At 66.3% G+C, this 56,357-nt stretch carries 56 protein-coding genes (1 of these 56 cut by a window edge); 29 read left to right on the top strand and 27 right to left on the bottom strand.

The genetic code is table 11. The features are described from left to right. Positions 1 to 419, top strand: a 419-nt coding sequence (locus HMI58_RS08905) for a hypothetical protein (RefSeq protein ID WP_171585485.1), incomplete at its 5' end; no start/stop codon positions are given. A 26-nt stretch (positions 420 to 445) separates the two neighbouring features. On the opposite strand, the gene HMI58_RS08900 is transcribed toward HMI58_RS08905, so the two are convergent. After that, entirely contained in the window at positions 446 to 1,732 is a 1,287-nt protein-coding gene (locus HMI58_RS08900; protein ID WP_171619115.1) for a DUF6350 family protein, read from the bottom strand. 55 nt (positions 1,733 to 1,787) lie between these two features. After that, complete coding sequence (locus HMI58_RS08895; protein ID WP_318779168.1) at positions 1,788 to 2,540, bottom strand: sulfite exporter TauE/SafE family protein; 753 nt, start codon at positions 2,538 to 2,540, stop codon at positions 1,788 to 1,790. 75 nt (positions 2,541 to 2,615) lie between these two features. Here HMI58_RS08895 and HMI58_RS08890 point away from each other — a divergent pair, with 75 nt between their 5' ends. After that, positions 2,616 to 3,248 (top strand): DUF1684 domain-containing protein, encoded by a 633-nt coding sequence (locus HMI58_RS08890; RefSeq protein WP_171619111.1) that lies wholly within the window; start codon positions 2,616 to 2,618, stop codon positions 3,246 to 3,248. Positions 3,249 to 3,512: 264 nt separating this feature from the next. Further along, positions 3,513 to 4,928 carry a stealth family protein gene (locus tag HMI58_RS08885; RefSeq protein WP_171585668.1) on the top strand — a complete coding sequence of 472 codons (1,416 nt, stop codon included), beginning with the start codon at positions 3,513 to 3,515 and terminating at the stop codon, positions 4,926 to 4,928. Between the two features lie 48 nt (positions 4,929 to 4,976). Here the strand turns inward: HMI58_RS08885 and HMI58_RS08880 are convergent, their stop codons facing one another. The 7 genes from HMI58_RS08880 to HMI58_RS08850 form a co-directional block, all read right to left on the bottom strand. Continuing rightward, on the bottom strand, positions 4,977 to 5,888 hold the full coding sequence (locus HMI58_RS08880; RefSeq protein WP_171585489.1) for a phosphodiesterase: 912 nt from the start codon (positions 5,886 to 5,888) through the stop codon (positions 4,977 to 4,979). A gap of 172 nt (positions 5,889 to 6,060) precedes the next feature. Beyond that, entirely contained in the window at positions 6,061 to 8,202 is a 2,142-nt protein-coding gene (locus HMI58_RS08875) for a hypothetical protein (RefSeq protein WP_171619109.1), read from the bottom strand. Beyond that, complete coding sequence (locus HMI58_RS08870) at positions 8,199 to 9,272, bottom strand: glycosidase (protein WP_345890617.1); 1,074 nt, start codon at positions 9,270 to 9,272, stop codon at positions 8,199 to 8,201. Before HMI58_RS08870 ends, HMI58_RS08875 begins: the two co-directional genes overlap by 4 nt. Positions 9,273 to 9,305: 33 nt before the next feature. Beyond that, positions 9,306 to 10,223 carry a carbohydrate ABC transporter permease gene (locus HMI58_RS08865; RefSeq protein WP_171619106.1) on the bottom strand — a complete coding sequence of 306 codons (918 nt, stop codon included), beginning with the start codon at positions 10,221 to 10,223 and terminating at the stop codon, positions 9,306 to 9,308. 1 nt (position 10,224) lies between these two features. Continuing rightward, positions 10,225 to 11,097, bottom strand: a complete 873-nt coding sequence (locus HMI58_RS08860; RefSeq protein WP_205208036.1) for a sugar ABC transporter permease — start codon at positions 11,095 to 11,097, stop codon at positions 10,225 to 10,227. 89 nt (positions 11,098 to 11,186) lie between these two features. Next, a complete protein-coding gene (locus tag HMI58_RS08855) occupies positions 11,187 to 12,479 on the bottom strand; it encodes an extracellular solute-binding protein (RefSeq protein ID WP_171619104.1) in 1,293 nt (430 codons plus the stop codon). A gap of 46 nt (positions 12,480 to 12,525) precedes the next feature. Then, entirely contained in the window at positions 12,526 to 13,563 is a 1,038-nt protein-coding gene (locus HMI58_RS08850) for a LacI family DNA-binding transcriptional regulator (protein ID WP_171619102.1), read from the bottom strand. A 266-nt stretch (positions 13,564 to 13,829) separates the two neighbouring features. Here HMI58_RS08850 and HMI58_RS08845 point away from each other — a divergent pair, with 266 nt between their 5' ends. Beyond that, positions 13,830 to 14,006 carry a DUF1059 domain-containing protein gene (locus tag HMI58_RS08845; protein WP_171585496.1) on the top strand — a complete coding sequence of 59 codons (177 nt, stop codon included), beginning with the start codon at positions 13,830 to 13,832 and terminating at the stop codon, positions 14,004 to 14,006. Beyond that, the gene (locus HMI58_RS08840) at positions 14,003 to 15,154 is read left to right on the top strand and encodes an EAL domain-containing protein (protein ID WP_225667989.1); all 1,152 of its coding nucleotides are present in this window, start codon (positions 14,003 to 14,005) and stop codon (positions 15,152 to 15,154) included. The genes HMI58_RS08845 and HMI58_RS08840 overlap by 4 nt, the downstream gene beginning before the upstream one ends. Before the next feature lie 14 nt (positions 15,155 to 15,168). Here the strand turns inward: HMI58_RS08840 and HMI58_RS08835 are convergent, their stop codons facing one another. From HMI58_RS08835 to HMI58_RS08820, 4 genes are read right to left on the bottom strand one after another with little or no spacing between them, the layout of a single operon-like run. After that, positions 15,169 to 16,227: a glycine betaine ABC transporter substrate-binding protein gene (locus HMI58_RS08835; RefSeq protein WP_171619100.1), complete on the bottom strand. Its 1,059-nt coding sequence runs from the start codon at positions 16,225 to 16,227 to the stop codon at positions 15,169 to 15,171. Then, positions 16,227 to 17,009 carry an ABC transporter permease gene (locus HMI58_RS08830; RefSeq protein WP_171619098.1) on the bottom strand — a complete coding sequence of 261 codons (783 nt, stop codon included), beginning with the start codon at positions 17,007 to 17,009 and terminating at the stop codon, positions 16,227 to 16,229. The genes HMI58_RS08835 and HMI58_RS08830 overlap by 1 nt, the downstream gene beginning before the upstream one ends. After that, entirely contained in the window at positions 17,006 to 18,262 is a 1,257-nt protein-coding gene (locus HMI58_RS08825) for an ABC transporter ATP-binding protein (RefSeq protein WP_192476275.1), read from the bottom strand. The genes HMI58_RS08830 and HMI58_RS08825 overlap by 4 nt, the downstream gene beginning before the upstream one ends. Continuing rightward, positions 18,255 to 18,896 carry an ABC transporter permease gene (locus tag HMI58_RS08820; protein WP_171619096.1) on the bottom strand — a complete coding sequence of 214 codons (642 nt, stop codon included), beginning with the start codon at positions 18,894 to 18,896 and terminating at the stop codon, positions 18,255 to 18,257. Before HMI58_RS08820 ends, HMI58_RS08825 begins: the two co-directional genes overlap by 8 nt. Positions 18,897 to 19,177: 281 nt before the next feature. On the opposite strand from HMI58_RS08820, the gene HMI58_RS08815 reads away from it, so the two are divergent. The 8 genes from HMI58_RS08815 to HMI58_RS08780 are packed head-to-tail and all read left to right on the top strand — an operon-like array spanning position 19,178 to position 22,919. Then, complete coding sequence (locus tag HMI58_RS08815) at positions 19,178 to 19,699, top strand: Asp23/Gls24 family envelope stress response protein (RefSeq protein ID WP_171619094.1); 522 nt, start codon at positions 19,178 to 19,180, stop codon at positions 19,697 to 19,699. After that, the gene (locus tag HMI58_RS08810) at positions 19,696 to 19,887 is read left to right on the top strand and encodes a DUF2273 domain-containing protein (protein WP_171585501.1); all 192 of its coding nucleotides are present in this window, start codon (positions 19,696 to 19,698) and stop codon (positions 19,885 to 19,887) included. The genes HMI58_RS08815 and HMI58_RS08810 overlap by 4 nt, the downstream gene beginning before the upstream one ends. After that, positions 19,884 to 20,264: a hypothetical protein gene (locus HMI58_RS08805; RefSeq protein WP_171619091.1), complete on the top strand. Its 381-nt coding sequence runs from the start codon at positions 19,884 to 19,886 to the stop codon at positions 20,262 to 20,264. The genes HMI58_RS08810 and HMI58_RS08805 overlap by 4 nt, the downstream gene beginning before the upstream one ends. Further along, on the top strand, positions 20,261 to 20,842 hold the full coding sequence (locus HMI58_RS08800; protein WP_171619089.1) for a DUF6286 domain-containing protein: 582 nt from the start codon (positions 20,261 to 20,263) through the stop codon (positions 20,840 to 20,842). The genes HMI58_RS08805 and HMI58_RS08800 overlap by 4 nt, the downstream gene beginning before the upstream one ends. After that, entirely contained in the window at positions 20,839 to 21,438 is a 600-nt protein-coding gene (locus HMI58_RS08795) for a hypothetical protein (protein WP_171619087.1), read from the top strand. The genes HMI58_RS08800 and HMI58_RS08795 overlap by 4 nt, the downstream gene beginning before the upstream one ends. Beyond that, the gene (locus HMI58_RS08790) at positions 21,435 to 22,001 is read left to right on the top strand and encodes a sigma-70 family RNA polymerase sigma factor (protein WP_171619085.1); all 567 of its coding nucleotides are present in this window, start codon (positions 21,435 to 21,437) and stop codon (positions 21,999 to 22,001) included. The genes HMI58_RS08795 and HMI58_RS08790 overlap by 4 nt, the downstream gene beginning before the upstream one ends. Next, a complete protein-coding gene (locus tag HMI58_RS08785; protein WP_171619083.1) occupies positions 21,998 to 22,597 on the top strand; it encodes an Asp23/Gls24 family envelope stress response protein in 600 nt (199 codons plus the stop codon). Before HMI58_RS08790 ends, HMI58_RS08785 begins: the two co-directional genes overlap by 4 nt. Further along, on the top strand, positions 22,590 to 22,919 hold the full coding sequence (locus HMI58_RS08780; RefSeq protein ID WP_171585507.1) for a hypothetical protein: 330 nt from the start codon (positions 22,590 to 22,592) through the stop codon (positions 22,917 to 22,919). Before HMI58_RS08785 ends, HMI58_RS08780 begins: the two co-directional genes overlap by 8 nt. Before the next feature lie 102 nt (positions 22,920 to 23,021). Here the strand turns inward: HMI58_RS08780 and HMI58_RS08775 are convergent, their stop codons facing one another. Continuing rightward, complete coding sequence (locus HMI58_RS08775) at positions 23,022 to 24,335, bottom strand: Nramp family divalent metal transporter (RefSeq protein WP_171619133.1); 1,314 nt, start codon at positions 24,333 to 24,335, stop codon at positions 23,022 to 23,024. Between the two features lie 221 nt (positions 24,336 to 24,556). Here HMI58_RS08775 and HMI58_RS08770 point away from each other — a divergent pair, with 221 nt between their 5' ends. From HMI58_RS08770 to HMI58_RS08745, 6 genes are all read left to right on the top strand, one after another. Next, positions 24,557 to 24,967 (top strand): hypothetical protein, encoded by a 411-nt coding sequence (locus HMI58_RS08770; protein WP_171619081.1) that lies wholly within the window; start codon positions 24,557 to 24,559, stop codon positions 24,965 to 24,967. A gap of 76 nt (positions 24,968 to 25,043) precedes the next feature. Next, the gene (glsA, locus tag HMI58_RS08765) at positions 25,044 to 26,858 is read left to right on the top strand and encodes a glutaminase A (protein ID WP_171619079.1); all 1,815 of its coding nucleotides are present in this window, start codon (positions 25,044 to 25,046) and stop codon (positions 26,856 to 26,858) included. Between the two features lie 72 nt (positions 26,859 to 26,930). Next, positions 26,931 to 27,767: an ABC transporter ATP-binding protein gene (locus tag HMI58_RS08760; RefSeq protein ID WP_171619077.1), complete on the top strand. Its 837-nt coding sequence runs from the start codon at positions 26,931 to 26,933 to the stop codon at positions 27,765 to 27,767. Positions 27,768 to 27,794: 27 nt separating this feature from the next. Then, a complete protein-coding gene (locus HMI58_RS08755; RefSeq protein WP_171619075.1) occupies positions 27,795 to 28,775 on the top strand; it encodes an iron-siderophore ABC transporter substrate-binding protein in 981 nt (326 codons plus the stop codon). A gap of 8 nt (positions 28,776 to 28,783) precedes the next feature. After that, entirely contained in the window at positions 28,784 to 30,883 is a 2,100-nt protein-coding gene (locus HMI58_RS08750) for an iron ABC transporter permease (RefSeq protein WP_171619073.1), read from the top strand. 28 nt (positions 30,884 to 30,911) lie between these two features. After that, positions 30,912 to 31,640 carry a spermidine synthase gene (locus HMI58_RS08745; RefSeq protein ID WP_171619071.1) on the top strand — a complete coding sequence of 243 codons (729 nt, stop codon included), beginning with the start codon at positions 30,912 to 30,914 and terminating at the stop codon, positions 31,638 to 31,640. Between the two features lie 16 nt (positions 31,641 to 31,656). Here the strand turns inward: HMI58_RS08745 and HMI58_RS08740 are convergent, their stop codons facing one another. Continuing rightward, positions 31,657 to 32,946 carry a bifunctional GNAT family N-acetyltransferase/ATP-binding protein gene (locus HMI58_RS08740; RefSeq protein WP_171619069.1) on the bottom strand — a complete coding sequence of 430 codons (1,290 nt, stop codon included), beginning with the start codon at positions 32,944 to 32,946 and terminating at the stop codon, positions 31,657 to 31,659. Positions 32,947 to 33,070: 124 nt separating this feature from the next. Here HMI58_RS08740 and HMI58_RS08735 point away from each other — a divergent pair, with 124 nt between their 5' ends. From HMI58_RS08735 to HMI58_RS08700, 8 genes are all read left to right on the top strand, one after another. Further along, on the top strand, positions 33,071 to 33,796 hold the full coding sequence (locus tag HMI58_RS08735) for an AAA family ATPase (protein ID WP_171619067.1): 726 nt from the start codon (positions 33,071 to 33,073) through the stop codon (positions 33,794 to 33,796). 71 nt (positions 33,797 to 33,867) lie between these two features. Beyond that, the gene (locus HMI58_RS08730) at positions 33,868 to 34,170 is read left to right on the top strand and encodes an urease subunit gamma (protein ID WP_171585516.1); all 303 of its coding nucleotides are present in this window, start codon (positions 33,868 to 33,870) and stop codon (positions 34,168 to 34,170) included. Positions 34,171 to 34,187: 17 nt separating this feature from the next. Beyond that, positions 34,188 to 34,493, top strand: coding sequence for an urease subunit beta (locus HMI58_RS14680; protein ID WP_171619131.1), 306 nt, complete (start codon positions 34,188 to 34,190; stop codon positions 34,491 to 34,493). A gap of 3 nt (positions 34,494 to 34,496) precedes the next feature. Further along, the gene (locus HMI58_RS08720) at positions 34,497 to 36,203 is read left to right on the top strand and encodes an urease subunit alpha (protein WP_171619065.1); all 1,707 of its coding nucleotides are present in this window, start codon (positions 34,497 to 34,499) and stop codon (positions 36,201 to 36,203) included. Positions 36,204 to 36,219: 16 nt separating this feature from the next. Beyond that, entirely contained in the window at positions 36,220 to 36,936 is a 717-nt protein-coding gene (locus HMI58_RS08715; protein ID WP_171619063.1) for an urease accessory UreF family protein, read from the top strand. Beyond that, complete coding sequence (gene ureG, locus HMI58_RS08710) at positions 36,929 to 37,678, top strand: urease accessory protein UreG (RefSeq protein ID WP_171619061.1); 750 nt, start codon at positions 36,929 to 36,931, stop codon at positions 37,676 to 37,678. Before HMI58_RS08715 ends, ureG begins: the two co-directional genes overlap by 8 nt. A gap of 30 nt (positions 37,679 to 37,708) precedes the next feature. Beyond that, complete coding sequence (locus HMI58_RS08705; protein WP_171619059.1) at positions 37,709 to 38,449, top strand: urease accessory protein UreD; 741 nt, start codon at positions 37,709 to 37,711, stop codon at positions 38,447 to 38,449. 10 nt (positions 38,450 to 38,459) lie between these two features. After that, complete coding sequence (locus HMI58_RS08700; RefSeq protein WP_225667990.1) at positions 38,460 to 39,716, top strand: phospholipase D-like domain-containing protein; 1,257 nt, start codon at positions 38,460 to 38,462, stop codon at positions 39,714 to 39,716. Between the two features lie 13 nt (positions 39,717 to 39,729). On the opposite strand, the gene HMI58_RS08695 is transcribed toward HMI58_RS08700, so the two are convergent. From HMI58_RS08695 to HMI58_RS08670, 6 genes are read right to left on the bottom strand one after another with little or no spacing between them, the layout of a single operon-like run. After that, positions 39,730 to 40,431 (bottom strand): GntR family transcriptional regulator, encoded by a 702-nt coding sequence (locus HMI58_RS08695; RefSeq protein ID WP_318779169.1) that lies wholly within the window; start codon positions 40,429 to 40,431, stop codon positions 39,730 to 39,732. Continuing rightward, on the bottom strand, positions 40,412 to 42,112 hold the full coding sequence (locus HMI58_RS08690) for an ABC transporter ATP-binding protein (protein WP_171619057.1): 1,701 nt from the start codon (positions 42,110 to 42,112) through the stop codon (positions 40,412 to 40,414). Before HMI58_RS08690 ends, HMI58_RS08695 begins: the two co-directional genes overlap by 20 nt. Continuing rightward, entirely contained in the window at positions 42,096 to 43,904 is a 1,809-nt protein-coding gene (locus tag HMI58_RS08685; protein ID WP_171619055.1) for a gamma-glutamyltransferase, read from the bottom strand. The genes HMI58_RS08690 and HMI58_RS08685 overlap by 17 nt, the downstream gene beginning before the upstream one ends. Positions 43,905 to 43,908: 4 nt before the next feature. Beyond that, on the bottom strand, positions 43,909 to 44,856 hold the full coding sequence (locus HMI58_RS08680) for an ABC transporter permease (protein ID WP_171585522.1): 948 nt from the start codon (positions 44,854 to 44,856) through the stop codon (positions 43,909 to 43,911). After that, entirely contained in the window at positions 44,856 to 45,809 is a 954-nt protein-coding gene (locus HMI58_RS08675; protein WP_171619053.1) for an ABC transporter permease, read from the bottom strand. The genes HMI58_RS08680 and HMI58_RS08675 overlap by 1 nt, the downstream gene beginning before the upstream one ends. Continuing rightward, positions 45,806 to 47,500, bottom strand: coding sequence for an ABC transporter substrate-binding protein (locus HMI58_RS08670; protein ID WP_171619051.1), 1,695 nt, complete (start codon positions 47,498 to 47,500; stop codon positions 45,806 to 45,808). Before HMI58_RS08670 ends, HMI58_RS08675 begins: the two co-directional genes overlap by 4 nt. A gap of 167 nt (positions 47,501 to 47,667) precedes the next feature. Between HMI58_RS08670 and HMI58_RS08665 the strand changes: the two genes are divergently transcribed. Next, positions 47,668 to 48,399 carry a YoaK family protein gene (locus HMI58_RS08665; RefSeq protein WP_171585525.1) on the top strand — a complete coding sequence of 244 codons (732 nt, stop codon included), beginning with the start codon at positions 47,668 to 47,670 and terminating at the stop codon, positions 48,397 to 48,399. Between the two features lie 76 nt (positions 48,400 to 48,475). Beyond that, positions 48,476 to 49,360 (top strand): SDR family oxidoreductase, encoded by an 885-nt coding sequence (locus HMI58_RS08660; protein WP_171619049.1) that lies wholly within the window; start codon positions 48,476 to 48,478, stop codon positions 49,358 to 49,360. A gap of 12 nt (positions 49,361 to 49,372) precedes the next feature. Here HMI58_RS08660 and HMI58_RS08655 read toward each other — a convergent pair whose 3' ends face one another. From HMI58_RS08655 to HMI58_RS08630, 6 genes are all read right to left on the bottom strand, one after another. Then, complete coding sequence (locus tag HMI58_RS08655) at positions 49,373 to 50,851, bottom strand: DHA2 family efflux MFS transporter permease subunit (protein ID WP_171619125.1); 1,479 nt, start codon at positions 50,849 to 50,851, stop codon at positions 49,373 to 49,375. Between the two features lie 166 nt (positions 50,852 to 51,017). Continuing rightward, a complete protein-coding gene (locus HMI58_RS08650) occupies positions 51,018 to 52,025 on the bottom strand; it encodes a D-2-hydroxyacid dehydrogenase (protein ID WP_171619047.1) in 1,008 nt (335 codons plus the stop codon). A gap of 49 nt (positions 52,026 to 52,074) precedes the next feature. Next, entirely contained in the window at positions 52,075 to 52,971 is an 897-nt protein-coding gene (locus HMI58_RS08645) for an alpha/beta hydrolase (protein WP_171619045.1), read from the bottom strand. A gap of 199 nt (positions 52,972 to 53,170) precedes the next feature. After that, positions 53,171 to 53,821, bottom strand: coding sequence for a hypothetical protein (locus HMI58_RS08640; protein ID WP_171619043.1), 651 nt, complete (start codon positions 53,819 to 53,821; stop codon positions 53,171 to 53,173). 156 nt (positions 53,822 to 53,977) lie between these two features. Further along, positions 53,978 to 56,191 (bottom strand): catalase, encoded by a 2,214-nt coding sequence (locus tag HMI58_RS08635; protein WP_171619041.1) that lies wholly within the window; start codon positions 56,189 to 56,191, stop codon positions 53,978 to 53,980. 96 nt (positions 56,192 to 56,287) lie between these two features. After that, positions 56,288 to 56,357, bottom strand: partial view of an EAL domain-containing protein gene (locus HMI58_RS08630; protein ID WP_171619039.1) — the final stretch only. It continues 1,970 nt past the right edge of the window; 70 of the gene's 2,040 nt are visible here — the last part of the coding sequence; the start codon falls outside the window, past its right edge — the gene reads right to left on this strand; it ends in the stop codon at positions 56,288 to 56,290.

Raw genomic sequence — 56,357 nt, 5'->3', positions numbered from 1 at the left:
CCGCTAAACCTGCCCCCGGCGCGCCCACCCCCGGGTCGCCTGCGGAACAGGAGCTGGCCAGGACGCGGAGCTACTTCAGGTGGTTCCTGCTGGCGATGCTCGGTGCTGTCCTCACGGGCACCCTTCCCCTGCCGTGGAAGGTGATCGGCCTCGTCCTGGGTCTGGTGGCCCTGGTGCTGGGGATCTTCGCCCTCGTTCGGGCGGTGCGGGACAAGCTTCCGGCTCTGCTCCGCATCACCACAATGGTGGGTCTTGGAGCAACAGCGTTCCTGGTGCTGGGTACCGGCGCCCAGGTGGCCCTGTGGCCGGTCACCGTCGAATACGAGGAGTGCATGAGCACCGCCCTCACCAATGCTGCCCAGGCCAAGTGCCAGGACGACCTGATGAACCTCGGCGGGTTCCTCCCCGGCGGCTCCTGAGCAGTCCCAGTCTGGGAAGTCCCGGTCTAGGCGCGCTTCTCCCGCTCCAGGAGCGGTCCGGCGGCATAGCCGACGACGACGCCGACCGCCACCTCGCCGGCGATGAACAGCCCCACCCAGAGCGGGTTGGGCCCCAGATCCACCAGCCGGCCCAGGCCGAGCGAGGCGTGGGAGAGCCAGGCAACAACCGCTGCCATGGCTCCGGCGGCCAGGCCGATCAGCACGGCCGCGCAGACGGTCGAGACGCTGGCGGTGAACCAGCGGGCCTCCATCTTGATTTCCAGCCACTCGTCGAGGTGGTTTTCGCCTTCCCTGAAGAACCACCACCCCGCCAGCAGTCCAGCCAGGACCGGGATGGCGAGGGCGGCCAGACCGTATTCGAGGGTGCCGGGCGGCACTGCACCCAACACGGGCAGGGCCGGGAGCGGCCCGGCGCTGGTGGTCAGCGGGGTGATCGCGCTGCCCGAGCCCAGGGCGAATCCTGCACCGGACGCCCAGGAGAGGGTCCACACCACCAGGTTGGGGAGGAAACCGAGCTGCGCCAGGGTGAGGGCGCTGCCGCCGATGATCCCAGCGTCAAGACGCTGGTAGACGGCCGCCATCTCGGCCCAGCGGAAGCCGAATGTGACAGCGAGCAGTACCGCTGACAGCCCCAGGGAGATGGTGAGGGCAACGAATCCGGCGCGCAGACAGGACCAGGCGTAGGACCCGGCCCACCGCGAGTGCTGGCTGGTGCGTGCCAGCCAGGCGACGCCGTCGACGCCGATCAGCCGGCTCCACGCCCCGGCCTCACGGTAGGCACCGATCACCAGGCCAAGGCCCGCCGAGAGCAGCGGGATGAGGGCGCCAGCGGCCAGCTGGATCGCCGCTTCGGTGGTGGAGCTGAGGTAGGCGACCGAGGCGCCGATCACCGCGTAGATGCCGAGTGCGCCCACCACGCCCTGCCAGAGCTGGTCGGAGTACGAGGCACGGGCGAGCCGCCGGCCAGCACGCCAGGACAGCAGGAACGGGATGAGCGTCAGGCCCAGCGGCACTAGCGAGAGGATGCCGGTAGTGCCGGCGCCGTCGGGCTCAGCCGCCGCAAAGGTCACTTCCAGGGGTACCCCGTGGATGAGGAGCCAGATCTGCCCTCCCAGCTGCGCCATGGCGTCGGGGGTCCTGTCGCCGAACCCTCCCGCCAACCACACGGCGGCCAGGGGTACCAGGATCAGTAGCCCGGAGATCACTGCTGACTGGGCCAGCTCAAACACACCCTGTAACCACAGGGGCATGGGCAGGGCACGCCGACCGGGCATACGGAGAGGAAGTTTCATCACCTCAATGGTGCCACCGGGAGCCGCGTTGCATGTCCAGCGACTCGGGCCGGGACTAGACCAGCAGGTCCATCAGTCCCTTGACCAGCGCGGCCCCGGCACCAAGGAATGCGATCACAATCACAAAGAACCGGGCGTGATCGTCCTTGATGAAGCGGCCAAGTTTCTCCCCGGTGAAGATTCCGAGCACGATCACGACGCCGATGGCCGACCACATCCACCACTGGAGTGCGGGGGCGTCGGTGGGATCGAGGCTGAGTTTGACGATCAGGGTCATCAGCCCGATCACCACGAAGAACGGTTGCAGCGTCGCGGCGAACTGCCGCTGGGGCCAACGGGACAGCAGCGCGTAGGCGCTGACCGCTGGCCCGCCCACCCCTGCCATCGAGTTGGTCAGGCCCGCGGTAAACCCGGCCACCACCTTCGGCGTATTGCCCTTGACCACCACTGACGAGCGTTGCAGCACCAGCGACACCGATAGCGCAACCAGGACGACCGCTCCAACGGTCACCGAGAGCGGAGCGGACGGGAGCATCACAGCGGCCACCGAGCCGGGCACCGACCCGAAGAGGGAGGGGATCGCAAGCCACCTGAACATGCTCCAGTCGATGTCTTTCCAGACCCGTCCCACAATGAGAGTGGAGGACACCACCCCGCAAATGTTGACGAGGATCACACCCTCATGCGGCCCGAGAATGATCACCAGGAACGGCGCGATGAGCAGGGCGAAGCCAAGGCCGGCGATCCGCTGCGCTACCGCGCCGAGCAGGATGGAGAAGAGAACGATGAAGAAGATGCCGGTGGTCACAGATGACACAGTACGCCTGGGCAACTGTATTTCCTGTTCCGTGACGGACCGCCGGTACGGGGCCGCTAGGCTTGGATGATGCCAACAGCGACCACAGCACTGCACATCGCCGACTGGCGCAACCAGGTCTTCGAGCTCTACCGCCAGGTGCGCGAGAGCGCGGCGGCCGGATCGTCGTCGGCGGCGCATGACCTGTGGCGCGCGGGCCGCGACAGGCTGTTCGCCACCCACCCGGCGTCGCCCCTGGACGACACGGCGAAGGCGTCCTTCGACGGCCTCACGGTGGCCCCGTACCAGCCGGACTACCGGTTCGAGGCAGTGATCGACGACGACGGCGTGGGCGAGGAAATGGACGTCCCCACCGGCACCGACGGGACCGTGACGTTCCAGCGGCTCGGCACCGTGGGCCTCGACGGCGTGGGCCGGCTGGCCCTGTGGCGGCTCGCCTCCTACGGCGGCGGGCTGTTCCTGCCATTGCGCGACGGCTCGGGTGGCCAGGATGACGGCACCTACGGGGGCGGGCGTTACGTGCTAGATACGGTCAAGGGGGCGCACCTCGGAATGGCTGGCGACAAGGTGGTCATCGACCTGAACTTTGCCTACAACCCGTCCTGCGCCTACGACGAGGCATGGGCCTGCCCACTTCCAGGGCCGGACAACCGGGTGGACGCGGAACTGCGCGTCGGTGAGCTGTACTCCACCTACTAGCGGGTGTTCCGCGCGCCGACGGGCAAGTAAGCAGCAGGCTTTATCATGGACTAAACACTCCTGTTACCCCCTTTGGAGGAACCCATTACGGATACTGCTGCCCAACACGATATCTATTTCGGGGCTCCCGAGCCGGTCGACGAGGCCGAAGTCCTCGAGTCGGCGTCCCGCGCCGCGGTCGCGCGTTTCACTGACCGCACCGACATCACCACCGTCAAGCGCCGCTTCACCCTGATTAACCAGAGCGTGACCCCGCACCAGGCCATGGTCGAGGACCTCCTGTTCATCCGCGCCGCGCTCGACGACGCCGGCATCGAGTACCTGCTGGTCCGCGGCAACGACGAGCGTCCCGTCATCGCGATCGACCTCAAGTACCGCGAACGGCTGCGGGACGCACTGGTCTCCGCCTGCCGCGACGAACCGTTCTACTCACGCACCGTAGACACCAAACGCCGCACCACCCTGCTGGTCACCGACGGCTCCCTCTCGCACAGCGCGAAGGCCCGCATCTTCCGCCTGTTCCGGCCCCGCATCGAACCGATCGGCGGCCTGTCCTTCGGCCCGTCCGCCGGCGTGCAAATTGAACTGTGGTCGCTCGACGGCGACGCCATCGAACTACCGGTGGAGAACTCCCTCACCCGCCGCACCCTGCCCTCCTCGGAGGTGGTCCGCGGCTCGGTCGAACGGCACGGCCTGATGTGGCCGACCATCGACAACATGTTCGCCGACCATGCCACCGACATCGACTTCGAGATTGATCTGGTCTTCTCCTGGGTGGACGGCAGTTCAGCCGAGTACCAGGCCGCCCGCGCCGCCCGGATGAAGGACGCAGTGGTAGGTGAGGGTGACGACCATGAGGCCCGCTTCCGGCAGATCAACGAGCTGAAGTACGCCCTGCGGTCCGTGTACATGTTCGCGCCGTGGATCCGCCGGATCTTCATTGCCACCGACTCGGACGCCCCTGAGTGGCTGGCCGATCACCCCTCGGTGACCCTGGTCCGTTCTGAAGAGCATTTCAGGGACCCATCGGTCCTCCCGACCCACAACTCGCAGGCGGTCGAGAGCCAGCTGCAGCACATTCCCGGATTGTCGGAACACTTCCTGTACTCCAACGACGACATGTTCTTCGGCCGCCCGGTGTCCCCCGAAATGTTCTTCTCCCCCGGCGGGATCACCAAGTTCATCCAGGCCGATACCCGGATTGGGTTGGGCGACAACGACGCCGAACGCAGCGGCTTCGAGAATGCTGCCCGGGTGAACCGGAGGCTGCTGCACGAACGCTTCGGCAGGATCACCACCCGCCACCTGGAGCACACGGCGGCTCCACTGCGCCGGAGCGTGCTGCTGGAGATGGAGGAGGAGTTCTCCGCCGAGTTTGCGGCGACCGCCGCCTCACGGTTCCGTGCCAAGGACAACATCTCGGTGACCAACTCGCTGTACCACTACTACGCACTGCTCACCGGACGGGCTGTCACCCAGGAATCGGCCAAGGTCCAGTACATCGACACCACCATGCGGTCGGGGCTGCGGAGCCTGAACAAGCTGCTCGACAAACGGCACACCGATTTCTTTTGCCTCAATGACGGGAGCTTCCCTGAAGTGCCCGCCGACGAGCGGGCGCACCTGGTGACAGATTTCCTGGAGAAGTACTTCCCGATCAAGGCACCCTGGGAGAAGTAGGCCGCACGGTTCCGGCAGCCGGGGGCGAGCCCGCCCCCGGCTGAGAGGCTAGGCCCCGGTGAGCTGGCGGGCCGGTGCCGCGTCGGCGATCCGCACGCCCGCCGCGTCCAGTCGGCGGCGGGTTTCGACCAGCGGGACGGTCTCGCCGACCGGCCGGTAGGCGCCGATGGGGACCACCGAGTGCACGATCGTGTCCTCGTAGACGTGCACCAGGTTGTACGCCTGAGCGCCGTCCTGCCCGCGGGTGCCGCCGCCGTCGTACCCCAGGTCCTGCGTGTAGCAGGTGGCCGACGCCACCGACACCGGCACACCGGCGAAAGTGGCGGTGGTGGAGTAGTGCAGGTGACCCGCCAGGATGCCGCGGACATCGGACCCTGCGACGACGTCGGCGAGCTGCCGCTGGCCGCGCAGCTCCACGAGGACCGAGAGATCCTGGATGCAGGGGATCGGGGGATGGTGCAGGGCCAGCAGGGTGCCGTGGGGTGCCGGGGTGAGCAGTTCGTTGGCCAGCCACACCAGCTGGTCGTGGCTGAACTCGCCGTAGTGGTGACCCGGCACCGTGGAGTCCAGGGTGATGATCCGCAGCCCGTTGATGAGGTAGCTGCGGTCAACGGGGGACGCGTCCGGCGCCTGGTCCAGCAGCCCGACCCGGAAATTGGCGCGGTCGTCGTGGTTGCCCATCGCCCAGATCACCTCGGCGCCGAGCTTCGCTGCGGCGGGTTCAACTATCGCGCGCAGCTTCGTGTAAGCGTCGGCCTCGCCCTTGTCGGCGAGGTCACCGGTGAAAACCAGCGCCTCGGGTCTGGCGCCCGACGTTTCGAGCTCGTCAAAGATCTGACGCAACCGGGCTTCGCTATCCACCGCCCCGTACAGTGGCCCGGACCCGCCGAGCAGGTGAGTGTCGCTGAGGTGGAGGATAAACTGCTGCGGCCGAGGATGCTCGGCCGTCCGGTAATTCATGGTGACCTTCTAGGTAGCTGGCGGTGACCGTTTACAACCTAATTGACCTCCATCAAAGCAGAGATCAAACCAATACAGGGTGAACACAGTACGGCAAGTCGGATAACGGTGCGAGATTGACCCCTCCCGGGGGGCTCCGCGGCCGGGCCGAAGCCCGGCCGCGGAGTACTCCCTACCGGCGGACCAGCGAGGTTTCGGTGAACCCGCCCGGCGCGAGGTAGACCTCATCGTGGCCCTTGCCCTTGCCATGGCCTTTCCCGCCGTCCGGCCCCTTGCTGCTGGAACCCTTGCCGCCGGAGTCCCTGCTACCCGGCACCTTCACCGGCTGGCCGGCCGCGTCGAAGGCCTGCTGTTCCAGCCGATAGCCGCGGGGTACGTCAACCGTATGCAGCGACTTCTTCCCGGAAGCGCTGACATAGATGGTGGACTCCCCCGCCGGCCCATCAACCGTCACCGAGGAGATCACCGGTTGGAGTAGGAGCGCATCGATCGACGCGGCTCCCCGGACCGAGGCTGTCACTGATCGTTCGCCCTTTGCCAGCTCCCGGTCCAGGCTGAACGGCTGCAGCAGGCCCGGCGCGTCGGTGATGCCCTGCTCACCGGCGCCACCGTTGGGGGTGGTGCCGAGCTTCCGCTTCCCGGACCAGGCGGTGGTCCCCGCCTCCTCGATGGTGCGGTTCACGATCGGGTACACGTTCCGGTCCTGCTGGTGTGCCGGCACCGGGATGCGGAGCCGTGCGCCGTTGCTGAGCTGCGCGAACGCACCGCCCGAGATGTTGGCTTCGCCTGTCCACGCGGACTCGGCCGTCACCATTGAGCCGTTCCCCCTGATGGCACCGGATTCCGCCTCCACCACCGTGAGCCCGTCGGTGGCGACTGTCTCATTGATGCCCAGGGCGTCAGCCTTCAGCTCCGGGTGGGCGTCGAGCACCAGCATCGACAGCAGCCCGTGGATGGTGGATTCGGCTCCCGAGTTGAAGTTCACGGACCCGTCCGCCTGGACACCGTCGAAGGTGACACCGGTCGCCGGGTTGTAGGTGGGCTCGCCGCTGCGATTGGCGCCGAAGTACCAGCCGCCCATCACCGCCGCCAGCTCGTACAGCCCGGTCGCGCCGGTCGCCTCGGCCGTGGCAACCAGGCTTTGCAGCCGTGAGTCCACGCCGTAGGCGATCTGGACCTGTTCCGACGGCGTGGGGGTCCACGCGTTGTCAGGCCCGCCAGCGACGATCAACTGCGCGGTGAACCCTGCGGTGTCACGCACAGCGGCGTCAGCCAGGTCCTGACGGTCCAGCACCACCGAGGCATCGGCGACGGCGGCCGGAGCCATGCCGCCCCAGGCGTGCCAGAAGGTCTGGGACTTGGTCCACGGCAGGATGGCGCCGAAGGGCCACGCCTGGGTATCACCCGATGACATTTCGGCGATGCCCTCGCTGAGGCGAACCAGTGCTGTCCGCGCCACCTCATCCGTTGGCGCCGCCTCGACGTACGCCGACAGTCCCAGCACGGCCTCGGCTGACGAGTCGGCGCCGTCGGCGATCAGCCAGGCGGGAACCTGTTTGCCGTCGGCCATCTCGTACTGGCCGTACTGGCTTAGTGACTGCCGGTTCAGCGCATCCAGGGACAGGTGGAGGCGGTCCTGCAGGAACGCGGCGAACTCGGGGTCGGCGTCGCGGAACGCCGCGTACCCCTCGCCGAGCGCCCACACCGTGCGGGCCACCCAGTAGGACTCGGCGGAATCGCTGGGATCGGGAAGCTCGATCGGTTCGGCGCTCGGGTTGAGATCCCCGTCGGTCTGCTGCCACAGCACCACATTGCCTGCGTTGGGGCCGTCAGTGGTCTGCAGGTAGGCCAGCGAACGCAGGGTCTGGAAGGCTGATTCCCTGCTCGCCTCGCTGCCGGTCTGCTGCCAGTGCCTGAGGTAGACCACAGCGGTGCGGGAGACGTCATCGGCGTTGTAGGCGCCCTGGCTCCAGTTCCCCTCGGCATCGAGGTTGCCGCCGCCGATCTTGCGGTAGGTGCCGTCGTCGTTCCGGTCGGCATAGGTCCACGGCGCCAGCGCCGCCGGCTGCTCGTCGGAGCGATAGGTGCTGTGCCCCTCAATGTCAGGAACCGGCACTTCGTCGAGCAACCAGTCCAGATGGGAGGTGTTGGTCAAGGGCGCAGTCTCCGCAGGGGCCGGTGCCAGGAAGGTGGAACCCGCCGGAGCCAGGGAGACGGGGCCCGGTGCTGCCGCGACCGGTGCCATCCCGACGCCGACAAACGCGAGTGCCGCGCTAACCGCCAGGCACGGGATGCGTGCGGCCCGGGGGCTCATGCCACTACCCGATCGAGGCGGGCCACACCGATTTTGGAGTCCGCCATGCCGTAGAAGACGAATAGCTGACCGTCAATCTCCTCAATGGCGGTCGGGAAGACCACGTTGGGCACAATGCCCGACTTCTCGTCGTCCGTCTCGGGCTGCAGCAGGGGTTCACGGCTGCGGGCAATCACGATCGAAGGGTCATCAGCGGAGAGGATCATTGCCGCCGCCGAGTAATTGACCTTCTGCTGGTGGTCGAACGCGGATTTCTCCAGCGCTCCGGCCACCCCGTGGTGGATGATCAGCCAGCCCTCGTCCACCCGGATCGGTGGTGGGCCGCCGCCGATCTTGAGCTCCTCGAACTCGAACTCACTCATCGCCACGAGGGTGTGTTTGCCCATGTGCACCAGGTTCCGGATGTCCCTCTCGACGTCCTCCACCGACACATAGGAAATCCAGATGCCGGGCCGGTTGTCGGTGATCCCGGCGGGAAGGTGTTCGCCCTCGCCTTCACGGATCCAGCCCAGGTCCCACATGGGGCGGTGCAGGAGCGCGTAGGAGGGGACGCCGTCGGGGTCGTTGACCGGTTCGGGGAAGAACACCCCGTCCTTGTTGGGGAACAGGTTCAGGTCCATCGACAGCTCAGCCTTGTATTCGAAGAAGCACGGGCCCAGTCGCTGCCACGACCTGAGGTCGGTCGAGTGGGCGAAGGCCATCCGCGGCCCCATCGGGCCATACGCTACGTAGGTCATCAGGTGCAGGCCCAGCGAGGGGACCCAGGTGGTGCGGGGGTCCTCGGTGCCCGCATTGTTGGTGCCGCGTTCCCAGCCTTCGTCGGGGGCGAGGACCACTCCCATCCGGTCCACCCCGGTGGGCACCCCATTTTCGATGATGATTTTCGCCAGTCCCACGCGGGACACGTTGCCCTTGGAGACGAGACGCGGCAGCAGGTACAGCTCTCCGTCCGGGCCGCGGCCGCTGGCCGGGTTGAGAACACCGTCGGCTTCGAACTCGTTGCCCTCCTCGGGAGTCATGATGACACCGGCACGCGTGAGCGTGAACGGCACGGTGGGTAGTGAGGTCACAGGTGTTGCAATGCTTTGCGAAGTCATGGTTGGTCAGCCCTTTGCGCTTGATCCGATATTGGTGGAGATGAACTGTCGTTGGAAGACGATGAACAGTGCGACGGCGGGTGCCGCGAGCACGCAGGCACCGGCCAGGATGGCGCCGAACGGGTTGGCTGCGATCGCCGCGACGTTAGAGATGTAGTTGGCGAGCGACACGGCGAGCGGTTGGAACGCGGTGTCCTTGGTGACCAGGAACGGCCACAGGAATTCGTTCCACGGCCCGATGAAGGTCAGCAGGATGGCTGTCACGATGGCTGGCCGCACCAGGGGGATGGCGATCTGCAGCAGGATCCGCAGTTCAGACGCGCCGTCGATCCGGGCCGCCTCGAACAGGGAGGCGGGCAGTTGCAGGAAGTACTGCCTGAACACGAAAACCGCTGTGGAGTTGATTGCGAACGGCAGGATCATCCCCAGGTAGCTATCCGCCAGCCCGTAGTCACGCACAATCAGCACGTACAACGGGATCAGCAGCAGCTGGAAGGGCACCATTTGCACCAGCAGCAGCAGCGCGAACACCGCACCGCGGCCACGGAACTGCAGCTGCGCCAGGGCGTACCCCACCGGAATGCCGAAGAGGACCGTGCACGCAATCACCCCTCCGGTGAAGATCCCCGAGTTGACCAGACCCCGAAAGAGGTTGATCGACTCGTTGATCAACACATAGTTCGCCCCGGTGATGTTCTCGAAGTTGGGGAATGCCCCCGCCACGGAGGTGTCGGGTTCAGTCTGCAGGGAACCGATGAACATGTAATAGAAGGGAAACAGGAACACGAACGCGCCGACGGCGAGCAGGATGAAGCTGACCGGCCGCAGCCCGCGCTGCTTCTCGGTCGATGAGGCGCGGGGAGCCGGAGTGACGGCCGGGGTGGCCGGCGTCGTGCTGAGGGTCGGCTGGTAGTCCTTGGCCATTTCAGTCGTCCTTTCCGCCGATAAAGCGGCGTTGGAGGAATGCCAGGAGCAGGACGCCGAGCACCAGGATGACGCCCAGTGCCGCTGCGGTGTCGGGGTTGCCCTGCAGAATGCCCTCTTGGTACATGAGGAACACCGGTGACGTCGAGGCGCCGTCCGGTCCGCCACCCCCGGTGAGGAGATAGGGCTCGGTGAAGAGGTTCGCGCCGGTAATGGTGGCGAGCAGCGTCACCAGGAAGCTGGCTGGCCGCACGCTGGGGACCGTGATGGACCAGAACTGCCTGACCTTGCCCGCTCCGTCCACCGAGGCGGACTCGTAGAGTTCCTCGGGGATGTTTTGCAGCGCGGCCAGATAGAGCAGGATGAAGAATCCGAGCTGCTTCCAGGTCACGTACAGGGCAATGGTGGGCATGGCCAGGCCTGAATTGACCAGCCAGGACGGGTCCGGGCCCAGTGGGCCGAGGATCGAGTTGACCAGGCCGTTCTGGGCGAAGAGGAACAGCCACACCCCGACGACTGCGACGCTGGCCGTCACGTAGGGAACGTAGTAGCTGACCCTGAAGAAGGTGCGGAACCGGGTGACCCGGTTCAGCGCGTTGGCCAGTATCAGGGAGAGTCCCACGGTGAGCGGAACGTTGATGATCAGGAACACGCCGATGTTGGCGAACGACCGGCCGACGTCGGGATCCGTGAGGACTGCTGCGTAATTGTCGAAGCCGACGAAGGGCCGTTCGACGGCGACGCCCGGAGCGGTGAAGAAGAAGTCGTGAAAGGAAATGTAGACGGCGTAGCCGAGGGGAAACGCGAGCACCGCGAGGATGAAAATCACGTATGGTGCGCTGAACACGATCCCGAGGGGCTGACGTCCCAGCAGGTTTTTGCGCCGGCGGGGGGCGGGAGCCGGGCTGGTGCCCGGATCCCGCGGCTTACCGACGGTGGTTGAAGTGGTCACCGTCGGTCCGCCTACTCTTCGGAGGCGAGATTGGTGATTTCCTCTGCGGCGGTGGTAAACGCGTCATCGACTGTCTCGTTGCCGAAGATCACCGAGGCGCCGTAGACGTCACGGAAGGTCTGCCAGATCTCCACCGAGTTGGGCACGTTCGGTACCTCGACGGCCCGTGAGGCCTGGTCGGCGAATTCGGTGTAGGCCGGGTTGGCCTCGAAGTACTCGGCGTACGCCTCGGTCAGGTCGGCACGGATCGGCATCTGGCCAGTTATCTCCAGAAGTTCCCCGTCCTGTTCCTCGCTCGTGGCGAACTTCATCAGGTCCCAGGCGGTCTGCTTGTTATCGCAGGCCGAGTAGATGGCCATGTTCTTGGCGTCGGAGAAGGTGTAGCTCTCGTCACCCTCCTCCAGCCCCGGAACCGGTGCCGTTCCCCAGTTCACGTCGTCACCGTAGTACGGGATGGCCCATGGACCGGAAATGGCGATCGCTGCCTTGCCATCGACGAAGGAGTCGCCGGTGTAGGCCTCCTGGGAGGAGAGTCCCTCCTCGTACATGGTCTGCCACATGCCAGCCACAGCCTTGCCCTCTTCGGTGTTGAAGGCTGCCTCCCCGTCAACGACCAGCTGGGTTCCGCCGGACGCGGCGGCAAAGAAGGGGTAGAAGTCGAACCAGGACTGATAGAACTCACCGGCCGGAGAGGGCCACATGGCGTACTCGGCCTCACCGGACTCGACGAGGGCGCGGGAGGTTTCCAGGAGTTCGTCCTGCGTGCCGAGCGCCGGGTTCTCGGGGTCGAGCCCTGCCGCCTCGAACAGGTCCTTGTTGTAGTACAGGACCACCGGATTGGATTTCCAGGGCAGCTGGTAGTACTGGCCGTCGGCCGATTTGTACTGGTCAGCGACGTCACCGCTGCGGGACTCGACGTACTCGACGCCGTCCTCGAAGGTGTCCAGCGGGACCAGCCCGCCCATTTCCTGGAACTGCGGGACGGCGACGGGCGCCGTGTTCATCACGATGCAGGGAGCGTTGCCGGCGGTGATGGCTGCGGCAATCACTTCCTCGGAGCTGGTCCCGGCGGGAATCTCCTGGGCGGTGACCTCCTGGTCCGGGTTGTCAGCGTTCCAGGCTTCCACCATGGCTTCGCCCCAGGCGACTTCGTCTTGGTTGTTCGAGTACCAGATGGTGATGGGACCGCTGGTGAGTTCCCCGTCCGCTGCTGCGTCCCCGCCGCCGCCGCCGCAGGCGGCGAGGCCGAGACCCATCATGGCGGTGGCCGTGATGGCCAGTGCTCGTTTGGTGTATCGCGTCATTGCGTTTTCTCCTAGATCACATTTTGCTTCTGTTGGTGATGTGCTGTTACTGACTGCCAGTGGTGTTCCGGCCGTGGGGTGCCGCGGTGGACCCGCGGGTAATAAGTCGTGGGGCGGGAAGGACAACGTCCTCGCCGTCGTGGGTGCCTTCGAGCTGGTTGAGCAGGACCTGGGCTGCGGCGCTCCCCCAGCGCAGCGGGTCACTGCCGATACTGGTCAGGGCCGGGGTGAGGTACTGGGCGTACTCGGTGTTGTCGTAGCCGGTAACCGAGAGGTCATGCGGGATGCGCAGTCCCTGCTGTTGGGCGTAAGCCTGGCCTGCGGTGGCCATGATGTCATTTGCGTACACGATGGCGGTCGGTGGATTTGCCCGTCCCAGCAGGTCGGCGGTCGCGGCCACCCCCTGGACGGCACCGAAGTCGGCCTCGACGAACAGGTCGGTTGCCAGACCGTTCAGTTCGAGGGTGTTTGCCCAGGCGTTCCGGCGGCTGAGGCCGTGGATGTAGTGCTGGCTTCCGCCCACATGGGCGATCCGGGTGTGGCCCAGGTCGATGAGGTGCTGGACAGCCTCGCTGATGCCCTCGGTGTCATCCATGCAGACCGCGGGAAAAGGTGAGGGTGTTTCCGGCCGGTTCAGCGTGACGGCCGCGAGCCCCAGCTCCAGGAGCAGGGCGATCCGGGAATCGTTGGTGCGCATGTCGCTGAGGATGACCCCGTCCACGCGGCCCTCGTGGGCCAGCCGGCGGTAGCTGGACTCCTCGGAGCCGGTCTTGGTGGCGACGGTCAGCACCAGGGAGTAGCCGCGGTCGGCCAGTGTGGTTTCGATACCGGCGATGAACGAGGGAAAGAACGGGTCGCTTCCCAGAAGCCGGGGGTCCCGGGCAACGACCAGGCCCAGCGCATAGGCCTTCGAGGAGGACAACGACCTGGCACGGAGGCTGGGTGTCCAGCCGAGGGCTGCCGCGGTGCTGAGGATGCGCCTACGGGTGTCCTCGCTGACCCCCGCCTGGCCGTTGAGTGCATAGGACACTGCCCCTTTGCTCACGCCAGCGGCACGCGCTACGTCGCTGATCGTTACCCGCATCGCTGTCGACTTCCTCGTCTAGGTGGTCCGGTGTAACGAGGTGCTGAAACGCACCACACAGTGATTCACATCACTTAACCGGTTAAGTAACCTTAACTAAACCGGTTCAGTTGCCGATAGTCAAGGACGTCTTCGGGATGTGGGGGAAGTCGCGCCGGTGGTGCAGCAGTCTTTCTGCGTCGCCGGGGCGAATATATACCGCAGGCTGCGGTAGAAAACGAACAGATTAATTCAGCGCCAACGAAGGCGTAGTACAAGGAGATCCGATGAAGTCGTTTGCATGTGGTGATGTGGTTCCCGGTTGCGACGCCCGCTGGGTGTGCAGCACTGAGGACGAAATTCTGGTCCAGGTGGGAGCGCATGCCGCTGCCGCCCACGGGTTGACCACCATCCCGGACGAGCTGGTCCAGTCGGTCCGCGGTGCCATCCAGCCGGTGAGTTGAGCTCCACCGCCGACCCCTCCCAGTCCGGCGCCCTGGCGGCGCCGGACTGGGACTCGTTGCTGACGGCCGCCTGCCGGGGAGAAGGTCTGGCCACCGCCTACCAGCCGATCGTCGATACGTCCCGGGGCACCGTCGTCGGGTACGAGGCGCTGGCACGCTTCCCCGGATTCGCTGAACGGAACCCGGAGGCCTGGTTTGCAGCTGCACGCCGCCATGGCAGGAGCGCGGACCTGGAGTCAGCCACCCTCAAGGTGGCCCTGCGGGAGCGGGCCAGCCTGCCTCCCAACTGCTTTCTGACCCTCAACGTCTCCCCCGAGCTGCTGACCACCGAGGAGATCCGCAGCGTCTGGCGCCAGGAGGGCAACCTCGGTGGCCTGATCGTCGAACTCACCGAGCAGACTCCCATCGACTCCTACCTTGAACTGGAACCGGATCTGCACCAGCTGCGGTCGGCGGGCGCCCTGATCGCGGTCGACGATGCGGGTGCAGGCTATGCGGGCCTGCGCCACCTGCTGCAGCTGCGCCCCTCGATGATCAAGATTGACCGCGAGCTGATCCTCGACGTCGACCGCGATGAGGCAAAACGTGCACTGATCGAGATGCTCGGCATTTTCGCTGGCCGGGTCGACGCCTGGATCCTCGCCGAAGGGGTGGAGCGGGTCGAGGAGCTCGACACCCTGGTCAGTCTCGGCGTTCCCCTGGTCCAGGGGTACCTCCTGGCCCGGCCCGGGCCGCCGTGGGCAGGGGTGGAACTTGAGGTGGCGCACCGCCTCGCCGCCCGGCAGGCAAGCGTCGAGCGCACGGTCCTGCGCGACGTCGTCGAGCACGCGCCCGCCGTAATGTCCCTGACCCAGGCAGTGGACGCTTTCATTCGCGACCCCGGGCTGGGATCGGTGGTGCTGATCGACGCCGACCTGCGGCCGGTCTCACTGGTGACGCCCGACGCCGCTGCCCTCGGCGTGGTGAGCCAGGGGATGCGCGCCAACCTTGACACTCCGCTCGGGGACGCCCTCGACCGCTCGATGACCCGTGAGCCCTCCTACCGGTTCGACCCACTGCTGGTGACCGACAACGCCGGACGGTTTGCCGGGATCGCCCGACTGGAACGGATGATCACTGCGCTGACCGCGCCGGTGCCGGTTCCCTAGCTGTCTGGGTACACCTAGCTGCCGGCGCCGAGTAACCCGTCGGGTTCGGAGATGAAGCCCTGCTCCACCATGAAGTCAAAGGCAACGTCCGCTGGCTCCTCGCCTTCGACATCGACGCGCAGGTTCATTGCCCGCAACGCCTCATCGGTCAGGGTGGGTGCGATTGCCCCGAAAACCTCCTCCAGTGCAGGGTATGCCTGCAGGGTCTCGGAGAAGAAGACCGGCGCCGCGTTATAGGCGGGGAAGAAGCCCAGGTCGTCCTCCAGGATGGTCAGGTCCAGGGCGTCGATCCGGCCGTCAGTCGAGAACACCTCACCGAAGTTGCAGTCGCCGTTGTCGGTCGCCGTGTAGACGGCGCCGGTGTCGAAGATACTGATGTTGTCATCGGGGACCCCCTCGGATGCGCCGCGCTCCATCCCGTAGTGGGCCAGCATCGGGTTCATGCCGTCCGGCCGGGAGTTGAACTCGGCCTCCACGCAGAACGTCCGCTCCTCCACCGGCAGCTCGGCGATCTCGGAGATGGTACTGATCCCGCCCAACTCCTCGACTGCCTCACTCCGCACCGCTATCGCATACGTGTTGTTCAGAGGCGCCGAATCCCCCCAGGTGAGACCGTTCTCCAGGTCCGCCTCGTAGACGGCCGCGAACTGCTCCTCCTGGTTCGGGAACCCCTCGGACATGCCGAGATAGGTGAGCCAGGCCGTGCCGGTGTACTCCCAGGTGACATCCGCCTGTCCGGCGAGCAGCAGCTCCCGGACGGGCTGGCTGCCGGGCACATTGGTGAGGTCAGTGACGTCAAACCCAGCTGCCTGTCCGGCAAGGACCGAGATCTTGCCGAGAATCAGCTGCTCGGTGAAGTTCTTCGACGTGACGGTCAGCGGCTCGCCGTCGACAATCTCTTCAATGCTGCCGGGTCCCGCGACGGGAACGTAGGATGTGGCGGGCTGCAGACCGCAGCCCGAGGCCAGCAACCCGGCCGACAGGATGGCTGCGGCGCCGCCGAGACGACGGGTCAGGGTGCGGGTCGCCGTAGCGGGTGTTGCTGCGGTGGCGGGGGTAGTGGTGAAACGCATCAGAGTCCTTTCGGGCGGGCGACGTGTTCAACGACGCGCCCAATCCAGTCGACCAGGAGGGCGAGCAGGGCCACGAGGACCGAGCCGACCACCAGGACGCTGACGAGGTTCAGGTTGACTCCGGTAATGATCAGAATGCCCAGGCCACCGCCATTGATGAATGCTGCGAGTGCTGCGGTGCCGACGAGGAGCACCAGCGCGGTGCGGATCCCTGCGAGCATCACCGGGACCGCCAGGGGAAGTTCCACCCTGAACAGCACGGCTAGGGCACTCATGCCCATCCCCCGCCCGGCTTCGACCAGCCGTTCGTCCACCTGGTTGATGCCCACCATGGTGTTGCGCAGGACCGGCAGCAGCGCGTAGAGCACCAGTGCGGTGATCGCCGCGTTGAAGCCGAACCCCTGCCAGGAGGCGAGGAGCACGATCAGGCCGATCGCGGGAGCTGCCTGGCCCACGTTGACGACTGCGAGCACAGGTCCGGTCAGCCGCCGGAATGGACCGCGGGTCAGCGCGATCCCCAGCGGAATCGCGATCAGCAGCACGATCACTGCCGACACCGCCGTCAGGGCGAGGTGTTCGAGGGTGTAACCGAGGAGGGAATCGGGGTTCAGGGTGTTGAGCTCGGTCTCCGACAGGTCTGCCGTCAGAGCCCAGGCCACCAGGGCAGCGAGGGCCAGCAGGATTCCAGCCAGCTGGTAGATCAGCGGGCGCCAGGAGGGCCCGGCTACATCCGATTGGGCGGCGAGTGCCTGGGGAGTCTGGGCGGGCGCGGCAGCGCTCACTGCCCGTTTCCTTCGGTGACTGCCTGCAGGGTTCCGGTGTTGACTCCCACCGGACGTCCGGAGGAGTGCGCCGACCGGGCGTGCGTGTGGGCGCGTCCGATCGCATCCATCACCGTCTCGACGTCGATCACGCCCAGGAAGGCGTCCCGCTTCCCCGTGACGAGGGCAGCGCCGGCGCTGGAGACCAGCATGGTGTCCAGCGCGTCATTGAGGGTCGCGCGGTCGCCGACCACCGGGAGTTTGGCGTCACGGTCGTCGGTAACCCGGTCCAGCCGGGTGAGCTGGCGGCGGGTGAGCCACTGGATGGGGCGGTTCTTCCCGTCGACGATCACTGCGTGGTCGTGCTGGGCCTGGTCGAGCCGGGAGAGGACATCGCTGGCAAGGTCGCCGCTGCTGGCCACCACGGCGTCGGCCAGGTCCACCTCGTTGACCCGGGTCAGGGTGAGCTGCTTCAGGCCGGCACCGGAACCGATAAAGTTTTCGACAAACTCGTTCGCTGGGTTCGCGAGGATCCTTTCGGGGGTGTCGTACTGCACCAGCTGGGCTCCGTCGGTGAAGATGGCAATCCAGTCACCAAGCTTCACTGCCTCGTCGAAGTCGTGGGTCACGCAGACGATCGTTTTCTGCAGTTCGGCCTGGATGTTCAGCAGCTCATCCTGGAGCCGCTGACGGGTGATCGGGTCCACGGCGCCGAACGGCTCATCCATCAACAGGACCGGAGGGTCCGCTGCAAGCGCGCGGGCCACCCCCACCCGCTGCTGCTGCCCACCGGAGAGTTCCTTGGGGAAACGGTCCCGGTACTGGGCGGGGTCCAGGGACACCAGCTCCAGCAGCTCATCGACCCGGGCGGCGATCCTGTCCTTGCTCCCGCCGAGCATCTTCGGCACGATCCCAATGTTCGCTGAGACAGTCATGTGGGGGAACAGGCCACCAGCCTGGATGACATAGCCGATCCGGCGTCGCAGGCTGTCCCCGTTGATGTCGGTGACGTCGTCGTCGTCCAGGACGATCCGTCCCTCAGTCGGCTCGATGAGCCGGTTGATCATTTTGAGGGTGGTGGTTTTGCCGCAGCCCGAGGGGCCTACCAGCATGACAATCTTCCCGGCGGGGATTTCCAGGGTGAGACCGTCCACCGCCGGGCTGTCCTGCCCCGGGTAGCGTTTGGTGACCTTGTCCAACAGGATGCTGGCCCCGGTAATGGCGTTCCCGGGCGTCCCGGAGTTGTCGGTTGCTGTGGATTGGGTCTCAGACACGGATACCTCGCGGGGTGGTTAGTCGGCCGAGGCCGATGAGCAGAACGTCGAGTATTAGGGCAAGAATGATGACGGCGATGACGCCGGTGGCAACGGACTCCAGGGCGTTGGCGCCGCCCAGGCGGGACAGCCCGGAGAAGATGAAGCCTCCCAGCCCGGGGCCCAGTGCATAGGCGGTGATCGCGGCGATGCCCATCACCATCTGCGCCGAAACGCGGATCCCGGCGAGGATCACCGGCCAGGCCAGCGGCAGCTCCACCTGCAGGAGCGTGCGGAAGCGGCTCATGCCGATCCCCCTGGCGGATTCCACCACGCCGTGGTCAATGCCGGTCAGGCCGACAACCGCGTTCCGAAGGATCGGGAGCGCTGCGAAGAACGACACCACGATCACGGCGGGCGTGACACCGAACCCAAACGGAGCGATCATGAGCCCAATGAAGGCGAAGGACGGGATGGTCAGGCCGACGGCGGAGACGCTATTGGCGAGCGACCTGAAGAGGTTGCTGCGGTACACGAGCGCCGCGAGTCCCACCGCAAGAACGGTTCCGAGGATCAGGCATTGGACCACCAGGGAAAAGTGCTGCCAGCTAGCAAACAGGATTTGAGGCAGCCGGTCTCCAAAGAAATCCAACAAATCAATACCCTCTTCACCTTGGTTACGTATCAGCCCGCAGGCACATTTTCAGTAGTTTCGAGGCGCATTGAATTGGCCTTCCGTCCACACTAGGCACAGCAATGTAAAGGAACCATCACGCCATGGTCACGGTTTGCCGTCGATGTCAGTGTGAGACACATCACCGTGAGGTGACCGTGACCTTTGCCCCGGACGGAGCGTCTTACCTGCAGGAGCGCCTCTTTTGAGCGCCCCCCGCATCACCGATTTATCCACCGACTTCAGCATCAAGGAGCATCACGATGAGCACCCAGCCACAGGACAAGAAGCCGACCGCGACGGGCTCCACCCCTCAGGCGCTCGCCAACCGCCAGCCCGCTACTGCGGCAGCCACGGCACCCAATGGGAAGCGTCAGCACGACGGCGGGCGCGGCGCGACAGCCATCGCTGACAACGTGGTGGCGAAGATCGCCGGCATTGCTATCCGTGACATCCCCGGCGTCCATGCACTCGGCGGCGGAGCTGCGCGCGCGCTCGGTTCGATCCGCGGCGCTGTCGGCCAGAAGGAAGACCACACTCAGGGCATCAGTGTCGAGGTCGGCCAGACCCAGGTGGCAGTCGATGTCACCCTCGTCGTCGAGTACCCGCACCCGCTGAAGGAGGTGGCGGATCAGGTCCGCGACGCCATCTACTCTGCCGTGGAGGACCTCGTCGGCATGGAGGTCACCGAGGTGAACGTGACCATCAGTGACATCCACGTCCCCGGTGATGACACCCGCGACAGCAACGCCGAGTCCGCCCCGACCGAATCCCGCGTCTCGTGAGCCCCACGACAGCCGGTATCGCCACCGGAGCCACCCTGGCCTTCGCCGCACTGATCTTCGGTTTTTGGGGTTTCGTGCTGGTCGCCGTGTTCATGGTGATCGGTGCCGTTGCCGGTCGCACCGCCGAAGGCAAGCTTGACCCAGGCTCAGTCCTGGATGCCCTGCGGGGCCGGCGTTCGGCGTCGTGACCGCTACCAACCGGGGCGCCGCCGCTCCGGGACGCACCGGGCACACCCGGATCACCAGGTCGGCACTGACCCACACCGCCGAGGCCGTGGCAGCAGCCAACTTCGGCGTCCCCCGGAGTGAGGTGCGGGTCGTGCTGGCCGACGACGACGGCGCCCTCGGCATCACCGTCTCGGTCCCTCTTCCCGCGCCCAGCCTCCTGCAGGCGGCACAGGATCCCTCAGCGGTGGAACACGGCGGCGGAACGGTGTTTGACCGAGCGGACCGCGCCCGGAACGGAATCCGTGAAACAGCCCAGCAGGTCACCGGGTCCCAGGTGGGCCGGATCAATATCCGGTTGACCGGGATCCGGCCCCCCGCGGAAAGGAAACTGGCATGAGCGAAACACTTCACACCCGCCGGCTTCTCCGCCGCGAAACGCATTCCTCCCGTGCCGTCGCGTCGGTAAGTGCCGCCGTCGTCCTGCTGGCCGGGTTGGCGTGGCTGGGCACCGAGGCCGTTCTCTCAGTGGTGAACCAGCCCCCGCTGATCATCAGTCCACCCGCCCTGCTCAACTGGGCGGCAGGCCTCCCCAGCACCGTCCTCCCCTGGGGGCTGACCCTCGCCGGTCTGGGTCTGGCATTGGTGGGACTGATGTTTCTGCTGGTCGCCCTGACACCGGGCACCAGAGACCTCCATGTGGTGGACCGGGACCGGACGGCCGTGGTGGTGGATTCGGAAGTCATCGCGGCTGCCGTGTCCCGCCGAACCCGCCAGGAGGCGGGGCTGGACCCGGACCAGGTGTCCACCCGGGTGGACAGGCGCCGCATCACCGTCGACGTCCGCCCGACCAGTGGGTCTCCCCTTGACGAAACGCTCATTCGCGCGGCAGTCGAGGACGAACTCTCCGGGTACGGGATCCGTCCTGAACCAGGCGCTAGGATCAACCTCAGGCATGAAGGAGCACTAGGCATATGAGTTCCACCCATCGCTGGCTCAACCGGACCCTTTTGGTCCTGCTGGGGCTGGTACTTCTCGCCGTCGGCGCGCTCACCGCTGCCGCCGGCCTGCTCCCCGAGGTAGCCGGTACCTGGACCTCCGTGGGCACGGCCGCTGTGGAGGGCCTCCCCGGCATTCTGGCGGCCGCTCCCCTGAACACCGAGACCAGCTGGTGGACCGTCGCCGCGCTGGCCCTGGTGCTGGCGTGCGCTGCCCTGCTGATCGGGTGGATTGCCTCGCAGGGCGGCGGGCGCACCCGCACCCTGGCGCAGCAGGACACCGGCGCGGGTACCACGACGGTCGAGACCTCCCTCGTGGAGGACGCTCTCCGTTCGGGCCTCGAGGGGAACGGGCAGATCCTGTCCGTCGGAGTGACCTCCTGGCGGGTACGTCGGCAGACCGGCCTCCGCGTCCGGGTCCAGCCGCGCCGCGGGGCGTCTCCCGCAGCCGTGGTCGCCGCGGCCGAGGAGGCGATCAGCGGTCTGGACACCCTGCTTGGCGTGCGCCACCCCATCCTCGTCAGCGTCCACGCGGGTGCCCGGGCGCGCCTCACCCGCACGCGGAGAGTCGATTGACGGCCCCGGCCCGCCCCCGCCTGAACCTCAACGATGCCCATGACTCGTTCCTGGTGGAGCGCGCGGCGGACGGCGACGTCGCCTCCTTCGAGGCCATTGCACGCCGGTACGGGCCGCTGATGCGCGGCTACGCCCGACGACTCACCGGTTCGGCGGCGGACGCCGACGACGCCGTGCAGGAGACTTTGATCCAGGCCTGGAACCAGCTCGGCGAACTGCAGGATGGCGCCGCAGTCAAGCCGTGGCTCATGCGCATCTGCGGCCGGAAAAGCATTGACCTAATCAGGAAACGCCGGCCGGTGGACGACCTTGACGACGTCGAACCACCCGATCCGGCACCCGGTCCGGAGCGGGCCGTCGAACAGGGCTCGCAGATGCAATCCCTGGTGGCAGCACTCCGGAAGCTTCCGGACGAGCAGCGCCAGTGTTGGGTGCTCAAGGAGATGGGCGGGCAATCCTACGAGGACATCGCCGAAACGCTGGAGATCAGCACCGACAGCGTTCGCGGCAGGCTATCGAGAGCACGAACCACCCTGATGAAGGAAATGGAGGACTGGCGATGAGCAACGACATCCCTGATCCCGGTTGCGGCCACAGCCTCGACGAGCTCGAAGAGTACCTGCGGACCGGTCAGTCGACAGCAGAGCAGCACTACGAACGCTGCCCCGAATGTCAGGCAGGGTTGGCTGGGCTGCGTGCGCTGCACCGGCTGACCGACGAACTCGCGGCGGCCGATACCGAACAGGCAGGTTCGGGTGACGAGCCCTGGCTGCAGTCAATTCTGGGCAACCTGCGGCTGGAGATGCGGTCCGGTCGGAGCATTCCGCTGTCGGGCGAGGACCCGGAGGACTCCTTCGCTCAGACCGAGGGCAGCCTCGTCGCGTTGATCCGCTCGACCGGCGACGACGTCGCCGGTGCCACGATCGGCAAATGCCGCCTGCACGGGAACATCACCGAGCCGGGCGGCGAGGTCCGGATCGAGGTAAACGTGACTGCATTCTTCGGCTACCCGCTCCCGGCCATGGTCGAGTCCCTCCGGACACGGATCGCCGACACGGTGAGAACCCAGACGGAGCTGAACCTGACCGACGTCGACGTATCGGTGACCGACGTTCACGAGCGCGTGGGTGGGGACCCGAGAGGAGAGGTGAATGAGTAAGGACCAACTGGCACTCCGGGTCGAGGAGATCATCACCGGGGTCGAAGGAGTGGCTGGCCTGTACCCGGCACGTTCGGCGATCCTGGCGGGGATTGCCAGGACCCTGGGCGCCGATGAAACTCTGGTGGACGTTGACGTTTCCGGCTCCCGGCTGGCGGTCAGGGCCCGGATCGCCGCACTCACTGACACGGCGGCGCCGCGACTGGTCCGTGAGGTGGCCGCAGCCATCCGGGCCGGACTGGCCCGGGAACCGGATACCAGCTCCCTGCAGGTGACCGTGGAGATCACGGTCTGTGGGTTCGCGGACACGCAGTTCTCCTAGTTTCCGCGTCCGGTCAGCCAGAAACGGCCCCGCAGCCCAGACCCGCCGCTTGCTGACGGCAGGTCTGGGCCCCGGGGCCGTTTTTCGTTCTGTGCGGGCGGGTTAACCGCCGAAGAGTGGTGCGACCGCCCCGACCAGCTGATTGATGCCGAGCACAATGAACAGCAGCGCGACAACCGCCAGGGCGATATTCGTGTGGAGTTTGTTCGCGTACTTCCTGGGGATCCGCTTACCGTTCAGCAGGCCCAAAAGAGTGACAGCGAGGAATGGCATGAACAGTGATCCGAGGACACCGTACGCGAGGATCAGTCCGATCGGCTGGCCCAGGGCGAACAGGATCATCGGCGGGAAGGTCAGCCACAGGACGTAGAACCTGAAGTACTTGCCGCCCACCCGGGTGTCCGGGTGGCCCGATTCCTTGCCGCGGATGTTGCCCCAGAAATCGGCAAACATCAGGGAGACACCGTTCCAGACGCCGATGATCGAGGAGAAGGAAGCGGCCCAGAAGCCGACGAGGAACCCGATCCCGACGACGTCGCCGTACTCGTCGCGGAGCACGGTGGACAGGTCGAGCAGCCCTTCGTCGCCGGCACTCAGGCTGACCCCGGCGGAGCGGACCACCTCGGCGCCGACGATGAGCATCGCGATGACGAAGATGCCGGTCATCACGTACGCCATCGAGTTGTCGATGCGCATGACCTTCATCCACTTGGGCGTGTACCAGCCCTTTTCGCGCAGCCAATAGCCGTAGGCGGCGAGGGTAATGGTGCCGCCAACACCGCCGGCGAGCGCCAGCGTATACAGCAGACCACCCTCGGGGATGATCGGCACCAGTCCGGTGACCATTTCCGGGAGGTTCGGTGCCGCGATGACGGCCAAGCCCACCACGGTAATGAACATGATGCCGACCAGGGCGGCGGTGATCTTCTCGAAGGTGGCGTAGCGACCGAACCAGACCATCACGAAGCCGGCCAGGCCCATCACGATGGCCCAAGCCCAGAGCGGGAAGATCGGGAACAGGGCGGCGAGGGGCAGCGCGGCGCTCGACATCGCCGTCGCGCCGTAGACGAAGCCCCAGATCATGATGTACGGCCCGAAATACCAGGTGGTCCACTTGCCCAGGGACCGCCAGCCCTCGAAGATCGTGTAGCCGGTGGCCAGGGTAAACCGCCCGGCACCCTCAACGAGGATGATCTTCAGGAAGACACCGAGGATGACCGCCCACAGGAGGCCGTACCCGTACCGGGAACCGGCCACCAGGGTGGCCACCATGTCAGCGGCGCCAACACCGGTGGCTGCGACCACCAGACCCGGTCCGACGATCTTCCATTTGGCGGGTTTACCGCCGTCGTCGTCCACACGGTCGGCGTGGTTCAGTTTCTCGGCGGGCGCGTGGCCCACCTTCTCTGGGGGCATCTCGCCGGGCATCAAAGATCCTTCAGGTTTGGGGGCGGGGAGACCGGGCCGTCGTGGAATGGGCCGTGGGTATCCTCTCATGGATCGGGATTCCACCTGTGAGGTGACCCACATGGTCGCTGGCCAGGTGGTCACCTGTCCACTGTGCGTGAGCGGCCCTAGCGCGGGCGACCCGTCGGACGTAGGCTCGAGACGGAATAGTCCGGCGCGAAAGGAACATCATGGGTTTCACAACAAGTCAGGTGCCGCTTCGGTTGGTCACCGGTGCTTATATTCTGAACTCCGGGATCGGCAAACTACACCTTGACCCGGGTTCCGCCGCGTACCTGCAGGGGATGGCCGCGAAGGCGATTCCCCAGGTGTCCCAGCTGGAGCCGGGGAAGTTCGGCAAATATCTTTCCTACTCGGAGATCGGCATCGGAGCGGCTCTGCTGGCACCATTCGTCCCCGCGCGGCTGGCGGGTCTCGCCCTGGGCGCATTTGCCGGTGGCACCATGCTGATGTATTTCCGCACACCGGAGATGACCGAATCCGATGGCATCCGTCCCAGCCAGGAGGGCACCCCCGTGGCGAAGGACATCTGGATGGTCGGCATTGCGCTGGCCCTGATCCTCGGTCGCAAGAAGAAGTAGCCAAGCCGGGAGGGTCCGCAGGCCCGGGCGCACTTCCCGCGCGGAGGCACCGCCCGGATCGCCTAGTGTTGCTCTCATGGACTCCCCGATCGAAAGCTACCTCAAACGTATCCACCAGGAGATCGCCGAGCTCAAGGATGGCAAGCCCTACAGCACCATCCCCGCCATGGCGAACGTCGATCCGAACAACTTCGGCATCTGCCTCACCACTGTGGACGGCTACATCTACGAGGTGGGAGACACCCGGGACGAGTTCAGCATCCAGTCCATCTCGAAGCCCTTCACCTACGGCCTGGCCCTCGCCGACCTGGGGATGGACGCCGTGGACGAAAAAGTTGACGTCGAACCGTCCGGCGACTCGTTCAACGAGATCTCGCTCGCCGAAGGCACCGGCCGCCCTTCCAACGCGATGATCAACGCCGGCGCCCTGACCGCCACCTCCCTGATCAAGGGATCTGGCGGTAACGGCCGGTTCAAGCGGATCCTCAACACCTACTCGGCCTTCGCCGGCCGGCAACTGAGCGTCAACACCGAGATCTACGAGTCCGAGCTCAAGCACGGGCACCGCAACCGGGCGCTCGCCCACCTGCTGCGCTCATTCAATATCATCGAGGACGATCCGCAGCCGGTGATCGAGGACTACTTCCGGCAGTGCTCGGTGCTGGTGAACTGCCTCGACCTTTCGGTGATGGCAGCTACCCTCGCCAACAGCGGCCGCAACCCGCTCACCGGGCGCCAGGTGCTGGAGATCGGGCCGATCGAACGGGTCCTGTCCGTTATGACCACCTGCGGCATGTACGACGACGCCGGCGCCTGGATCAGCACCGTTGGCATGCCCGCAAAGAGCGGCGTCGCAGGCGGCACCATCGCTGTCCTGCCTGGCCAGGTGGGACTCGCCGTGTACTCCCCTCCCCTGGATGAGCACGGCAGCAGCGTGCGCGGCATGGCGACCAGCCAGCGCCTCTCCCGGGACATGGAACTCCACTTTGTCCGGGCCGCCCGGACCGGCAAGTCGGCCATCCGGTCCACCTACGACATCTCAGCGTCGCCGTCGGGCATCCGCCGCAACGACGAGGCGATGGACATCCTCAGGGACAACGGCCACCGCGCCCGCGTGATCGAACTCAACGGCGACCTGCTGTTCGCCGGCACCGAGTCGATGATCCGCGAGCTGAGCTCCCTCGACCGGACCGTCGAGCTGATCATCCTGGACCTTCGCCGCGTGGACGAAGTAGCCGATGTCTCCCTGCGCCTGCTCGCTGAAACCCGGGAGAACCTGGTCAGCGAGGGCCGCGAACTGGTCCTGATCGACAGCGACGGCACCCTCGCCGAGACCTTCCAGGACGTGGACCGCGAGGTCCCCACGTTCGACACCCGCACCGCCGCCGTCGAATGGTGTGAAGACCGGCTGATCGCCGCCTACGGCGATGACCTGGACCTTCCCACGGTGGTCCGGGTCACCGACTGCCCCGCGCTGAGCCCGCTGACCGCTGACGACGCGTCGGCGCTTGCCGACCGGATGGAGGAGCGCGAGTACGACGACGGCCACGTGATCCGCCGCGTCGGCCAACGGTTCGGCGGTGTGTTCTTCATCCTGTCCGGGAAGATTACGACGTCGGTCCCCGGTCCCACCGGAGGACGGGTGCGCCTCACCACCCTCAGCGCTGGAATGACCTTCGGCGAACTCGCGCTCGGTAGCGACGACCGCCAGGAAACCACGGTGAAGGCCGAGGGCGGAGTCAAGGTCATGGTGCTGACCGCCGACGCCATTTCCACCCTCGAATCCGAGGATCCCCGGCTCGCGGTCGAACTCTGGAAGGCCCTGACCCGCGACGCCTACACCCGCGTGGACCTCTACCTCCGCGAAACCGCGGTCCGGGTCCGCGACTAGGCCCGGTAATTACACAACGCGTTCGTGACGTATTTATTGCACTTTAGGTTAGGCGTGCCTTACCTTTGAGCAATGACCTCCGTTCTCACTGGTTCCGACGTTGGCCTCACGGCTACGGATCTGACCATCTCCTACGATGCGCGGCCCGCCGTGCACCAGGCAGGGTTCACGCTGGAGCCGGGCAAGGTGACCGCTTTCATCGGGCCGAACGGGAGCGGGAAGTCCACGCTGCTGCGCACCGTCGCCCGGCTGCATAAGCCGGACAGCGGATCGGTGACCCTGGGCGACGACGAGCGCGTTGATGCCTTCGCGTTATCCTCACGGGACTTCGCCAAGCGCGTTACCCTCCTCACCCAGGGCCGCCCCACCCCCGGCGGGACCACTGTGAAAGAGGTGGTCGATTACGGCCGCCACCCCCACCGAAGCCGCTGGACCGCTAAAGACCCCGACGGCGCGGCGGTGGTGGAACGCGCGATGCGTCTCACCAACACCCACGAGCTCACCGACTCCCCCGTGGCTGCGCTCTCCGGTGGCCAGTTGCAGCGCGTGTGGCTCGCCTCCTGCCTGGCCCAGGACACCCAGGTACTGCTCCTTGACGAGCCCACCACCTACCTCGACTTGCGCTATCAGGTCGAAATCCTCGACGTCATCCGTGACCTCGCCGTCGAACATGGCGTGACCGTCGGCGTCGTCCTCCACGACCTGGATCAGGCGGCGGCGATCGCCGACCACCTGGTGCTGCTCGAGGCGGGGACCATCACCACTGCAGGCTCGGCAGCTCACGTGTTGACCGCCGAAAACCTGACCCGGGCCTTCGGCGTCCGGGTCGACGTGACCATCGATGCAGCCACCGGGTCCCTGACCACCCGGGCCGTCGGACGTCACACCTACCTCTCCCTCACCCCCTAGTTCGAATTACCTAGAGAAAGAAACACCATGCGCAAAACACGACTCCTTGCTGTCCTGACGGCGGGGGCCATGCTGGCCATCAGCGGCTGCGGCACCACCGAGGATGCCGCTTCCAGCGACGCTTCAGCCGACACCGGATCCGGCGAGTCCATCACGATCGTCGACTCCCGTGGCAAGGAAGTGGTCCTCGACGGCCCCGCGACCCGGGTGGCAGGTTCGGAATGGGGAGTCATCGAAAACATGGTGTCACTCGGCGTGATGCCGGTGGGCGCCGCCGACATCGAAGGCTACGAAACCTGGGTGAGCTCGGCCCCGCTGGACGACACGGTCACGGACATCGGTACCCGCGGAGAGCCCAGCATCGACACCCTCGTCGCACTGGAACCGGATCTCCTGCTCGTCACCGACTCGCTGGTCGACGGAGCCATCGAACAGATCGAAGAAACCATCCCCGTCATCGTGGTCCCCGGCGGAGACGCCGCTGACAACATCGGCCAGATGTTCGAGACGATCGACCTGATCGCCAAGGCCACCGGCACCGAGGACGCAGCCGAGGAGCTGAAAGCCAACTTCGAGGCCAAGGTGGAGGAAGGCCGTGCCGCGGTCGAAGCAGCCGGAGCCACCGGCGACGCTGTTGCCTTCTCCGACTCGTACGTCGACGCGGGAAGCGTCTCGATCCGTCCCTACGCCGAGGGTTCGCTGGTTTCCGACGTCTTCGCCGAGATCGGACTGGAGAACGCCTGGTCAATGGAGGGCGATCCCGCCTATGGTCTGGCACAGACCGACGTCGAGGGGCTGACTGAGCTTGGCGACGCACACTTCTGGTACATGGCCAATGACGCCTTCGGTGATCCGTACACGGACGAGTTGGCCGACAACGCCATCTGGATGGACCTCCCCTTCGTGACCGAGGACAAGGTAGTGCGGTTCCCTGACTCCATCTGGACCTTTGGCGGTCCTACCTCAATGGAACAGATCATCGACGCAGCCGTCGACGCGCTGAACTAACCACTCCCATGCCGCAGACGACTCTCACCCGCCCCGCCCCCGCCACCCCACGCGGACCGGCCAGCACCGCCTCACGCGTTCCCCTGTTCGCTGTGGCGGCGGGGTTGGTGGGTGCTGTGGTCGTCCTGTCGGTGATTCATCTCGGTCAGGGCACGGCCGCGGTCACCCTGTCCGACCTGTGGCAGCTGGTCACCGGTAGCGCCACCGACGAGGCCACGGCAGTGGTGACCGCCTCACGGGTGCCGCGCCTCGCGGCCGGGATTCTGGTCGGCGTGGCCCTGGGTGTTGCCGGCGCAGTGATGCAGTCGGTGTCCCGCAACATCCTCGCGTCCCCCGATACCCTCGCGGTGAACGCCGGAGCACATCTCGCGGTGGTGGCAGTGGCAGCCTTCGGGCTGCCGCTGCCCCTTTTCGGCGCGGTCGGCGTTGCGTTCACCGGCGGGCTGGCCGCAGCAGCCCTGGTCCTGGCACTGTCCGGGGCCGGTGCCGCCGGGACGGTCCGCCTCGTCCTTGCCGGGTCGGCGATCGCCCTGGCGTTCAGTGCACTCACCACCACCCTGCTGCTGCTGTTTGCCCAGGAAACCCGTGGGCTCTACGCCTGGCAGGCCGGGTCCCTCGGACAGAGCGGAATCGACAAGTTCCTCCTCCTCGGTCCGCTGACCGGGGCGGTCATCCTGGTGCTCCTGCTCACATCGCGGTCGCTGGACCTGCTCACGCTCGGCGACGACCAGGCTCGGATGCTCGGCGTCAACGTCCGGCGCACCCAGGTGATTGCCATCGTCCTGACGGTCCTGCTGGCGGCGGCAGCGGTCACCATGGCAGGACCCATCGGGTTCATCGGCCTGGCCGCCCCGGCGCTGGTCCGGTTGGCGGCGTCGGCCGTCCCCGGTCTGCACAAACACGCCGCAATGATTCCGGTGTCGGCGCTCACCGGCGTCGTCCTGGTGCTCGGCGCCGATGTGGGCCTGCGCGCAGCGGTCGGAGCGCAAAGCGCCGTCGAGGTACCCACCGGGATCATCACCACCATGTTTGGTGCGATCTTCCTGGTGCTGCTGGCGCAACGCCTGCGGACAGCCGGCCCAGTGCGCGAGCCCCGCCGCATCAGCATGGCCGCATCCCGCTCGCGCGGCCGGGTCATCCTCATCATCGCGGGGATTGCCGCCCTCACCGTCGCCACCGCCTTTGCCAGCGTCCTGCTCGGCGACACCAAACTCCTTCTGGGTGACCTCGCCAACTGGGCTGCCGGTCAGGCCGGACCGGTGGTGTCCAACGTGATGGATACCCGCCTGCCGCGGGTCGGCGCCGCACTGCTCGCGGGGGCATCCCTGGCACTGGCTGGCACCACCGTGCAGGCCGTGACCCGGAACCCGCTCGCCGAACCAGCGATTCTCGGTGTCAGCGGCGGGGCCGGGCTCGGCGCGATCGCCGTCATCACCTTCGTTCCGATCGCCGGGTTCTGGTTCATCAGCGCCGGCGCTGGCCTCGGCGCCGCCGTGACCGCCGCGATCGTCTTCGGTCTCGCCCTCCGTGGGGGTCTCCAGACGGACCGGCTGATCCTGATCGGCTTCGGCGTTTCAGCGGCAGCCACCGCAGGGATCACCCTCCTGATTGTCCTCACCGACCCCTGGAACGAAGCGAAGGCGCTGACCTGGCTGTCCGGTTCCACCTACGGCAGGTCCCTGCAACACCTCGTGCCAATGATCGTCGCGCTGATCCTCACGGCTCCGATCATCGCCAGTGCCCACCGCACCCACGACCTGCTGGCGCTCGACGAAGACACCCCCCGCCTGCTCGGCATCCGGGTCCCGAAGGCCAGGGCCATCCTCATTGTCTGCGTCGTTGTGCTGACCGGCTCCGCGGTGGCAGGCATCGGTGTGATCGGCTTCGTCGGTCTGGTGGCACCCCACGCGGCACGCGCGCTGATCGGCCACCGGCACAAGCTCGCACTACCGACCGCTATGCTGCTCGGCGCCCTGCTCGTCTGCCTCGCGGACATGCTCGGGCGGACGGTGATCGCGCCGTCCCAGCTCCCCGCCGGACTGCTGACCGCGATCCTCGGCGCGCCGTACTTCATCTATCTGCTCTACCGCAGCCGCCGGAACACCTGATCACCTGATCACCTGACAGACTGGGCGGATGGTGATGTTCGAAGAACTCGACTGGAAAAAGACCCGACTCGGCGAGATCAGCCTCAGGCGGCGCTGGGACCGGACCTTCGACAAGGAGGTCTACGAGGTCAAACTCGACGACGACTTCCTGATGTCCAGCCTCTTCACCGTCGCCGAGATTGAGCTGACGACACTGGCACTCGCCGAGCTCCCGGGCGACGGGCTCGATGTCGTCGTCGGCGGGTTGGGGCTCGGCTACACGGCGCAGGCGGTCCTCGACAGCCCGAAGGCCAGGTCGTTGCTGATCGTTGAGGCACTCGGCGAGGTCATCGAATGGCACCAGACCGGGCTGATCCCGGCGGGCAGAACCCTGACCGCTGATCCCCGCAACCGCTATGTCCACGGCGACTTCTTCGCGCTGGCGGCCTCCGCCGAGGGATTCGATCCCGAGACGCCCGGCCGGCAGTTCCACGCGGTGATCCTCGACGTCGACCACTCCCCCCGGCATGTCCTCCACCCCAGCCACGCACCGTTCTACGACCCGGCCGGGACACAGCGGCTGGCGGGCCACCTGCACCCCGGCGGGGTCTTCGCCCTCTGGTCCAACGACCCGCCCGACGACGACTACCTCGCGGTCCTCGGCAAGGTGTTCACCGAGGTGCGTGCCGTCGTCGTCAGTTTCGACAACCCGCTGCAGGGCAGGGACTCGACCAACACGGTGTATCTGGGCCGCAAGGCGCTGGACTCACCGAGCTGACTCACGCTTCGTGACGCTAGAGCCTCGCGATCCGTTCAATGTCCTCGCGGAATTCCTGCGCGACGGACGCCGAGACGGTGGTCCGGGTCTCGGCGATCGCCTTCAGGTAATCATCGCTTGATGGACCCTGCGCCGGCGTGCCGCTGTCAGCCCCTCCGAAGACCGCCTGCTCCAAGGCCCGTTGGGAGGCTTTGCGTGCCGCGAATTCTATGTCGGCAGGGGAAAAACCGTCGGAGGTGTCCACGAGCCGGGCAAGGTCAATGTCGGCTGCCACCTCGGACGGGATATACCGCTGCCAGATGGCGTGCCGGGCGGCACTGTCGGGCAACCCGATGGGGATGACGTAGTCGAAGCGTCCGTGGCGGAGAAAAGCGGTGTCAAGGGCCCGGATGAAGTTCGTGGCGCACACCAGGAGGCGGCCCGGCTGCTCCCGGAAGGCAGGAATGATCTTGAGCAGTTCGTTGGTCACGCCCTGCAAAGGTGACGGCGGCTCTCCTTGCCGTTGCGCGGCAATTTCCTCGACCTCGTCAATGAACACCACTGCGTGTTCCAGTTCGGCAATTTCGAGGAAGGTCTCCCGCAACGCGCCCGCCAGCCCCTTGGAGTCAGTGGCCAGCCTTGACGGGAACACCTCGACAAAGGGCCACTCCAACCGTGAGGCGATGGCCTTGGCGAACGTGGTTTTACCGGTTCCCGGCGGACCGAACAGCATCACTGCGCGCGGCGGCACCACCCCGTACTGGTCGGCGAGGTCGGGGTTGGCGAGGGGTAGGACCAGCCTGCGTTCGAGCAGTTCTTTCTCGCGCTGCATGCCGCCCACGTTGCTCCACAGGTTCCTCGGCATCAACCGTCCACCGAGTTCACTGAGCATGCCCATCTCCTGGCGTTGCACGGGGATGTCCCGTTCAAAGTACCGCAGGTGTTTCCGGTCATGGAATCCTGAGTTAAGCAGCGCGTCCACGCGCTGTTCGGCATCGGGCACCAGGGTGGAGAGTTTCGTCAGGCCATGCGGGGCCATCCTGCCCTCGATGGCTGCAAGCAGCGCGCTGCCGATCCCCTGGTTCCTCCAGGCCTCGTCAATGGCGAAGAACACGATCCATCCCTGGTCGTGCGCAGCGCGGGCTACCGCCGTGCCGACCACCGTCTCACCATGGACGGCGACGACGGCGTGATCCTTCTGGCAGGAGGCGAGGACCTCGGAGAGGGCGTACACCGGTTCGACACCAGCACTGCGGGACTCCTCCCACAGATGCAGAATTGCGTCCATGTCCGCGGAGTGAAAGTCCTTGATTCTCCAGCCGGTCATACGGGTGACTCCTTCGTCGTGTGTCGAGTGCGGCGCAAGTGAAACGCGCCCTGCGCTGATCATGGCATACGGCTGGACGGTACCGGAGATTGTGACTGTCAGAGGGTGCTGCCAAGATGCTGAGATGCAGCTCAACCGGTTTCCCATCCGGCGGGTCACCGCCCACCCGGCCCATCCGCTCGATCCAGGCACCTGGCCGGCGACCCTGCCGCCGGTAACGCAACTCCTGAATGGCGGGATGGACCTCGGCGCCGCGACAGTGCTGGTGGGCGAGAACGGCTCCGGCAAGTCGACCCTGGTGGAAGCTATCGCGCTGGCATTCGGATTGTCCCCGGAGGGCGGGTCCACCGGCGCCCGGCATTCCACCCGACCCTCCGAGTCTGACCTGTCGGAGCACATCCAGCTGGTCAGGAATCCGGGCGCCACCAAGCGTGGCTACTTCCTGCGCGCCGAAACGATGCACGGATTCTTCACCTACCTGGAGGCGAACCCCAGCACCTCGGGGCGGAGTGACTCCGAGTTCCACTCGATGTCCCACGGGGAATCGTTCCTTGAACTGACAGTGGACCGGTTCCGCGGGCCCGGCCTGTGGGTGCTGGATGAGCCGGAATCGGCGCTGTCCTTCGGCGGCTGCCTCGCCTTGCTCGCCATCCTGAAGGAACTGCTCGCCGACGAGAAGTCCCAGGTGCTGCTCTCCACCCACTCCCCGCTGCTGGCGGCGCTGCCCGGAGCAGCAATCCTGGAGATCGGGCACTGGGGGTTCCGTGAGAGGCACTGGGACGAGCTGGACCTGACCCTGAACTGGCGAAGCTTCATGAACGAACCAGACCGGTATCTGCGCCACCTCTAACCCCGGTAGCGTGCCGGTCGCCTGCCGCGGGTCCGCAACATGGCTGTAACACTATGGTGTAAAACTCTTACATGTTCCTCACACCGTCAGACCAGGACAAGCTGCTGCTCAGCGTCGCTGGCATGGTGGCCCGTGACCGCCTCGACCGGGGTGTGCTGCTGAACTACCCCGAAACCGTCGCCCTGCTCTCCTGCTGGGTCATGGAGCGCGCCCGGGAGGGCGCCCAGGTCGCCGACCTGATGAGCCGGGGCCGCAGCGTCCTCACCCGTGCCGAGGTGATGGAAGGGGTGCCCGAGATGATCCCCGACCTGCAGATCGAAGCCACCTTCCCCGATGGCCGCAAGCTCGTCACCATCACCGAGCCCATCCCATGACGGGCGAGCCGAGCCGGATGATTCCCGGCGAGATCCGCACCCTTCCCGGGTCCCTTGAGATCAACGCCGGCAGGGAGCATCGCACCCTGGTGGTGGTGAACGACGGCGACCGCCCCATCCAGGTGGGATCCCATTTCCACTTTGCCAACGTCAACGCTGCCCTCAGCTTTGACCGTGCCGCCGCCACCGGGTTCCGGCTGGGCATCCCGGCCGGGACCGCCGTCCGCTTTGAACCCGGGGCCTCCCGTGAGGTCCTGCTGGTCAAACTCGCCGGTACGGGTAGCGTTCCCGGGCTCCAGCGTCGACCCGCACCGGAAGGCTAACCCATGGACATCAGCAGGCACGACTACTCCCACCTGTATGGGCCCACCGTCGGCGACCAGATCAGACTCGGCGACACCGACCTGTGGATCACCCCCGAACAGGACTACACCTTCGGTGGCGACGAGTCGGTGTTTGGCGGCGGCAAGAACATCCGCGAGTCCATGGCCCAGTCCACCAGGACCAGCGCCGAGGGCGCGCCGGATCTGATCATCACCAATGCCGTCATCCTGGACCACTGGGGCATCGTCCGGGCCGACGTTGGGGTCCGGCACGGGCGGATCGTCGGCATCGGCAAGTCGGGCAACCCGGACATCATGGACGGGGTTGACCCGGCCCTGGTCATCGGCCCGGGAACCGAGGTGATTTCCGGGGAGGGCAAGATCCTCACCGCCGGCGGTATCGACAGCCACGTGCACCTGATGGGCACCGACGCGCTCCGGGAAGCGGTTGGCTCCGGAATCACCACTGTTGGAGGCGGTGGGACCGGCCCGGCCGAGGGCACCAAGGCCACCACTGTGACCCCCGGCGCCTGGAACCTCGCCACGATGCACCGCGCCCTCGATTCACTGCCCCTGAACTTCCTCCTCTATGGGAAGGGCAACACCGTCAGCGACGCGGCCCTCGACGAGCAGGCCCTCGCCGGTGCCGCCGGCTACAAGGTCCATGAGGACTGGGGCTCCACCCCCGCCGCCATCGACGCAGCACTGCGGGCCGCCGACCGGTGGGGAATGCAGGTGGCCCTCCACGCCGACTCGCTCAACGAGGCGGGCTACGTCCAGCAGACCCTTGAGGCAGTCGCCGGCCGCGGCATCCACGTGTTCCACGCCGAGGGCGCCGGCGGGGGCCATGCCCCGGACATCATCACCGTTGCCGCCGCAGCCAATGTGCTTCCCGCGTCAACGAACCCCACACTGCCGTTCACTGTCAACACCGTCGCGGAGCACCTGGACATGCTGATGGTCTGTCACCATCTCAACCCGCGCATCCCCGAGGACCTGGCCTTCGCCGAGTCGCGCATCCGCGCCACCACCATGATGGCCGAGGACGTACTGCAGGACCTGGGTGCGCTGTCCATCACCTCCTCCGATGCGCAGGCGATGGGCCGCATCGGTGAGACCATCACCCGCACCTGGCAGGTGGCCCACGTGATGAAGCACCACCTGGGCACCCCCGAATCCGCGTCACCCGCCGACAACGAGAGGGCCCGACGCTACGTCGCGAAGTACACCATCTGCCCCGCCGTCGCGCACGGCATCGATGCCGAGGTGGGCTCGATCGCCGTCGGGAAGCTGGCTGACCTGGTGCTGTGGCATCCGGCGTTCTTCGGGATCCGCCCGTCGCTGGTGATCAAGGGCGGGGCGATTGTCGCCGGCCAGATGGGCGACCCCAACGCTTCACTCCCCACCCCTCAACCCGTCTGGATGCGTGAGGCGCTGGCGGGGACCCCGACGTCGGCGCCGCACCTGTCGACGTCGTTCGTCACGCCCGCCGCGCTTCAGGACGGGCTCGCCGACCGGCTGGGCCTCACCCGCCGCCTCACGGCCATCGCCGACACCCGAGGGGTCACCAAAGCGTCACTGCCGAACAACACGGCGCTCCCGGACATCCAGGTGGACCCTGAAACGTTCAGGGTGAGCATCGACGGCCAGGAGATCGAGCCAGCCCCCGCCGTCGAGTTGCCCCTGACCCAGCGCTACACCCTGTTCTAGGCATGGGACTCTAGGGATGGGTGCCAGCGCATCGGCTCTTGCCGGCTTCCTGCTCGCGGACTCCCGCCTGCCCTCGGGAGCGTACGCCCATTCGGCGGGACTGGAGCCGGCGGTCCTGGGCGGGCTGGGACCGGACCAGGTCTACGGCTACCTGCTGTCCCGGCTCCACACGGTGATGCGGGTGGAAACAGCGGCGGCAGTTCTCGCCTACCGGCGCGCGCTGCTGGCACAGGACCAGTCGGCAGACACTGTCAGCGCGACCCCCGGAAGGCCAGCCTTCGCGCCGATTGAGGCGGCACTGGACGCACGGACACCGTCAGGTGCCCAGCGTGACGCGTCCCGACGGCTCGGCCGCGGGATGCTGCGCCTGGCCGTAACCCTCGTCCCGGGCAACCCTGCCGTCGACCTGCTGGCCCGGGAGGTGCCGAAGCCCACCCGCCCGGTTGCCCTCGGCGTCCTTGGGTCGGCCCTCGGGGTTTCGGAACTGGAACTGGCGCTGCTCTGTTGTTACGACGACGCCCAATCGGTGGTCGCCGCGGCGCTGAAACTGCTTCCCATCGACCCGATGACGGGCACCCGCTGGATTCTCGACGCTGGCGCCGCCATGGACGACGTCGCGCGTGCAGCGCTCACCACCCAGACCGAAGACGACCTGCCCGCGCTCAGCGCTCCGTGGATGGAGCAGTGGGCGCAGGAACACACCACCAGAACAAGGAGACTGTTCGTTGCCTGAAATCCCTACCCTTTCCACCCGTTCCTTCCGGCTCGGCATTGCAGGCCCGGTCGGCACCGGGAAAAGCTCGCTGATCGCGTCGATCTGCCGGGCCATGTCCGGCGAACTGTCCATCGGCGTCATCACCAATGACATCTATACCGACGAGGACGCCCGGTTCCTGAAATCGGCTGGCGTGCTGCCCGGCGAGCGGATCCGTGCTGTCGAGACCGGCGCGTGCCCCCATACGGCCATCCGCGACGACGTCACCACGAATCTCCTGGCGGTGGAGGACCTCGAGTCCGATTTCGCGCCCCTTGACCTGGTAATGGTGGAAAGCGGTGGCGATAACCTCACCGCCACGTTCTCGCCGGCCCTGGTGGACGCCCAGATCTTCGTGCTCGACGTGGCGGGAGGTGGCGACGTCGCCCGGAAGGGTGGCCCCGGCATCGCGCGGGCCGACCTGCTGGTGATCAACAAGATTGACCTGGCACCGCACGTGGATGTCGACCTCGATCTGATGCTTTCCGACGCCTCCGAAGCCCGCGAGGGCGGCCCGGTCCTCGCCCTGTCACGGAAGGTGCCCGCCACCGTTGCCGAACTCGCCGAGTGGGTCCGTTCGATGGTGGTGCAGCACCGGGCCGGAACGCACACACCGCAGGATCCGGGACCGATGGCGCCGCACTTCCACGCCGACGAGGACGGCGGCTACGTCCACACCCACGACGAACCCTCCGGGGCTGCTGGAACGCACCGGCACTAACGGGTGGTGGCTGTCGCAGGGTTGCCGGAAGTGCCAGCAAGGTCCACCCGGATCGGTGTCGAGTTGGCCGGTGGCCGGGCGAGCTACACGGTGCTGGACCAGGGCCAGTTCCTGGCGCCCCGCCCGGTGCACCGCGTCGCTGGTCGTTCCGGGACCGGACCCGACCCAACCCATGCCCGGGTCGCCCTGATCGGGATCTCGATGATGCTCCTCGGTGGCGATGATGTGCTGATCGAGGTGTCGGTGGGTGCCGGGGTCACGCTTGAGGTGGTGGAACCGGCTGGCCTGGTCGCCTACAACGCGGCAGGCGTGCAGGCCCGGTGGCGGCTCTCGGCCACCGTGGCCGACGGCGGTACGCTGCTGTGGGCGGGGGCGCCGTTGGTCGTCGCGGAGGGCGCCAATGTGCTCAGGGACACCCGGGTGTCGCTGGCGGCTGGCGCCCGCCTCGTCCTGCAGGAAGTGCTGGTGCGCGGCCGTACCGGGGAAAGCCCCGGCGAGCTGCGCAGCTCGGTGCGCTGCTCGGGACCGGCCGGGGACCTCCTCTATGAGGATTTGGACCTGACCGGCGACCACCGGTCAGCGGTGGGAGTGCTTGGTGGGACCCGGGTCCTGGGCGCCGTCACTGCGCTGGGCTTCACGCCTCCGGCACTGGAGCGTTCAAGCCTGACTCGGTTCGACACGGCGTCCGGCGGTGCGGTGGCCCGGATTCTGGCGGACAGTGCCCACCACGTGACGCAGCAGGTGGAGCAGGTTTTCGCCGCGTGGCGATAGGCTCTTGATTATGCGTCTACACCACCCGAAGCGCCTTGTTGGCTTCGCCCGCACCGTCGTCGGACGAGCAGCCCTGGCACTCGCAGCCCTGCAGGCCGTTGTTGCCGCAACACTGGTCATCATCGATGCGATCCAGAAAAAGATCAGGACCAAGCGCGAGGGGTTCCCCAAACCGGGCATCTTCGAGGGCCAGGTGGCCGGTTCATCGACCACCGTCTACACCTACGGGGAAGACCTGTACGAGGCGATGCTGGAGGCCATCCGGTCGGCCGAGCACCAGATCCTCATGGAGACCTACATCTGGAAGGGCGACGCCGTGGGGCGCACCTTCCGTGACGCGCTCAACGACGCCGCCGCGCGTGGGGTCAAGGTCTATGTGATCTATGACGGGTTCGCGAATCTGGTGGTCAGGCCTTCGTTCTACAAATTTCACCCCGATGTGCGGGTCTTCAGGTTTCCGGTGCTGCGTCCGTCGATCGTCTTCACGAACATCCGGGGCACCGGGTTCGACCACCGCAAACTGTTGGTCGTCGACGAGACCACTGGGTTTGTGGGCGGCTACAACATCGGCAGCCTCTACGCCACCAAGTGGCGCGACACCCACCTGCGGATCGTTGGCCCGTCGGTCTGGGAACTGCGGGAGGCATTCGTCAGCGTCTGGAACCTGGCCGCTGCCCGGTCCCGGCCTCCCCTTGACGACACCAGCGCCGACTTCTGGGAGCCGCGACTGCGTGCCGTCAACAACATCCCGGCGAACCTGGTGTTCCCCATCCGTGGGGTCTACCTCGACGCGATCAACCGCGCCAAGGACCACATCTATATCACCACCGCCTACTTCATCCCGGACCAGCAGATCCTCAACGCACTGCTGAGGGCCAGCAAGCGCGGGGTGGACGTGCGGGTCATCCTGCCCGAGGAATCCAACCACGTGCTCTCCGACTGGTTGTCCCGCGGGTTCTACTCGTCGCTGTTGGAGAACGGGATCCAGGTGCTGCTCTACCAGAACGCGATGATCCACGCGAAGACCGCCACCGTTGACGGCCAGTGGTCCACCGTGGGCACCGCCAACATTGACCGGTTGAGCCTGACCGGCAACTACGAGATCAACCTGGAAATCTTCGACGAGGGTCTCGCCAGCAGCATGGAGCAGATCTTCGCGATTGACAGCGGGAACAGCCGCATCCTGACCATCCAGGAGTGGGAGCGCCGGCACATTGTGGCCCGCGTCAGCGAAGCCATCCTCGCCCCGCTCCGCCCGCTCCTGTAATCCGCGAACCCTGTCAGGGGGCAGCGAAGCGGTCCAGGTACCCCACCCACGACTGGTGCACGTGGCCGGCCATCAGCCGCTCGGCCTCAGCCGGGTTGCCGGCGTCGATTGCGGCCATGATCAGTCGGTGTTCGCTCCAGGACTGCTTGCCCCGATTGTCGACGTCGGTGGCGTAGAGCCATTCGATCTTGCCGGAAATCTGGCGCAACAGTGCCGTCAGGGATGCACTGCCGCTGAGTTCGGCGATACCCAGGTGGAACCTGATATTCAGCTCCGGCAGCAGCTCGAGGTTGCCCGCGGCGACGGCCTGGTCGCCGTCGTCGAGCAGGTCGGCGAGCTGACGGCGCACCCGCCACCACACACCATTGGGGGCACCGGCGCTGAACTGCGCGGCAGCGCGCCGCGCCGCACGCCGTGCCGTGGCGGCCTCCAGCGCCTCGCGGACGGAGAAGAGATCGTCGGCGTCGTCCACCGGGATCTCCGAGACCGTGGACCCGGCGTAGGGCTTCGACTCGACGAACCCCTCCGCCTCCAGCGCGCGCAGCGCCTCACGCACGGGGATGCGGGACACCCCGTACTTGGCGGCGAGCACCGCCTCGGTCACCCGGGTGCCGGGCTGCAGCGAGCCGAAAATGATGTCGTGCCGGATCTCGTCCTGCACCCGCTGTTTGGGTGCAGGCTCGGCCGGGCTGGGGTCAGGCGGCAAATTCAGCACCGGGGATCGCTCCCAGCAGTTCCCGGGTGTACTCGGATTCTGGCCGGTTGTAGACCTGGTCCACGCTTCCCGATTCCATCACCTCGCCTGCCTTCATAACCACCACATTATCGGCAATCTGCCGGACGACGGCGAGGTCATGGCTGATGAACAGGTAGGTCAGCCCCAGCCGGTCCTGCAGATCGGCGAGCAGCCGCAGGATCTGGTCCTGCACCAGCACATCAAGGGCCGACACCGCCTCGTCGAGGATCAGCATCTCCGGCTCCAGGGCCAGGGCCCGCGCGATTGCCACGCGCTGGCGCTGCCCACCGGAGAGCTCGTTCGGCCGGCGCTGCGCCATGCTGTGCGGCAGGCCCACCTGATCCAGCAGGTCGGCCACCTTCTTTCGGCGGCTCTCCTTGTCCCCCACCTTGAAGATCCGCAGGGGTTCGTCGATCAGCCGTTCAATACTGAACGTCGGGTCGAGCGAGCCGTACGGGTCCTGGAACACCGGCTGCACCTTGCGCCGCAGCGCCCGGCGTTCCTGCCCCCGGCTGGCGGTGATCGTCTGCCCGTCGATCAGGGCATTGCCCGAGGTGGCGGTTTCGAGGCCCAGGATGATCCGGGCCACGGTGGTCTTGCCCGACCCGGATTCGCCGACGACGGCTGTCGTCGTTCCCCGCTGCACACTGAAGGACACGTCCTTCACCGCCTGCACGGTGCCGCCGCGCTGGCCGCGCAGCTTGAATTCCTTGAACAGGTCCTTGATGACGAGGATCGGTTCCGGTCCGGCGATTGAGGACATCCCGCCTCCGGCCGGTTCGCGGCCGAGCACCGCCGCGACCGACGGTGCCGCCGCCACAAGGGCTTTGGTGTAGTCCTCCTGCGGGTTCAGCAGGATCTCGCGCGGTGTGCCCACCTCGACGATGCGCCCTTCGGACATCACGATGATGCGATCGGTGCGGTCGGCGGCGAGGCCCAGGTCGTGGGTGATGAACAGCAGCGAGGTTCCGCGGGCGTCCACCAGGTTCTGGAGGTGGTTCAGGATCTGCCGCTGCACCGTCACGTCCAGGGCCGACGTCGGCTCGTCAGCAATCAGCAGTTCCGGCTCACCGGCGAGGGAGATCGCGATGAGGACCCGCTGGCGCATGCCACCGGAGAACTCGTGCGGGTACTGCCCGTACCGCCGTTCGGCGTCGGGAATTCCCGCCTCTGCCATCAGCGCCACGGCCCGGGACTTCACCTGCGCCCGGTCGAGCCGTTCGCTGCCCGGCGCCCGGTTGGACATCAGCGCGTCAGCGATCTGCGCTCCGACCTTCATCGACGGATTGAGGTTGGACATCGGGTCCTGCGGGACCAGGCCGAGGCGTGAGCCACGGATGGAGCGCATCTGGGCGTCCGACGCGTCGGCCAGGTCCACCATGTTGCGGGAGGACCCCAGCTGGATTGATCCGTTGGAGACGTATCCGTCGCCGGGCAGCAGCTGCAGGATGGCACCGATGGTGGTGGACTTGCCGGAACCGGACTGCCCCACGATCGCCACCCGCTCCCCCTGCCGCAGCTCGAAACTGACGCCGTGGAGCACCGGGGCGGTCCCGAACGTGACCTCCAGGTTCTCGACCTTGAGCAGGACCTCCCGGGGCCCCGTGTCCACTGCAACGCCGTTCGATCCAATGCCGTTCACATCATCGCCCTGCTGCATAGCCCTGAGCTCCTCTCGGGTTGGCGGCGGCCTTCAGGACGCCGGTTGCGGGGTCGCTGACCACCGAGGAGATGCGGCCGAGCGCCCAGTCTCCGGCACGGGTGACGACGTGGCCGCGCTCCTGAAGGTCGGTGATGACGTCCTCGCCGAGCCGGTCCTCGACCACAGCTCCGCCGGGCTCCCAGGTGCGGGGGAAGAACGATCCGGGGATCGACGTGGTGTGTAGGGAGGGTGCATCGATCGCTTGCTGCGGCGAGTAGCCGCCGACAATGGTGCGCAGAATGTAGAGCAGCTGCCACTGGTCCTGCTGGTCGCCACCGGGTGACCCCAGCGCCACCACGGGGACGCTGTCCTTGAGGATCAGGGTAGGTGTCAGCGTGGTGCGGGGCCGCTTGCCCGGGCGCAGGGTGGACGGCGCCCCGTCCTCCAGCCAGGTCATCTGCAGCCGGGAGCCCAGGCAGAACCCGAGTTCAGGGATGGTCGGTGAAGACTGCAACCAGCCGCCCGACGGCGTGGCGGAGACCATGTTGCCCCACTGGTCGACGACGTCGATGTGGCAGGTATCCCCGCGGGTCTCACCACTGCGTGAAACGGTCGGTTCGCCGACGCCTGCCATGGCTCCGACGCCGGCGAGGGCCGGCGCCGTGTATTCGGTGCGTAGCGGCGGGATGAAGGGTTCGCGGCCCGGCACAGTGCCGGGGCGGAACTCGGTGGAGGCCTTCTCGGTGATCAGGGCGCGGCGCTCGGCGGCGTACTCCTCGGACAACAGGTGGTCTAGGGGGACGTCGGCGTCGCCGTAGTAGGCCTCGCGGTCGGCGATGGCCAGCTTCTGCGCCTCGAGGATGGTGTGGGCGCCGAGCGCTGTGGATGGGTCCAGGTGCTCATCGTCGTACCCGGCGAGGATGGCGAGGGTCTGAAGCAGCGCCGGACCCTGCCCCCAGGCGCCGGTCTTCGCGATCGTGTACCCGCGAAACTCGAAGGTCGTAGCTGGCTCGTAGCCGGCCTGGCAGCCGGCGAAGTCCTCGAGGCTCATCACTCCGGCGTGGTCGGTACCGGAGGAGTGGCGGTGCGGCTGCGCGGAGAAGGCGACGGCGGCCTGGGCAACGAAGCCCTCGCTCCACTCGTGGCGGGCGGCATCGATGCGCTCCTCCCGTGTGGCATCAGGCGCGCCGGCTGCGGCCAGCCGGTCCAGGACCGAGGCGTAGGCCTCGTTCTTGACCATTTCGCCCGCCACTGGGGCGCGGCCCTCGGGCATCCAGAGCGCTGCCGACGTCGGCCAGTGCTCGGTGAACAGTTCGGCGACCGAGGAGATGGTGGCGCCCACCCGTCCCACGATCGGGTGCCCGTTGCGGGCGTAGCCGATGGCGAAGGCCAGCACGTCGCCGAGTTCCCAGGTGCCGTGGTCGCGGAGCAGCAGCAGCCACGCGTCGACGGCGGCGGGCACCGCGGCGGCGAGTGCGCCGGAGCCAGGTACCAGTTCCAGTCCCTCCGAGAGGTAGTGCTCGCGGGTCGCGGCGGCTGGGGCTGGGCCCTGCCCCATCAGGACGATGGGTTCGGACGGGTTCTCCGCTGTCGCAAACACGCCGGTCATGTCACCGCCGGGACCGTTCAGGTGCGGCTCGACCACATGCAGCACGAAGGCGCTGGCGACTGCGGCGTCGAACGCGTTCCCGCCACGTTCCAGGACCGCCTGCGCCGAGGCGGTGGCCAGCCAGTGGGTGGACGCGGTCATCCCGAAAGTGCCCTCAAGGGTGGGCCGCGTGGTGAAGGGAGCTGGGGTGGTGTAGGTCATCGAGTCACTTTCGGTTCTTTTTGCCGGAACGGGAGCGGGAAGTGCTGGTGGGGTCGAGTGCGTCGCGCAGAGCATCCCCAAACAGGTTGAAGGCCAGGCAGATCACGGCGATCGCAATGCCGGGGAAGATGGCAGCCGTGGGAGACCTGAAAATGTACTGCTGCGCATCCGAGAGCATGATACCCAGGCTAGGCGTTGGCGGCTGGATGCCGAGACCCAGGAAGGACAGCAGCGCTTCGCCGATCACCGCGACGGGCATAATCACGGTGGCCTGCACGATGATCGCTGACGCCGCATTGGGCAGCACATGCTGGGCCATGATCCGCAGCCCGGAGGCGTCCATGGTGCGCGCTCCGAGGACGAAGTCGCTTTCCTTGATCCGCAGTGTCTCGCCGCGCACCACTCGGATCATGGTGGGGATCTGCGCGATCCCCAGGGCGATTGCCGCGTTGGACAGGCTCGGCCCGCTGATCGCGGCCAGCCCGACGGCGATGATCAGGAACGGGAACGCCAGGGTGACGTCGGTGAGGCGGGAGATGACGGCGTCGAACCCTTTCCAGTAGCCGGCAAGCAGCCCCAGGGGCGTGCCGACGACCACGGCGAGCAGCACCGACAGTGCACCCACCTGGAGGGAAGCCTGCATGCCAAAGAGCATGCGGGAGAAGATGTCACGGCCCAGGTCGTCGGTTCCCAGCAGGTACCCGACGGTGAGGGGGTCCTGGAAGGGTGCGTCGAAGTGGACCTCGGTGGGATCGTAGGGTGCGATCACGGGGGCGAGGACGGCGGCGAGGACCACCAGCGCCAGCATGATGCCGCCGGCAATGCCGAGCGGGTTCCGGCGCAGCGAGCGCCAGATCCGGCCACGCGCCGAGCCGAGGCCAGCTGAAGCGGATCCGTTACCCGGACCATTGTCCGGGCCTGTACCGGTTGCGGCGATTTCTGTGGCGGCCATCAGTTGGCTCCTCCGACTCGGATTTTCGGGTTGACGACTGAGTACAGGATGTCCACGGCCAGGTTGATCACGATGTAGGTAACGGTGATGATCAGGACCACCGCCTGGATGACCGGGTAGTCACGGGTGAACACTGCGTCGAGGGTGAGCTTCCCGAAACCGGGGAGCGCGAAGATCCGCTCGGTCACCACGGCGCCGGAGATCAGTCCACCGAGCTGCAGGCCGACGATCGTGACGACCACGATCAGCGAGTTCCGCAACCCGTAGCGCATCAGCACCCGGCCCCGTCCCAGGCCTTTCGCCCGGGCGGTGCGCACATAGTCGGTGCTCATGGTCTCGATCATTGAGGCCCGGGTCTGCCGCATGATCACCGCGGCCAGTCCGGTGCCCAGGATGATCGCTGGGAGGGTCAGGTAGTAGAGGCCCCGCAACGGGTCACTGGCGACGTCGACGTAGCCCGACGCCGGGAACCAGCCAAGCGTCACCGCCAGGTAGAGGATCGCGAGGATTCCCAGCCAGAAGTTCGGGACGGACAGCCCGATGAGCGCGAAGCCGTTCGCCAGCCATTCGGGCCACCGCCCGCGGAACCGTTCGGCGATCACGCCGAAGAGAATCCCGACGACGACGGCGACGACGATCGCGTACGCCGACAGCCACAGGGTGACCGGCAGGGTGGTGGCAATCAGCTCGGTGACCGGCGTTCCGGTGCGGGTGGATTCACCGAAATCGCCACGCAGCAGGTTGCCGACGAAGGTGAAGTACTGGCTCGCCAGCGATTCGTTGAGTCCGAGCATTTCGCGGATGGCTTCCACCCGTTCGGGGGTGGCTTCCTCGCCGGCCATGGCGAGGGCGGGATCGCCGGGGAGTTGGCGGACACCGATGAACACCACCAGCGATGCCAGGATCAGGGTAAGTGCCGACTGCCAGAGCCGGGTACCGACGTAGCGGATCATGGCTGGGCCCCTTCGTTCTCGATGAAGGCCACGTTGGACAGGTGCACCACACCGTCGGCGAAGGTTTCCACCCCGGCGATGTTGGTGGTGTACGCGGTGAGGCTGCGGACCCGGTACAGGTAGATCAGCGGGTTGTCTTCCTGGATCTTCTCGACCACCTGCCCGTAAAGCTCGGCGCGTTCGTCGTCGTCGGTGGCCTGCGCAGCCTCCCGGAGGAGGGTGTCGACCTCGTCGACGCTGTAGCCGGAGTAGTTGTTGCCTCCCCCGGTGGAGAGGAAGTTGAACATGTTGCCATGTGGGTCGACGCGCCCGGACCAGCCGAGCTGCAGCATCTCGAAGTCACCGCGTGACTGCACATCCAGCAGCGTGGAGTACTCCACGGGGACGATTGTCAGGCTGAACGCACCCTCCTCGGACACGGCGGCCTGGAGCGCCTGCGCGAAGCGGAGCGTGTCCGGGGCGTTGGAGACCTGCATTTCGATTTCGTACGGGGTCTCGATGCCTGCCTCCTCCAGCAGTGCGACGGCGCCTTCCGGATCGAACGGCGGGCAGGCTTCGCTGAGCTCGGAGGTGAAGGGGCTTTCCGGGGAGATCGGCGAACAGGCCGGCTGGTACCAACTGTTGAACACCGTGTTGACCAGGGCTTCGCGGTCGATGGACATGGACAGTGCCATCCGCACCGCTGCCTCCTGGGCCAGCGGGGTTTCGATGGTGCCGACCGGTTCGCCGACCCCGTCGGTGTTGCCAAGGTTGATGGTCAGGCCCTGGTAGCCGAGGGAGCCGACCTGGAGGATGCCGATGCCGTCCTCCTGGATCAGCGCGTCAATGTCCTGTGGCGAGATGGTGTCCGCGACATGCACGTCACCGGATCGCAGGTTCGCTGCGCGGATGTTCGCATCGGTGATGATCCGGTAGGTGATGGTGTCCAGGTGGACATTCTCGGCGTCGTAGTAGAGCGGGTCGCGCTCCACCGAGATGGAGGTCTGGGGGACGCGGTCAACGAACTTGAACGGTCCCACACAGACCGGGCTGTCGCCGAAGTTCTCGCCCGCTGCATCGAGGGCCTGGGGCGAGAGCATCATCCCGGCCCGGTCGGCCAGTGCTGCGGTTAGCGGCGCGAAGGGTGTCTCGTAGGTGATTTCGACCGTGTATTCGTCGGTCGCCTCGATGCTGGTGATCGGTCCGAGTTCGCTGGCGCGGGAGGATCCCTCCAGGTTCAGATGCCGATCGAGGGTCTGGCGGACTGCCTCGGCGTTGAATTCGGCGCCGTCGGCAAACACGGCGTCCTGGCGAACCGGGATGGTGATGGTCAGTCCGTCCTCTGAGACCTCGGGAAGTTCAGTGGCGAGATGGGGAATCAGCTCACCGGACGCGTCGATGTCGTAGAGCTTCTGGCACATGGTCTGCATGACGTAGCGCGTGTAGAGCGACGACGAGGTCGTGGGATCGAGGCGATCCGGCTCCGCGGAGAGGGCCATCACGAGGTCCCCACCCTCGACGATGGTCTTGCCGTCGAGTGAAGCGGTGGTGACCTCTTCGCGCTCGGGCGCCGGTTCAAGGGCCTGGAGTGGCTGGCAGGCGGTCATCGCGAGGGCCACGGCGACGGCGCTAGCAAACACGCCGGCCAGTTTGAACGGGGACCGTGATCGCGTCTCCGGCGGGGCCGGTGGCGTCAATGGTGTGGGCGGCATTTTTATCCTTGGCTCAGGAGGCGGGGACTGCGTGTGGTGCAGGTCTCATGTGACCGATTGCATACAACAATAAACAGGAAGGTGTATTTTGTATACATGCCGTTCGAAATATGACGGTTCGTATAACAACACTTTCGCGGCACCAGTCGTACATCACGGAGGATCCAATGAAGCGTCAGCCTGTCCCCACCGACCGCCTCCATCTGTGGCTCATGCTGACCCTCACCTTTTCCACCGGTGTGGTGGACGCCGTCGGCTTCCTCGGTCTGGACCAGGTCTTCACCGGCAACATGACTGGAAACGTGGTGCTGCTGGGCATGGCCATTGCCGGGGGCAGCGATCTGCCGGTGCTCAGACCAGCCCTGGCGTTGCTCTTCTTCATGGTCGGCGCCGTAATTGGTGGGCGGGTGTTGCGAAAAGCACCCGAGGGATGGAGCGGCCGCACCTCACTGACCTTCCTCACGGTGGCCGTGCTCATCGGTGGATTGGCCCTCTTCACAGCCCTCGTCGATGTCACCGGCGACCACTTGCTGGGCAGCATCACCACCAGCACGCTCGCACTGGCCATGGGCATTCAGGCCGCCACGGCGAAGCGCCTCAAGGTCGCCGAGATCACCACAGTCGTCGTAACCTCAACGATTACCGGGCTGGCCTCGGACTCACGCCTCGCAGGTGGGAAGAGCCCCTTCTGGGCACGCCGGGCTCTGGCCATCGCGTTGATCCTGCTCGGCGCGCTGGTGGGGGCGGCGGCGCTGCACATCGACCTCTGGGTCGGGATAGCGCTCTCGGCCGTCCTGTCCGCAGTCGTGACCCTGATCGGCCAACTGCGGCACCGGAAGGACAAGCGGGCAGCCGCCGCAGCGGTCGAACCCGAGTCGGAGCCCGTGACAGCCGGCTAGGTCCCCGCGTGCCGGCCCGCGCCCCTGTACGCTCGACATTTAAGGCATTTCGGCCGGTTCGAGAAGGGTAAATGGCGTGAGCGAGGACAGTGCGATCCCAGGTGGAGTGCTGATTGCCGGGTGCGGTGATCTGGGGACCGAGGCCGGGCTGAGATTCGCTGCGGCCGGACACCGGGTCACCGGATGGCGGAGGTCTGCGGACAAGCTCCCGGCGGAGCTTAACGGGGTTTCGGTGGATCTCACCGGCGAGCTGCCGACCATCCCCGCCGACACGACCATTGTGGTGGTGGCAACCGCAGCCGACGGCCGCACCGAGGATGCCTACCGCGCCGCCTACCTGGAGGCTACCGGCAACGTTCTTGATGCCCTGGACCGGGACGGCATTGACGCCCGCATCCTCCTGGTGTCCTCCACCGCGGTGTATGGGGGCGACGACGGCGAGTGGATCGATGAATCACACCCGGTGGCACCCGCCACTGCAACCGCGACCATCCTGGCCAGCACCGAGGAACTCCTCCGTGCCCGGCGTCCGGACGCCATCATCCTTCGACTCTCGGGAATCTACGGGCCGGGCCGCACCCGGCTGATCGACCAGCTGACCGCGGGGACCGCCGTCGTCCCGCAGGAGATCCAGTGGACCAACCGCATCCACCGCGATGACGCGGCTGCGGCAATCGTGCACCTGACTACTCAGGTCGGCGACCCCGGAACCGTTTACATCGGGGTCGACAACGAACCGGTTGACCAGGGTGAGGTGGTCGAGTTCCTCGCAGCACAGCTGGGCCTACCGACCCCACCGGTGGGACAGCCGTCGTCTGCCAGGACCGGCGGGACAAACCGCGGTAACGGTAAGCGCCTCAGCAACGCAGCGCTGCTGGCGACAGGGTTCAGGTTTACCTACCCGACGTTCCGCGAGGGGTACCTGGCCGTCATCAACGGCGACGGAGTCAGGCACCCCTAGCGATCGACAAGGTTAGTGGACGGCTGGGACTCCGGCGCCGTCCACCGGGGCCTCAGCGGCGTCCACCGGTGCCTCAGCGGCGTCCACCGGTGCGTCCACGGGCTTCCGGATAAAGAAGGCAGCCACGACGGCGAACATGAACACGATCGCGCCGCAGAAGAACGCGGCTTGGATGCCGCCGGCTTCGGCGGCCACCTCGGAGACGCCGTCATCGAGCAGGGCGGTCGCCTGGATGGTCATCACCGAGATAAACAGCGCGGTGCCTGCGGCTCCCGCAAGCTGCTGAACGGTACCCACGATTGCGCTGCCGTGGGAGTAGAGCTGCGGACGCACCGATCCGAGAGCCGAGGTCAGCAGCGGAGTGAACATCAGGGCAAGGCCGATGCTCAGGAAGACGTGCGCCACCATCACCATGAGGAAAGGGGTGGTTTCGCTGAGCATCGTCAGACCCCAGAAGACCAGGCTCACGAGGATCGCGCCGGGGACCACGAGCACCCGGGGGCCACGCTTGTCATAGATGCGACCCACCACCGGTCCGAGCAGACCCATGGTCAGGCCACCCGGGAAGAGGAGCAGGCCGGCTACCACCGGTGAGAGTCCCAGCACGTTCTGGACGTAGAGGGGCAGCAGGATGATGGTTCCGAAGAGCGCCATCATTGACACCGAGATGACCAGGATGGAGATGGTGAAGGTGCGGGACTTGAAGGTCCGCAGGTCCAGCAGTGCCCGGTCGGCGCGCTGCAGGCTGCGCTGCCGCAGGACAAACAGCACCAGGGCCACGCCGCCGACGACGAGCGGCAACCACGGCGGTACTGGTCCGCCACCCTCGGCCGCCTCGCCGAACTGGCTGAGACCGTAAATGATCCCGCCGAACGCGAGCGCCGAAAGAATGACCGAGAGCACGTCGATGGGCAGGCGCCGCGGCGTGGTGACGTTCTGGATGCGCGTGGCACCGAGCACCAGGGCACCAACGGCAATAGGGAGGACCAGCCAGAACAGCCAACGCCAGTCCAGCACGCTGAGGATCAAACCGGACACGGTGGGGCCGATGGCCGGTGCCACCGAGATGACGATGGCAATGTTGCCCATGGTGCGGCCGCGGGACGCCGGGGGCACCAGGGTCATCACAGTGGTCATCAGCAGCGGCATCATGATGGCCGTGCCGCTGGCCTGGATGATCCGCCCGACAAGCAACGCCTCAAAGCCCGGCGCGAGCGCCGACACCAGGGTGCCGAGGCTGAACAGGGACATGGCGGCCATGAAGACGGGACGGGTGTGGAACCGCTGCAACAGGAACCCGGTGACCGGGATGACCACCGCCATGGTGAGCATGAAGGCCGTAGTAAGCCACTGCCCAGCGCTGACGGTGATGCCGAGATCGACGGTAAGCGACTGCAGCGCAACGCTCATGATCGTCTCGTTCAGAATCACCACGAACGCGGAGACCAGCAGCAGCGAGATCACCAGCCGATTGCGTTTGGTGTTGTCGATGTCGTCCGGTCGCTCGGCCGACTGGGTCTCAGCGGCGGGCGGGGCACTATGGGGCACAGAGAATCCTTCGAAAGGGTGTGGGCGTGAGAATCCTATTAGCGGCAACGCCAAAAGGATTCGGTTCTATTCCGGTCCCTCTGACGGCACCTGCCTATCGACGGCTGTCCTAGGAGGATGTCGGCACGTACCCAAGCTCCTTGTCGACCTGATGGGGCAACGCCTTCCCGGCATGCCAGGCGAGGAAGTTGCGCTCGAACTGGAGGGCAAGATCGTTCAGCCAGGAGTCGGCGTCGCTGGCCATGTGGGGTGAGATGAGCACCTGGCCCATCCCCCAGAGCGGGCTGGAGGGCGGTAGCGGTTCGACGGCGAAGGTGTCCAGTACCGCTCCGGCGATGCCGCCGTCGTCGAGCACGCGCACCAGCGCAGCCTCGTCCACCAGCTTTCCCCTCCCCACGTTGATGAGGACAGAGGTCGGGGCCATGGCGTCGAGAACGGCGGCGCTGACCATACCGTGGGTCTGCGGGGTCAGCGGGGCCACCAGGACCAAGTAGTCGTAGCCGCCGACGATGGTGGCCAGGTCGGAGCTGGCATGGACCCTACCAAAGTCGGGGTCATTCGTGCGGGCGCTCCGGCCGGCGCCGTCAACATTGGCTCCGGCAGCTGTCAGAAGCCGTGCGGTGCACCGCCCGATACTGCCGGTACCCACCACGAGGACCCGGGAACCGGCAATGTTCCGGGTAGTACGCCGCCCCCAGAGCTTCTGACGCTGTTGATCCCTGGTCTGGCCGAATCCCTTGGCGGCAAACAGCATGGCGCCGAGCACGTACTCGGCCATGGGACGATCAAACACACCGTGCGCGTTGGTTATGGTGACCGGGGAGGTGACCAGTTCCGGAAACAGCAGCTTGTCGACGCCAGCGGCCGCAACATGCAGCCACCGCAGGGATCCGGCATGCTGCCACGCCGGTGCCAGTGCACCCGAGAAGAAGTCCCAGAGGTAGAGCACGTCAGCCCCGTCGAGCGCTTCCGGCAGGCCGGCCGCGTCCGTTTCGCGGATGTCCGCGAGAGCCGCGACGCGTTCCAGTCCGACCACGGGCCGGTCCCCTACCAGGACTGTGACAATGGGCCGCCGACCGGTGGGGGCGGATCCTGGTGGGAGGGTCGAAGGTGTCATGGTCAGCATCTTCCCACGTCGCACCGGGTCAGCTAGCGGGAGTCATCATCTAGAGAAAGTCCAGGATCTCCTGCAGGACGTCCTCGGGCGCTTCCTCCGGGAGGTAGTGTCCGGCGTCGAGTGCACGACCGGTGGCCTTCGGGGCCACCGCCTGCCAAAGGGCGAGCGGATCGAACTGCTTGCCGACGACGCCGTGCTCGCCCCACAGGACCCGCAAAGGGGTGTCGATGAGCGCACCATTGTTCCGGTCGTCGCGGTCGTGCTCCAGATCAATGGTCGACGACGCCCGGTAGTCCTCACACATGGCATGCACTGCACCGGGCCGTGACAGCGCCGCAACGTAGCTGTCCAGCACCTCAGCCGGGAACGGGATGAGCCCGGCGTACCGGCTGCCCATCAGATTCTCGATGTAGCCTCCCGGGTTCGCCTCGATCAGCGACTCCGGCAACGGTGCCGGCTGGATCAGGAAAAACCAGTGGAAGTAGGCCTCGGCGAACGCCCGGTCGGTGGATTCGTACATGTCGAGGGTGGGGGCGATGTCCAGGAGAATCGCGGCGGTCACCTTGTCCGGGTAGTCGGCGACCAGCCGGTGGGCCACGCGGGCGCCCCGGTCGTGGGCGCAGACGGCGTACTGTCCAAAGCCACGCTCTGCACCGAAGTGTTCCATCAGCAACGCCTGATCACGGGCCATGGTGCGCTTGCTATAGGCGAGGTGCTGCGGGTCGCTGGCCGGCAGACCCGATGCGCCGTAGCCGCGCAGGTCCGGCATCACCACCGTGTACTTCTCTGCGAGCCGGTCGGCGATCTTGTGCCACATCAGGTGGGACTCGGGATGCCCATGCAGCAACAGGAGAGCCGGCTTGGGATCAGCGGTCGGCTGGGAGATCCGGCCTGCGATCTCGACGCCGTCGACAGTGACAGCAAACTTGGTGAATGTCTCAAACATGCAGCCACCCTACCCTCCGCCGAGTGGTTAGATCGGGCGGGTTGAGCGCGTCGTAGGTCGCCACATCTCACTTCTCGGCGGAGGTAAGTTAAAGGCAACTGACCGCCAGGAAGATCCAGGCACAATTATTGGCGCTAGTGCCCAACTCTTATCAACGTGCGAGGACGACGGGTGGGAACCGCCCGAAGGGTAGTCTCCCCTAGCTCCTGTCCGCCACGTACGCCTCGACGTCTTCGGCCGTGATACTGAGGGCATTCCCTGGCAGTGGAGCGAACTCACCGGCTTCTTTCGCGATGAGCCCGTCCTGCGGATTGAGAAGACTGAATGGTTCGCCGTCGAAGCTCTCCAGGAAGACCAATGCGGCATCGATATCCGATAGCGGTTGCTGCTGCCCGGCCACATAGGTTGCCCCGGCACTCACACCGCCCAGTTGCTGGATTTCAATGAGCTCCCCCACCTGAGCTTCGCCCTTGACCACCGTCACCACCTCTGCTGTGAAGACAGTGACAATAATGGGCGGCGGGGTGGGCGCGTTCGGATCAGCTGGAGGCGCGCCATACTCGGGATTCTGCATTGGATCAGTCGGGTCCTCGGGCTCGATCGGCTCCAGGACGTCGGCCCGGGACTCCCCAGTCAGGTGAACTTCGACGACCAGGTCAGCGCTCTCCTCAAGTGATTCCAGGGACTCGTACGCCGGATAATCGGCAAGGTAAGTTGCCCCTGGCTGGTCGGTCGCAGAGGGCGCCACTTCCCGCTCCCCCGGGGTCGAAGCGCATCCGGTGAGGCACACGCTTGCCGACAGCATCCCGACCGCGGTCACCTGGAGCCGTGCGCGCAAACTCAGTGTCATGTGGACTGTCCCTCCTGGGGGTTGCCGGGCCGCCTGAGGAACTCGACCGCTCAGCCAAGAATAACCACGCGGTGGTTAGTTGTCCCCCCGGGTCAGGCGTTAAAGACGACTGACCGCCGGGGTCTCTCCCGACGGTCAGTTATGCCTCTTGCCTATTTACTTTGCGGGTGCCGGAAACCGGTCCCAGACGCGGTGCTCGGCCAGCAGCTCACCCAGGGTGGTGAGAACCGGAGTGGCGTCACCGGTCACCACGCCCGGCGCATCGATGCTGATGGCGCTGGCCTGCAGGACTGATGCCACGTCACCGACGCCGCCGATGGCCTTGCAGTGCCTGAACGCCTCGGAAAGAAGCAGGGCAACCCGTGGGTCAATAGTGACCCCCGGTGATCCTGCCTTCGCGTCACGGCTGTTCGCTGCATCGTCGCCCGGTGTTGCAGCACCGGCAATGATCAGTGCGTCGAACTCGGTGGAACGGGCGGTGAGGTAGGTCCGCTGGACCACCATCTCGCCGTCGAGCTTTCCGCCGGTGGGAGCAATGAGAAGTGGAACCATCCCGGCGTCGTGAATGCCGCTGGTCAGCTTGGCAACGGCCGTGAGGTCGCTGCTGGCGTCGGCGATGATGCCGATGATCCGGCCCTCGATCGGCCAGGTGCCGCCGATCTGCGAGACGGTCGGGCTTGGCTCGTGGTCCTCGACCTGCACCGTTGGTGCTGGAGCTGTCAGACCAAGACCCAGGGCAACCTCGGCGGCAAGACGCTCGTCGATGTTGGCCAGGTGCTGGAGCTGACGTACCCGCAGTGTCTCTTCGTAGACCTTGCCAAGTTCGAAGGTGTACGAGGAGATGACGTGGTCCTGCTCCAGCGGGGTAAGGGACTTGAAGAACATCCGCACCTGGCTGAAGTGGTCCTCGAACGTGGCGGGGCTTTCCCTTACCTTGTGCGAAGCGGGCAGTTCCTCGGGCACCTCGATGTAGGCGCTCATGTCCTCGCCAGCGAGGAACGGGCAACCGCCGTCGAGCGAGTTGGGCCGGTACGGCGCCACTCCGCCGTGGACGGCAGTCTGGTGCATTCCGTCGCGCAGCATGTCGTTCACCGGTGCGTGGGGACGGTTGATCGGCAGCTGTGCGAAGTTCGGGCCTCCGAGACGGCTGATCTGGGTATCGATGTAGGAGAACAACCGGCCCTGCAACAGGGGGTCGTTCGTGACGTCGATGCCCGGCACCAGGTGCCCCGGGTGGAAGGCGATCTGCTCGGTCTCAGCGAAGTAGTTGGTCGGATTGGCGTTCAGGGTCATCGTGCCGATGATCTGGACGGGAGCCAACTCTTCTGGGACGAACTTGGTGGGGTCCAAAAGGTCAATGCCTTCGAACATTTCGTCGTCGGTATCCGGGAAGGTCTGGATGCCTAGGTCCCACTGCGGGAAGGCGCCGGCCTCAATCGAGTCGGCAAGGTCCCGGCGGTGGAAGTCTGGGTCCATGCCGTTGATGATTTGGGCTTCTTCCCAGACCAGCGAGTGCACTCCCTGCTTGGGCTTCCAGTGGATCTTCACGAGCGTGGTCTCCCCGGCCTCGTTCTGGAGCCGGAAGGTGTGGACGCCGAAGCCTTCCATGGTCCGGTAGGACCTAGGGATGCCACGGTCGGACATGTTCCACATCGTGTGCGCCTGCGCTTCGCTGTGCAGGGAGACGAAGTCCCAGAACGTGTCGTGCGCACTCTGCGCCTGTGGGATCTCTCGGTCCGGGTGCGGCTTTCCTGCGTGGACGACGTCGGGGAACTTGATGGCATCCTGGATGAAGAAAACCGGGATGTTGTTGCCAACCAGGTCGTAGGTGCCCTCATCCGTGTAGAACTTGGTGGCGAAGCCGCGGGTGTCACGTACAGCGTCAGCTGAGCCACGTGAGCCCAGCACTGTGGAGAATCGCACGAAGACTGGCGTCTCGACGTCCTTGGCGAGGAAGCCAGCCTTCGTGACGCCTGCTGCGGCACCGTTGGCCACAAAGGTTCCATGAGCACCCGCGCCGCGGGCGTGGACTACACGCTCGGGGATGCGCTCGTGGTCGAAGTGGGTGATCTTTTCGCGCAGGTGATGGTCCTGGAGCAGTACCGGCCCACGAGGTCCCGCCTTGAGTGAGTGATCGGTGTCAGCAACCCGTGTGCCCTGGGCGGTGGTGAGGAAGCGCCCGCTCTGCGAGTTGACCGTCTTGGCGGCGCCGGTGGGAGTGCCGGTGGGCGACACCGTCTCGGGCGCGTCCTGATCTGGCTTGGGTGGCAGTGGCTCGCGAGGTTCCACCGGCTCCGTCAGGCTGGGTGGCTCCACCGAGGGTGCACCGGGAATAGGCGGGTTGGTCTTGGGTGAATTCTCTTCAGTCATTGATCGCTCCAAACGCTCAGGCGGGGCAGTGTTCCTGCTCCACCTTCCCAGCCTACACTTAATACTAAGCAGGCTTTGTAGTTGGTGGCGAGATAGTTAGACCGGGGTGAAGGCCCCCGGGATGTCGGCGACTTTCCTGCGGATTTGATAGACCAGCCAGTCGACC

Origin of the sequence: Arthrobacter sp. 147(2020) (genome assembly GCF_013116715.1) — a bacterium.
Taxonomy (GTDB): Bacteria; Actinomycetota; Actinomycetes; order Actinomycetales; family Micrococcaceae; genus Arthrobacter_D.
This window is presented reverse-complemented; position numbering and strand designations above follow the sequence as displayed.

Bases quoted from the DNA above. Each gene is read 5' to 3' on its own strand.
- HMI58_RS08880 (WP_171585489.1), bottom strand. From the start codon at position 5,888: ATGAATTACCGGACGGCCGAGCATCCTCGGCCGCAGCAGTTTATCCTC.
- HMI58_RS08635 (WP_171619041.1), bottom strand. From the start codon at position 56,191: ATGACTGAAGAGAATTCACCCAAGACCAACCCGCCTATTCCCGGTGCA.
- HMI58_RS08900 (WP_171619115.1), bottom strand. From the start codon at position 1,732: ATGAAACTTCCTCTCCGTATGCCCGGTCGGCGTGCCCTGCCCATGCCC.
- HMI58_RS08730 (WP_171585516.1), top strand. From the start codon at position 33,868: ATGTTCCTCACACCGTCAGACCAGGACAAGCTGCTGCTCAGCGTCGCT.
- HMI58_RS08675 (WP_171619053.1), bottom strand. From the start codon at position 45,809: ATGATCCGCTACGTCGGTACCCGGCTCTGGCAGTCGGCACTTACCCTG.
- HMI58_RS08815 (WP_171619094.1), top strand. From the start codon at position 19,178: ATGAGCACCCAGCCACAGGACAAGAAGCCGACCGCGACGGGCTCCACC.
- HMI58_RS08775 (WP_171619133.1), bottom strand. From the start codon at position 24,335: ATGCCCCCAGAGAAGGTGGGCCACGCGCCCGCCGAGAAACTGAACCAC.
- HMI58_RS08685 (WP_171619055.1), bottom strand. From the start codon at position 43,904: ATGACCTACACCACCCCAGCTCCCTTCACCACGCGGCCCACCCTTGAG.
- HMI58_RS08835 (WP_171619100.1), bottom strand. From the start codon at position 16,227: ATGCGTTTCACCACTACCCCCGCCACCGCAGCAACACCCGCTACGGCG.
- HMI58_RS08890 (WP_171619111.1), top strand. From the start codon at position 2,616: ATGATGCCAACAGCGACCACAGCACTGCACATCGCCGACTGGCGCAAC.
- HMI58_RS08745 (WP_171619071.1), top strand. From the start codon at position 30,912: ATGGTGATGTTCGAAGAACTCGACTGGAAAAAGACCCGACTCGGCGAG.
- HMI58_RS08885 (WP_171585668.1), top strand. From the start codon at position 3,513: ATGGTCGAGGACCTCCTGTTCATCCGCGCCGCGCTCGACGACGCCGGC.
- HMI58_RS08855 (WP_171619104.1), bottom strand. From the start codon at position 12,479: ATGACGCGATACACCAAACGAGCACTGGCCATCACGGCCACCGCCATG.
- glsA (WP_171619079.1), top strand. From the start codon at position 25,044: ATGGACTCCCCGATCGAAAGCTACCTCAAACGTATCCACCAGGAGATC.
- HMI58_RS08680 (WP_171585522.1), bottom strand. From the start codon at position 44,856: ATGGCCGCCACAGAAATCGCCGCAACCGGTACAGGCCCGGACAATGGT.
- HMI58_RS08770 (WP_171619081.1), top strand. From the start codon at position 24,557: ATGGGTTTCACAACAAGTCAGGTGCCGCTTCGGTTGGTCACCGGTGCT.
- HMI58_RS08640 (WP_171619043.1), bottom strand. From the start codon at position 53,821: ATGACACTGAGTTTGCGCGCACGGCTCCAGGTGACCGCGGTCGGGATG.
- HMI58_RS08715 (WP_171619063.1), top strand. From the start codon at position 36,220: ATGGGTGCCAGCGCATCGGCTCTTGCCGGCTTCCTGCTCGCGGACTCC.
- HMI58_RS08690 (WP_171619057.1), bottom strand. From the start codon at position 42,112: ATGCAGCAGGGCGATGATGTGAACGGCATTGGATCGAACGGCGTTGCA.
- HMI58_RS08750 (WP_171619073.1), top strand. From the start codon at position 28,784: ATGCCGCAGACGACTCTCACCCGCCCCGCCCCCGCCACCCCACGCGGA.
- HMI58_RS08755 (WP_171619075.1), top strand. From the start codon at position 27,795: ATGCGCAAAACACGACTCCTTGCTGTCCTGACGGCGGGGGCCATGCTG.
- HMI58_RS08865 (WP_171619106.1), bottom strand. From the start codon at position 10,223: ATGGCCAAGGACTACCAGCCGACCCTCAGCACGACGCCGGCCACCCCG.
- HMI58_RS14680 (WP_171619131.1), top strand. From the start codon at position 34,188: ATGATTCCCGGCGAGATCCGCACCCTTCCCGGGTCCCTTGAGATCAAC.
- HMI58_RS08700 (WP_225667990.1), top strand. From the start codon at position 38,460: ATGCGTCTACACCACCCGAAGCGCCTTGTTGGCTTCGCCCGCACCGTC.
- HMI58_RS08800 (WP_171619089.1), top strand. From the start codon at position 20,261: ATGAGCGAAACACTTCACACCCGCCGGCTTCTCCGCCGCGAAACGCAT.
- HMI58_RS08845 (WP_171585496.1), top strand. From the start codon at position 13,830: ATGAAGTCGTTTGCATGTGGTGATGTGGTTCCCGGTTGCGACGCCCGC.
- HMI58_RS08735 (WP_171619067.1), top strand. From the start codon at position 33,071: ATGCAGCTCAACCGGTTTCCCATCCGGCGGGTCACCGCCCACCCGGCC.
- HMI58_RS08785 (WP_171619083.1), top strand. From the start codon at position 21,998: ATGAGCAACGACATCCCTGATCCCGGTTGCGGCCACAGCCTCGACGAG.
- HMI58_RS08850 (WP_171619102.1), bottom strand. From the start codon at position 13,563: ATGCGGGTAACGATCAGCGACGTAGCGCGTGCCGCTGGCGTGAGCAAA.
- HMI58_RS08650 (WP_171619047.1), bottom strand. From the start codon at position 52,025: ATGACACCTTCGACCCTCCCACCAGGATCCGCCCCCACCGGTCGGCGG.
- HMI58_RS08720 (WP_171619065.1), top strand. From the start codon at position 34,497: ATGGACATCAGCAGGCACGACTACTCCCACCTGTATGGGCCCACCGTC.
- HMI58_RS08645 (WP_171619045.1), bottom strand. From the start codon at position 52,971: ATGTTTGAGACATTCACCAAGTTTGCTGTCACTGTCGACGGCGTCGAG.
- HMI58_RS08665 (WP_171585525.1), top strand. From the start codon at position 47,668: ATGAAGCGTCAGCCTGTCCCCACCGACCGCCTCCATCTGTGGCTCATG.
- HMI58_RS08780 (WP_171585507.1), top strand. From the start codon at position 22,590: ATGAGTAAGGACCAACTGGCACTCCGGGTCGAGGAGATCATCACCGGG.
- HMI58_RS08760 (WP_171619077.1), top strand. From the start codon at position 26,931: ATGACCTCCGTTCTCACTGGTTCCGACGTTGGCCTCACGGCTACGGAT.
- HMI58_RS08670 (WP_171619051.1), bottom strand. From the start codon at position 47,500: ATGCCGCCCACACCATTGACGCCACCGGCCCCGCCGGAGACGCGATCA.
- HMI58_RS08875 (WP_171619109.1), bottom strand. From the start codon at position 8,202: ATGAGCCCCCGGGCCGCACGCATCCCGTGCCTGGCGGTTAGCGCGGCA.
- HMI58_RS08740 (WP_171619069.1), bottom strand. From the start codon at position 32,946: ATGACCGGCTGGAGAATCAAGGACTTTCACTCCGCGGACATGGACGCA.
- HMI58_RS08795 (WP_171619087.1), top strand. From the start codon at position 20,839: ATGAGTTCCACCCATCGCTGGCTCAACCGGACCCTTTTGGTCCTGCTG.